This window comes from Priestia sp. P1_B12_1 (genome assembly GCF_056406695.1).
This window is the reverse complement of sequence record NZ_JBFTZR010000001.1, coordinates 1,030,068-1,087,738: the sequence shown is the minus strand read 5'-3', so window position 1 is coordinate 1,087,738 and position 57,671 is coordinate 1,030,068. Positions and strand designations below refer to the sequence as shown.

The following is a 57,671-nucleotide window of genomic DNA, read 5'->3' as shown; positions in this document are numbered from 1 at the left end:
AAAGAAGACCCTAATTTTCAAATCGTTCCTCGTACATTTATTTTTGGTGCGAAAGCTTCTCCCGGCTATTATTATGCAAAAAAAGTCATCAAGCTAATTAACTCTGTAGCTGATGTTGTCAATAATGATCCACAAACATCACCGTTTTTAAAGGTCGTTTTTTTAGAAAACTATCGGGTGTCACTTGCTGAGTATATCTTTCCTGCAACGGATGTCAGTGAACAGATTTCAACCGCCAGCAAAGAAGCTTCGGGAACGGGAAATATGAAATTCATGATGAACGGAGCTTTAACTCTTGGCACGCTGGACGGAGCGAACGTCGAAATTAGCGAGGCAGTAGGAAAAGATAATGTCTTTATTTTTGGATTAAAAGCCGAAGAAGTGTTGAGCTATCAGCAAAATGGGGGATACCGTGCCTATGATTATTACCATCATGATAAACGGATTCGACAAGTGCTCGAGCAGCTTACAAACGGCTTCCTACCAGACACATATGACTTATTCGAGCCTATATATGATTCATTATTAATGCAAAATGATGAATACTATGTACTCCGTGACTTTGACTCATACGTTACGGCACAGCAAAAAGTAAACGAAGCTTATAGAAATGAAAATAAATGGCTTCAAATGAGTGCGACGAACATTGCACATTCCGGCTTTTTTTCTAGTGATCGAACGATTGAGGAATATGCATCTGATATTTGGGGAATTCACTCCACTAAAAATTTATTAAATCAATAAATAGAAAAGGTGTAGTCAAAGACTACACCTTTTTTATTTTATCTGTTGTCACCGTTTAAGAAATCACCTAAAGAACCAAGAATACTGCCTTCACCTTTCCCTCCCGTTGGCGAAACTGCACTTGATAAAACGCGATCGGCTAGTCGGCTAAAAGGAAGAGATTGAATCCAAACTGTTCCTGGTCCTGACAGAGTAGCAAAAAACATGCCTTCTCCTCCAAACAGAGCTGTTTTAATTTTCCCTACATATTCGATGTTGTAGTTTACATCACGGGTCATGGCCACTAAACACCCAGTATCCACACGAAGGCGTTCACCCGGCTGCAGCTGTCTTTTATGAATGGTCCCGCCTGCATGCAAAAATGCCAAGCCATTACCTTCTAATTTTTGCATAATAAAACCTTCACCGCCAAAGAAGCCCGTTCCTAGTTTTTTTTGAAAATCAATGCCAACGGATACGCCTTTGGCAGCGCATAAAAAGGAGCTCTTTTGACAAATGATTTTATGATCGAGCTGCTCTAAATCGACAGGAATAATCTTGCCTGGAAAAGGTGAAGCGAAAGATACTTTTCGTTTGTGATATCCGTTATTTGTATATACTGTCATAAATAAGCTTTCGCCAGTTAATACGCGTTTCCCAGCTCCTTTTAGTTTATTAAAAAGCCCGCTGCTGTTGGAGGAAGAACCGTCACCAAAAATGGTTTCCATCTCAATATCATCTTCCATCATCATCATTCCCCCAGCTTCTGCTATAACACTTTCTGAAGGATCTAATTCAATTTCAACAAACTGCATGTCATCTCCATACAATTTATAATCAATTTCATGTGCATTCATCATTTTCACCTCATTATAATTCTAATCTCCTATTCATTCGATGTCATCTCCTATAGCTCCTACCAAAAATAGAAAAAAGAGTAGTATGAAGAACTACTCCTTTTCAGTGTATGGATCTTTCTCATAGGCCGGTAAATCTCCAAATATGGTCATTGTACCTTCTTCATCCAGTGCATTTTCATATCGCTCATGCTCTTTTGAAGGGTAAATAGGAAGAGGCTGTCCATATAAATCGGTAGCGGCAAAGTTTTCATAATCTTCAACGTACCCAATAGCTTCATCTGCCTCAATATAGGTTTCACTATAGTTAGACGTATCTTCTATAAAATCAGAAGGAGATTCAGACGTCCCGTAACGCGCAACGTCTTGCCAAGAATCTTCTGCGTCATATCCTGTCGTTTCGGTATCGTCGTAGTCGTATTGACCAAATGGGTGATGGAGAACATTTTCTTCTACAGGTCTGTGCTTTGGAATATCCTGTGATGGGCTATGTTCTCTACAGTATAAAGTAGTTGGTACAGCCTGAAGTCTTTCAAACGAGATATCTGCTCCACATACTTTGCATGTTCCATACGTGCTGTGAGCGATTGCCTGAAGGGCTTCTTCTATTTCATGTAGCTCTTGTTTTGCATGTTCATTTAGTGCAAGGTCTTTTTCACGCTCGTATGTTTCCGTGGCTGTGTCACCAGGGTGGTTATCGTAGCTTGAAAGTTCTCCTACAGCGTCGTGAGCGTCGCTTCGAGTTAGACCAAAATGATCATTTTGGTCAAAGTGCGATTGAATATCAGCCTGCTGCTGTTGTAAATTTTGTTTTAACTGACTGATTTCTTGTTTTGAAAGTGTCATGAAGCTCCCCCTTAAAAATTTATTGTGCTTTTGTAGTATGTGTTAAAAATTCAAAAAAACACGATTCATATTAGGAGTATTTGGGGTATTCATGAAGCTAAGAGAGAAAAGGAGTGGGAAATTAAAGAAAGTTAAAGGTTATAGAAAAGGGTATGATAAAAATAACGTTCTCGAGGTCTAAGGAGTACTAAATAGATCATAAAGATTTTTGATTCATTTAATGAAAAGGCATAATTTAGACAAGCGAAATTAATTTTTTCTCGTGAATCACGATGCTAGATTTTTTTGAACTGAAAGTTTATAATAAGTTAGTTACAGGCTTAAGAAAAAAGATGAACGGGGGGACGTAGTGTGATTGCAACGACCGAACAGTTAGTACAAGAATACATTAAAGATGCGATTGAGTGTGCAAAAAATGAAAATCAGCCAAAATTGGTCAGTTTAGTGAAAAAAGTAAGACCTATTGACCCCCTTATTTTTTATGCGAACGGACATGACCAGTTTTATAAAGAACGCTTTTTTTGGAAAGATCCCAACAGTTATTATACATTTGTTGGATTAGGATATGCGCATACTATTTGCACCAATGCGGCAAAAGAACGTTATTTCCACATTGAAAACGAATGGAAGCGCTTTATAAAAGAAGACTTTTATAAAAATAACCAAATTTTCCCTGATGGGACAGGTCCTCTTTTATTTGGAGGATTTTCATTTGACCCAAATCAGTATCGAGAAAACTATTGGAGTGATTTCCCGAGTTCAAAATTTATGATTCCAACTGTGTTATATACCCAGGTAGACAAAGAAGGATATCTTACCGTTAATATGATGGTTAAAGGACAAGATTCTGTTAAAAAGCACATCAATTATTTCGAAGAGGTCCAAAAACTTGTTCTTTGTGAAGAGTACGACGGGGAATCTCATATTTCACCTTTGCTGTTGGAAAAAGAGGAAATTGGGGTAGAGAAATTTAAAGGAAATATTGAAAGAGCTACTACTTTAATTAAGCAACAGGCTATAGAGAAAGTGGTTCTTGCTCGTCAATTAAAAGTAAAATTTAATGAAGATATTTCTACTGAATACGTGCTTCAGCGTCTGTTAAAGGAACAGCCAACTAGCTACACATATATTTTAGAGGGAGAGCATCAGCATTTTATCGGCGCTTCCCCAGAAAGGCTAGTGCAAAAACAAGGAGATTATGTGTTTTCCACATGTTTAGCGGGTTCGATTCCAAGAGGAAAGACAAGGCAGGAAGATCACGAACTAGGTGAGGAATTGCTTCAAGATCCCAAGAACTTAATTGAACACGATGTTGTTGTTCATATGATTAAAGAAGCGATGAATTCTTACTGTTATGAAGTAGAAATTCCAAGTAAGCCAAGTTTATATAAAACAAAGCATATTCAACATTTGTATACACCTGTTAAAGGACGTATAAAGGAAGATGTGACGCTATTTTCATTTATTCAAAAGCTCCATCCAACACCAGCGCTAGGAGGATATCCTCAACAGGAGGCCCTGCCTATTATTCGAAAGCTAGAATCCTTTGACCGAGGGTGGTATGCAGCTCCTTTAGGATGGATGGATATCAACGGAAACGGTGAGTTTATAGTAGGAATCCGCTCCGCTGTTATTCAGCAGAAAGAAGCCGTTTTATTTGCGGGCTGTGGAATTGTAGCAGATTCTACGCCTGAAAGTGAATATGAAGAAACAAGAATTAAATTCAACCCGATGCTTTCAGCTTTAGGAGGGATTATGCGTGGAACACATTAAATCATTAACAACGTATATTGCGTCATTCGTGGATGAATTAGTAGAAGCAAATGTTGAAGAAGTAGTGGTCAGTCCAGGGTCACGTTCAACGCCTATTGCGATGCTTATGGCTGAGCACCCTAATATTCATGTGCACTTAAATATTGATGAACGTTCCGCCGGCTTTTTTGCTCTAGGAATAGCAAAAGCAAAGAAAAAACCAGTGGCGCTTGTATGTACATCTGGAACAGCTGCAGCGAATTATTATCCTGCAGTAATTGAAGCTCACTATTCACGCATTCCTTTAGTCGTGATCACAGCGGATCGTCCGCATGAGTTAAGGGATATAGGTGCCCCGCAGGCCATTAATCAGAATCATCTTTTCGGTCAATATGCGAAGTGGTTTGTAGATACAGCTTTACCAGAAGAAAGTGCAGATATGAATCGTTATATTCGAACAGTAGCTTCAAGGGCTGTTCATACAGCTCAAGCTATACCGAGCGGTCCTGTACACATTAACGTACCTTTACGTGAACCGATTGTACCAGATTTATCTATTGAAGATTTATGGAGTCAAGGGAAACGCGGTAAATCATATGTGTCTGCTATTCATGGAGAAGCATCTCTATCTGAAAAAGGTTTCGAAGAAATTGCGAAGCGCTTAGAAGGAACAACAAAAGGACTTATTATATGCGGAGATCAAATGTCTTTAAAAGCAGTAGACAGCGTATGCCGTTTAGCTGAATCTTTAAGCTTTCCAGTGCTCGCAGATCCGTTATCACAATTAAGAAGCGGCAAGCATTCAAAAGAAAATGTAATAGAGACATATGATACATTTTTAAAAAGTGATAAGGTTGATGAGCGTTTTTACCCGGAAGTTGTCATTCGTTTTGGCGCGATGCCTGTATCAAAACCGCTATTGCAATTTTTGAAAGCACACGAGCCGACAGAAATGTTTGTAGTGGACCAAGGTAAAGGCTGGAGAGATCCTACTTTGCGTTCAACAGTGATGATTGAAGCCGATGAGACATTATTTTGTGAAGAACTGATCAAACGTCTTTCAGCGAATCAAGAGGAATCTACTTTATGGCTGAGTCTGTGGAAAAAGATTAATGCTCAAACTGTACAGGCTTTAAGAACATTAACTTCTGGCCAGGAATGGTTCGAAGGACAAGTAGTTCAAGAAATTGTTGATGTAGTACCTGAAGGCACGGCTTTGTTTGCTGGAAATTCAATGCCTGTTCGAGATATTGATTCTTTCTTCTTAAATACGGAAAAAGAGATTCCACTCTTTGTAAATCGGGGTGCAAATGGAATTGATGGTGTAGTTTCGTCTGCTCTAGGCGTAAGCACGGCTTACGATCACACCGTTTTATTTATTGGTGACCTATCGTTTTATCACGATCTAAATGGTCTTTTGGCAGCTAAAATGCATAATTTAAATTTAACCGTTGTGCTAGTTAACAATGACGGCGGGGGAATTTTTTCATTTTTACCGCAGTCAAAACAAGAAAAGCACTTTGAATTTTTATTCGGTACGCCAACTGGATTAAACTTTGAGCATGCGACTCGTCTGTATGATGGCACATTTTCTTCAGCAAGCAGCTGGGAAGAATTTCGACATGCAATGAACCATGCTTTCGCAAAAGGCGGGTTGCATGTTGTAGAGATTCGTACAACTCGTACAGAAAATGTAGAGACTCATCGCAGTTTGTGGAAACTTGTTTCCGAGGAAATAAATTTGTCAAACGGTGAGGAATAAGCAATGATGTATCAATTAAGTGGTGTATCTTACTATGTGCACACCGAGGGGAAAGGAGAGCCGCTGCTTCTGCTTCACGGTTTTACCGGTTCTTCTCAAACCTGGCGTACCCTTATGAAGAAATTCGCTAAAGACTATCAGGTGATTGCTGTTGATATTATTGGTCATGGCCAATCAGCAGCTCCGAAAGAAATCAAACCATATTCAATGGAAGCAGTTGTTGAAGCACTGCATGAGCTGCTTCAACAGCTATCTCTATCACAGGTGAATGTAATCGGATATTCGATGGGAGGAAGACTTGCTCTTTCATTTGCTCAGCGATATCCACACCTTGTGAAAAAGTTGTTATTAGAAAGCGCATCGCCTGGTTTAAAAACACGAGAAGAACAAAAGCTAAGAAAAGAAAAAGATGAACAGCTGGCGAGCCGCATTATGAAAAATGGGATTGAAGAGTTTGTGAACTATTGGGAGGAAATCCCTCTTTTTCGTTCTCAAAAGCAATTGCCTCGTCATGTCCAAGAAGCGGTGCGTAAAGAAAGACTTTCTCATACAGAGATCGGCCTTTCCAACAGTTTGAAAGGAATGGGGACAGGAGTCCAGCCGTCCCTTTGGGAGAAGCTGGACGATCTGGTGATGCCGGTTTTGCTTATTACAGGAGAAGTAGATCAAAAGTTTTGTTTAATTTCCAAAGAAATGCAAACATTAATACCAAATGCTACTTCTAAAATTATTTTAGGGACAGGCCATGCAATTCACGTGGAACAACCCGAGATTTTTGGTAGAATAGTAAGTGAGTTCTTAGCTACTACATAATTAGGAGGAAATAAAGATGACAGTTGAATGGACATCAGTACGTCAGTATGAAGACATTTTATACGAAACATATAACGGAATCGCTAAAATTACGATTAACCGTCCGGAAGTGCACAATGCATTCCGTCCAAAAACAGTAATGGAATTGATCGATGCATTTGCTTATGCTCGTGACGATGCAAGCGTTGGAGTAATTGTATTAGCAGGTGCTGGGGATAAAGCATTTTGCTCAGGCGGAGACCAAAGAGTTCGCGGCCACGGCGGCTATGTAGGAGAAGATGAAATTCCACGTCTAAACGTTCTAGATTTACAGCGTTTAATTCGCGTAATTCCAAAGCCGGTTGTTGCGATGGTATCAGGCTATGCAATTGGCGGAGGCCACGTTCTTCACGTTGTATGTGACTTAACAATTGCAGCGGATAACGCAGTCTTTGGACAAACAGGTCCTAAAGTAGGAAGCTTCGATGCAGGATATGGCTCTGGTTACTTAGCTCGCATCGTAGGTCATAAGAAAGCGCGTGAGATCTGGTTCTTATGCCGTCAGTACAACGCTCAAGAAGCACTAGACATGGGATTAGTAAACACGGTCGTTCCATTAGAACAGCTTGAAGCTGAAACAATTCAATGGTGTGAAGAGATGTTAGAAAAAAGTCCAACCGCTCTTCGTTTCTTAAAAGCAGCATTTAATGCTGATACGGATGGCTTAGCTGGTATCCAGCAATTTGCGGGTGACGCAACGCTTCTTTATTACACAACCGATGAGGCAAAAGAAGGTCGCGATGCATTTAAGGAAAAACGCAATCCAGACTTCCAACAGTTCCCACGTTTCCCTTAAACAGCTGAAACAGCTTGGTGATTATCATCAGGCTGTTTTTTCAATTTAATTTAGTTAATCAGTATAAAAAGGAGAGAAATTCATGAGTAGCCAAACGATTCCTAATGGGCTTATGCAAAGAGCATATTTGACGCCAAATCGAGTGGCGGTAGAAACACCGCAAACGTCTCTTACGTTTCAAGAGCTTCATAAACGTGTTCAAAAAGTAGCACAGCAGCTTTCGTTTAACGGTGTAAAGCAAGGCGATACCATTGCTTTATACATGAAAAATAGAGTGGAGTTTATTGAGATTTTACATGCGGTTTCTTATATTGGCGCCCGGTTGCTGCTCGTCAACACGCGTTTGACAAATGAAGAAATTAATTATCAGCTAACAGATGCAAACGTGTCGTTGCTTATTGCGGATGAAACATTTTTAATGAGAGAATTCCAAAGTTCCATTACTCAGCTTACTTTACCTGCTTTAAAAAGTTCTCCAGAAGCAGAAACAGGTTTTCAAAAAACGTGGAATCTCGAGGACACATTCACCATTATGTATACGTCTGGAACAACAGGTCATCCAAAAGGAGTGCTGCAGACATATGGAAATCACTGGTGGAGTTCCGTTGGCTCAGCGCTTAATTTAGGATTAAATGAAAAAGACTGCTGGCTTATAGCGGTTCCTTTGTTTCATATTAGCGGCTTATCTATTTTAATGCGGAGCGTCTTTTACGGAATGAAAATCATTTTAGAAGAACGGTTTGAAGCAAGAGCAGTAAATGAAGCGATTGAAAACAAAGGGGTAACGATTATTTCGGTTGTCACTTCCATGCTGTCCAACATGCTCGATGAGTTAGGGGAACGGAAATATCCGCATACGTTTCGATGCATGCTTTTAGGAGGAGGACCTGCACCGCTTACTATTTTAGAAGCTTGTGTGAGTAAAGAAATTCCTGTTTATCAAACGTATGGAATGACAGAAACATCTTCACAGTTCGTTACGCTTTCACCTGAAGATAGTTTGCGAAAACTGGGATCAGCAGGTAAACCATTATTTCCATGTGCAATGAAAATTGTAGATGAAAAAGGAAATGAGACCAGCGAAGCAGGAGAAATTATTGTTAAAGGTCCAAATGTTACAAAAGGATATTTAAATAAACCTGAAGCTACTGAAAAAGCAATTCAACAAGGCTGGTTCTATACAGGAGACATCGGGAAAGTGGATGAAGAAGGCTTTCTATATGTGTTAGACAGACGTTCAGACCTTATTATTTCAGGTGGAGAAAATGTATATCCAGCTGAAATTGAAAATGTTTTGTTGAAGCATCCCGCTGTTAAAGAGGCCGGTGTAACGGGAGTAGCTGACGAAAAATGGGGACAAGTGCCAGCTGCATGTGTTGTTGTAAACGAAGACGTTTCAGATGAAGAATTATCTTTACACATTCAACAATTTTTAGCAAAGTACAAACTTCCAAAGTATTTCGTTCGAGTAGAGGAGCTGCCGCGAACGGCTTCTAATAAAATCATACGCCGGAAGCTATCATCGTTCATACAGAAAGGGAGCTAATCGATGATTATAAAAAAAGTACATCTTTATAAAATTGACATGAAGCTTCTTTCTCCTTTTTCAACAAGCTATGGTACAGTGCAGGATCGAGAATTGATTTTGCTTGAAGTAGAAGATGAACAAGGATTTACAGGGTGGGGAGAAGTAGTTGCTTTTTCATCTCCTTGGTATACGGAAGAAACGATTCAGACGTGTTTTCATATGTTAGACGATTTTTTAATTCCCTCGCTTCTTCATCAGCAGCTTCAAAAACCAGAGGATGTTCAAAAGTTATTCAAACCTCTAAAGCGAAATAACATGGCTAAAGCAGCTTTAGACTGTGCTGTATGGGATTTGTATGCAAAGCGGCAGAACAAACCGTTATCTGAAGTAATTGGAGGAGTAAGGTCTGCTGTAGAAGCTGGAGTGGTAGTTGGCTTAAATGATATTTCCATAATGAAAGAACAAATAAAGACTTACATGAAAGATGGCTATAAGCGCTTTAAAGTGAAAATTAAGCCGGGTGCTGACTATGAGCTACTGAAACAAATTCGAGATGAATTTCCAAGCATTCCTCTTATGGCTGATGCCAATTCAGCCTATACGTTAAGCGATAGTGATTCATTGAAGAAACTAGATGAATTGAATTTAATGATGATCGAACAGCCGTTAAGTTCTGATGATATCCTTGATCATCGATTGTTACAAAAGCAAATGCAGACGCCAATTTGCTTAGATGAAAGTATTGTGAGCTATGAAGATGCACGTCATGCAATTGAACAAAGAAGCTGTAAGATTATCAATGTGAAAATCGGTCGAGTTGGCGGAATGTCCGTAGCAAAGCAAATTCATGATTTGTGCGCCCAGTATGGTGTAAGACTTTGGGTTGGCGGAATGTTAGAAGCCGGGATTTCAAGAGCTCATAACATCGCCCTTGCGACATTGCCTTCTTTCACGATACCAGGTGATATTTCTGCGTCATCTCGCTATTGGGAAAAAGATATTATTAAGCCCGAAGTAGAGGTAGAAGCTGGAGTAATAAAGGTGAAGGGAAAACCGGGGATAGGATACGATATCGATAAAAACTTTATCAAAACAATCACAGCATTTGAAAAAGAATACCAATAATTAAAAACCGTTTTTTATGTAAAACGGTTTTTTTTATTGAGGTTGTTAATGTTTAGTAGAAAAATAGGACAAATTTTTTAAAAAGAGCACATTGTTCCATCAAGCGTGTCAAAACATGTTATGATGGAATAGTTTGATGAAAAAAGTCGAAGAGTTTTATCGTAAAAAACAAAATTATTTTTGAAAATAGGTTGATAGTTTTCTAAGTTGTCCTATATAATGTGTTTATAACATAACACAATATGTTGTTTTGAAATCGATAATAAAATACTATATTTTGTGTTTTCCAGTGAAAAAGGTGTCTGATAAAAAGACTTAAAAGGGAATTTGGTGAAAATCCAAAGCTGTCCCCGCAACTGTGAATGCTGATGAAATAAGGAGATCCACTGTGAGTAAACATCATGGGAAGGCCTTAAAGTAAAAAGAAGCATAAGTCAGGAGACCTGCCTTTTTTATGTCGTTTTATCTTCTTCGGGAGGTGAGAGGGTAGAGCGAGGATTGAGAAAAGACTTAGTGTCTTCTTCTATCTTCGTTCTATTCGCTCACCGAGGTACGGTGAGCGATTTTTTATTTTGAAGTGAAGAGAGGAGCCATATTTATGGTGAATACATTAAAGCCTACAATTCTACATGAATTAACTGCATATATTGAACGTTTAAAAAATGAATTTACGCAGCTTGATTTTTCTTTGTATGAGGAAAAGGTTATTCAAACTGTTACAGTAAAGGAAAATATGACGGACGAAAAGGTTGCAAACGTCCTAATTTTAGCAGCCTTAGAGCGTATTTCAATGGAAGAACCAGATTGGACGTACGTAGCGGCAGACGTCTACTTAAACGAACTATATCGAAAAGCAGCGGACAACCGAGGTTATGATAAAAAAGAGAAGTACGGTTCGTTTTATCAGCTTATTCAAGAACTAACAAAAATCGGCATTTATAATAAACAGCTATTAAAAACATATACAGAAGAAGAAATTAATGAAATTGCTTCAGTCATTATTCCTGAACGCGATCGTTTATTTACATACATTGGATTGTTGACATTAGCAGATCGCTATTTAGCGACATCACATGATAAGCGCGTATACGAATTACCGCAAGAACGTTTTCTTATCATTGCTATGACGCTGATGTCTCAAGAAAAGAAAGAAAATCGAACAGCATTAGTAAAAGAAGCGTACTGGGCGCTTTCTAGTCTATATATGACGGTTGCCACACCAACGCTTTCAAACGCAGGAAAGAGCTACGGACAGCTATCTAGCTGCTTTATTGATACGATTGATGACAGCTTACGCGGTATTTATGATAGCAATACAGATTTGGCCACGCTTAGTAAAAATGGAGGCGGAATTGGTGTCTACCTCGGTCATATTAGAAGCCGAGGAAGTGATATAAAAGGTTTTAAAGGCGTATCATCAGGAACAATTCCATGGATGAAACAGCTAAATAATACGGCTGTAAGTGTCGATCAGCTAGGTCAACGACAAGGGGCTATTGCCGTATATTTAGACGTATGGCATAAAGACATCTTTTCATTCTTAGACGCGCGGTTGAACAATGGTGACGAACGCCAGCGCACGCATGATTTATTCACTGGCGTATGTTTGCCAGATTTGTTTATGGAAAAAGTAGAAGCACGTGAAGACTGGCACTTATTCGATCCTCACGAAGTTCGTACGCTGATGGGCTACTCGTTAGAAGATTTTTATGATGAAGAAGAAGGCAGCGGTTCGTTCCGCACTCGTTACGCTGAGTGTGTAAATAATGAACAGCTTTCAAGAGAGACAGTACCTGCTATTGAAATCTTCAAGCGCATTATGCTTTCGCAGCTTGAAACGGGGACGCCTTATATGTTCTATCGTGATACGGTTAACCGAGCTAATCAAAACCGCCACGAGGGCATGATCTACTGCAGCAACTTATGTACAGAAATTACGCAAAACCAAAGCACAACGGTCGTAACAGAGGAAATTACGGAAGACGGAAAAATTATTATTACAAAGAATCCGGGCGATTTTGTTGTATGTAATCTTTCTTCTATCAACTTAGCGAGAGCCGTAACTGAAGATGTGCTTGAACGTTTAATTCCAATTCAAGTACGCATGCTTGATAACGTTATTGAGTTAAATGATTTGCCGGTACTTCAAGCAAAACTAACAAACCAAAAGTACCGCGCAGTAGGGCTTGGCACATTTGGTTGGAACCATTTGCTTGCCTTAAAGAAAATAGCATGGGAAACAGATGAAGCGGTAGCATATTGCGATGAATTGTATGAGCAAATCGCTTACTTAACCGTACAGGCAAGCATGAACTTAGCTAAAGAAAAAGGTGCATATCCATTATTTAAAGGCTCAGATTTTGAGTCAGGCGCTTATTTTGAAACACGTAAATACACAAGCGAAGCGTGGAGTGAACTGCGTAACGAAGTTCAAAACAATGGGATAAGAAATGGCTACTTAATGGCTGTAGCACCTAATTCATCAACATCTATTATCGCGGGTTCTACTGCAAGTATTGATCCGATTTTCCGTAAGTTTTATTCAGAGGAAAAGAAAAACTATAAAATCCCGGTGACGGCACCGGATTTATCACCAGCAACAAACTGGTATTATAAGTCCGTTTATTTAATTGATCAGCACTGGAGCATTAAGCAAAACGCCAAGCGCCAGCGCCATATTGATCAATCCATTTCATTCAATTTATATGTGCAAAATGATATCCGAGCAAAAGAGCTGCTGGATCTTCATATGACGGCATGGAAAGAAAAGTTAAAAACGACCTACTACGTACGTTCAACATCAAGTGAAGTCATTGAAGAATGTGAAAGCTGTCATAGTTAAAAGGAGTGAATAATTGATGACAAGCATGTTAAAACGAGAATTAATGAACGAAACAGCTCCGAACCGTTCGACAGGAATCATCAACGGCAAGAGCTCAAATATTCTAAACTGGGATGACGTCCGATTTTCATGGGCGTTCCCTAAATACAAGCGTATGCTAGCTAACTTCTGGACGCCGTTTGAAATTAATATGGGTCAAGATATTAAGCAGTTCCCTCAGTTAACGGCTGACGAACAAGAGAGTTTTTTAAAAATTATTGGCTTGCTGGCGCTACTGGACAGTATTCAATCAGATTATGCTAGCAAAGTAGCTGACTATGTAACCGATTCTTCGATTAATGCTCTAATGATTATTTTAGCGCAGCAAGAAGTGGTTCATAATCATTCGTATTCATATGTTTTATCAAGTCTTGTACCAAAAGGAAAACAAGATGAAGTATTTGAATACTGGCGCACAGACGAAAAGCTTCGCGCTCGAAATGACTTTATTACAAACGGATATAAAGCATTTAGCGAAGAAGCAACGGTTGAAAACTTTTTGAAGTCTATGGTATATGATGTTATTTTAGAAGGCCTTTTCTTCTATAGCGGATTTGCTTTCTTCTATAATCTTGCGAGAAATCAAAAGATGGTGGCGACATCTACGATGATTAACTATATCAATCGTGATGAACAGCTTCACGTTGGGTTATTTGAAAAGATTTTCAAGGAAGTACTAAATGAAAATCCAGCTTATCGTACGGAAGAGCTAGAAACGTTTGTAGTTGAAACGTTCCAAGAGGCAGCTCGTCTTGAAATTGAATGGGCGGAATCTGTTATCGGAGAAAAATTCGACGGCATCACGATGAAAGAACTGCAGCAGTATATTGAATACATGGCTAATAAACGCTGTAATCAATTAGGCTTCGGCCGAGCTGCTTTCCCAGAAGCACCGATTGAAAATCCTCTTCGTTGGATTATTGCTTATCAAGAGGTAGATTTAGGGAAAACGGATTTCTTTGAACAGAAATCAAGACAATATACAAAAGCATCAGATGCGAATGGATTTGATGATCTATAAACACAAAAGCTGACTAATTTCCTTATTGATTAGTCAGCTTTTTTTAAGTGAATAAGTCCAAGTTCTAACGCACGTGTGGTAATTAAGTCATCAATTTCTTCTGGAATGTTTTCAAGTGTTCCCCATTTATATGTCCATAAATGAGTAAACGATTGTACATAGATTGGAAAGGTTTGTTCATTTGCTTTTATGGCTTCTTCTTTAAAAAAATGAATCAGTTGTTCAGTTTTCATATTAGTCTCCTTTTTTATGATCTTGAAGAGAGAAAAAAGACAACCCAGAGGCTGTCCTTTTGCGGGTTACGCTTCAGTTGGCTTGAACGTTTTACAGTCTGTTTCATAGCTGCTTGCTGCATGTTTTCCGCTATGACTTACCACGTAAATTTCTTCTGCGCTGCAGTGATTTCCATTTTTCCAAAAGTGACAGTTATTTACTTCACAAAGAATGTTTTGTTCCAACGTTAACCCCCCTTTGTATGTGATAGCTATAGTATGGTCAAAATTCAACTAACTTATAAGAAAGGTGGTAGACTTTCATTTTAATTGAGAATTTTTATCAATTAAACATTGACAAAGAGAATCATTCTCAATTAAACTGTGTATATAGTAAAGGATACAAGTTGTTGGTAAATCATTAAATGAATAATTAATTGGGAGGGAACAAACATGTCATCAGTTATGGTTGTAGGAGGAGACAGGTTAAAGCATATTACAGATCGTTTAGCGGGAGAAGGGTTTAATGAAGTCATTCATTTAGATGGCCGTAAAAGCAATATGGTGAAGCGAGAAATACCCGAACATATTGGGTTTGTATTAGTTATTACGGATTTTATTAATCACAATATGGCAAAAGTCATTAAAGAGAAAGCAAAAAAACAAAAAAAACCAATTTATTTCGTCAAACATTCATGGAGTGCTATTCGTAAAGTGATTGAGCAGATTTCATGATTTAATTTTCACTTATTATTGAGAATGAATTTCAATTAGGGTGGTGAGACATAGGTGGAACCGATAAAAGTGCATATAAAGACACTCTCTAACGACCACATCGAACAATTTATTCGATGTCCGTACAAATTTTATCAGCAGCAGCTTCTTTTGAAAAAAACATCTATAGATTGGAAACAGCTCGTTCAAGTAACTGTCCATCAAATCATTAAAACATACTATAGCAAGCCAGTTGAGTATCGCTCAAACCTCTATGTTTTACAGCTTATTGAAAAATATTGGCGCCTAAAGCCAAATATGTTTTCATCACCCGTTCACTATTACGATGTGTTAGCTAAAGTAAGCGATTATTTACTAAAGTTTTTAGGGGAAAAAGCACATGTGGAACTACCGCTTTTTGTGTTTGAAAAATACAGCGTTTATGTAGAAGAAATTCAAAGCAACCTTTCTCTAACCATTGATTTTGCTGCATGGACAGAGAAATCTTATACGCTAACAAAATTCATTCTAGATGACCATGAAGAAGTGAAAAACGCAATGAAAGACTTTATTATCGTTTTTTCGAAACAAGCTTTTAAAAAGGTTCCTGAACAAATTCGTTTTTATTCATTATTAACTGGAGAAACAACAACTTATCATATTGCCCCAGACGATTATCAAAAAGCCATACTTCAACTACATATTGTCAAAAGTGTGTTAATGGAACCAAAACATTTTCAAAAGAATTATGCATCCAGTGAGTGTGAAAACTGTCCTCTTCAACAAGAATGTGCTGAAGAAAGGGATGTGCGGCCAACACTGCTGGTGTAAAGGAGCGTTATTTACATGAAGGAAATCTTACTAGCTTATGCGAGTATGTCAGGTAACACAGAAGCGATAGCCGATTTGATCGAAGAAGAATTAGTCAAGCATGGATTGCATGTGAAACGAGCAGAAGTATATGACATCGATGCTTCTGACCTTGTATCCGCGGAATCTATTATCTTTGGAGCTTATACGTGGGGAGATGGAGAGCTGCCAGATGATTTTTTAGATCTTTATGAGGAAATGGATGATATAGATCTCAGTCAGAAACAGATGGCTGTATTTGGCTCAGGTGATTCATCATATGATGTTTTTTGCGGAGCAGTTGATTTAATTGAAGAAAAAATAAAGGAACGTAACGGAAATATAGCCGTTCCCGGTTTGAAAATCGAGCTCTCTCCCTTTGGAGAAGATGTAGAAAAATGTAAGGTATTTGCTAAAGGTTTTGCTGAAGTAGTAGCAAAATCTGCTGCTTCATAAGAAAACCCGGTCAAGTGCTGACCGGGTTTTTAATATGGCTTCTTTTTGCTGTATTCTTTATTATCTTTCATAAATAGACGCCAGAAATAAAAGAATCCAGGAAATAAAATAGCAAAACCAACAATATACACAATAAATAAAGAATGAAACGCATCGGGATGTGTAAATCCATTCTCAATCGTTACGTTTGGATAGACAACATAAGGTAAATGACTTCGTCCGTATACGTAACTTGCTAAGAAATATTGAAGGATAATGGATACCACGGCTAAACGAGGCATGCCTTTTCCTTTTTGAGAAGGGAGCAGCAGAGCAATACCAGCTACTACAAATAGACCTACAGATCCGTAAAGAAGAGGCTTAAACTGCATCATTTTATCATATAACCAGCTGGCTTCTGATTGCATTGTAATCATAATAAAGATAGCCATTAGCAGTGAAAGAGGTCCTGTAATGAGCGCATCGCGCCGATAGACCGCATAAGCTTCCATTTCGTCAGATGACTTCGAGTAATCTGCTAATAAAAGAGACGAAAGAAACAGGGAAGAGGTAATGGCAAAACCAATAAATGAATAGACGTGCGGACTTGAAAACACTTTTGCTAAATTTAATCGCTGCGTGCCGTCAATTATATCAATAAATCCACCTTGACTTACTGGCAGTACCGCGATTAAAAAAGCAGGAATTAATACACCAGAGATACCGGATACATAAACCAATGCTCTCCGATATTTGAAGCTGCTAGCATAGTGTGAAAACACTAAAAATCCGCTTCGAATAGATAAGAGAAGTAAAATGATACTCCCCGGTATTAGTAGCACTGTTCCAAGCGTAAATGTAGCTCGAGGAAAAAAGCTAAACAGCGCAACCACAATCGCAACGATAAATACATTGGTTACTTCCCAAGTAGGCGATAGATATCTGTTTGCTACATCTGTAGCATTTGTTTTCGTACGGTTAATATATACCATCGACCAAAAACCAGCTCCAAAATCCATCGTTCCCATTACGGCATAGATAAAAATGAAGCCCCATATTACGGTAATTGCTAGTAATGAATCACCCATATTCTCACATCCTTTTTAATCTGCTTGCGCAGCAAGCTCTTTAGAAAGCGGATTTCTTCTGAAATAAAACACCAGTACAAGGGCGACTGCGGCCACGAGTACGATATAAACAAGCAAAAATAAAAAAAATAAAATATGCAAATTAGCAGAAGTGGTAACTGCTTCTGATGTACGCATGATGCGGTAAATGACCCAGGGCTGTCTTCCGGTACATGCAAAAATCCATCCGAATTCAATGCCCATGATCGCGAGAGGGCCCGTTGCGACAAATGCCCACATGAAAATTTTCGGGAAGCTTTTCTTCTTTAAAAACTTATACCAAACAACGCCCACTAGCGCCACGAAAATTAAAATCGATCCGATAATGACCATACCGTTAAACAAGGTATGCACAAAAAGCGGCGGCCAATAATCCCTAGGGAAGTCATTGAGTCCAGTAATCACTGTATTAAAGCTATTACCCGACAAGAAGCTGAGCATCCATGGAAACTCAATTCCATACTTGACTCGCTGTTCTTTTTCATCTGTAAATCCGCCTAAAGCTAATGGTGCATGATCTTGTGTTTCAAATAGACCTTCAGCTGCTGCAAGTTTTTCGGGTTGATATTCGTATACTTTTTGCATAGATTCATGTCCATTCAAAGCCGTTACAAAAGAGAAAATCCCGCCGATTACTAATCCCATCATCAGCGCTTTATGATGAAACTTATATTCTCTTGGATTATGTTTTCGCGCACGAAGCATTTTAAAGGCAGCGACTGAAGCAATGACGAAGCCTCCAGTTGTATAAGCAGAAACGGCTACGTGACCGGACGTTACAAAGAAGCTCGGATTAAAGAAAGCTGCCCAAGGATCTACGCTTACAATGTCTCCATTTAAAATTCGAAAGCCAGCAGGTGTTCCTTCAAATGCATGCACGTTGGTAATTAAAACGGCAGAGGCAAGTGCTCCTATTGCTACTAAAATCAGACTGATAATCCTCATTTTTCGAGAAATACGGTCCGCTGCGTATACGTAAATAGAGAGAAACAGAGCCTCAATAAAGAAAGCATAAATTTCAATTTGAAAGGGAAGAGCCATTACTTTTCCTACAATTTCCATAAAACCCGGCCAAAGCAACGCTAGTTGTACACCAGCAATTGTTCCCGTAGGAATAGCGACTCCAAGCAGGACGGCAGCTCCTTTTGTCCAGCGCTGTGCCATAAGTTCATAATCTTTATCTTTTGTTTTGTAGTAAAGAATTTCAGCCAATAAAATCATGAGAGGAATGCCGACACCAAGGGTGGCAAAAATGATATGTACTCCCATGTTCAGGCCAAACATTGAACGTGCAGTAACTAAATGATCCATTCATTTTTCAACCTTTCCAGTAAAGTATTGATAAACCTTATTGTCCACTTTTTACCACGCTTTATGCATCGGAATTGGTAAAACATATCACTTGAAAATAGTAATCATTACGATTATAATGAACATATATTGTTTTAAAGGAGAGATATTTTATGAAAACCAATATTCATCCAGACTATCGTAAAGTTGTATTTATGGACACAAATAGCGGAACATCATTTTTATCAGGATCTACAAAACAATCAAATGAGACCGTTCAATGGGAAGATGGCAACACATATCCGCTTTTAAAAGTTGAAATCAGTTCGGATACACATCCATTTTATACAGGAAAACAAAAATTTGCTGATAAAGGCGGCCGTGTAGAACGCTTTAAGCAAAAATATAAATTACAATAAAAAAACTAGCCGGGAGGCTAGTTTTTTTATTAATATAATGCTTTTTTCAAGGTATCAATGTTGTGTTGCATAATGGAGAAATAATCTTCTTTATTTTTAACATCGTTTTTTGTTAATGACTCTAAGTTATGAAGTGTTAAAGCTTGAGCTCCTACTTCGTTTTTTACAAGCGTAGACACTTTAGGCTTTAAATTTTGGTCAAAGATAAAGTATTTGATATGGTCTTTTTTTGCTTGTTTTACGATGTTTTCTAATTGTTTTTGAGACGGCTCATTTGTAGGAGATAAACCCGCTACGCTAATTTGCTTTAAGCCGTATCGTTTTTCCCAGTAGCCATAGGCTGCATGTGATACTAAAATTTCTTTATGAGGTGCGTCGCCAATCGTTGTTTTTAACTCTTGGTCCACATCTTCAAGCTGAGTCTTTAACGCTTGGAAGTTCTTTTCAAACTCTGCTTTTTTATCTGGTTTTAATTCAATAAGTTCGTCTTTAATATTTTCTGCTAATTGAATAGCTAAAACAGGGTCAAGCCAAACGTGAGGGTCTGTATCTCCGTGGTTATGCTCTTCTTCATGGGCATGTTCGTCTTCGTGGGCATGCTCATCTTCAGAACTCTTTGCTAATTTAATTCCTTTTGCAGCTTCTACTAAAGCTACATCTTCATTTTTAAGTGTAGACTGTGCTTTATCTGCAAAACCTTCAAGTCCAATTCCTGAGTAAACAAATGCGTCCGCGTTGGCGATTTTGACCATTGTTTTTGTTGTAGGCTCAAATGAGTGCGCATCTACACCGGTTGGTAAAATGCTTTTAGCGTTTACATATTTTCCACCGATTTTTTCAGTAAAGTCCTGTAAAGGGTAGATTGTTGTATAAACTTCTAATTTTTTGTTTTTATTATCAGATGCGTTATTTGCACTGCTTGAACTGCACCCTGCAAGAGCTGTTCCAATTCCTAATGCAAGCACCATTAAAAGTGGTTTGAATTTCATTATGTTGCTCCTTCCGTTCGTATCGTAACCATTTATGACCTATGTTATTATATCGTAATTATTACGATTTGAAAACTAAAAATTTACGCACTTACTGTAAATTTAGGAAGGGGATCTTTGAGAGTAGCCCAATCTTGATTCATTTCCTCATTTGTCAGCAAACAGCGGTCTAAAGTTTCAATTATTTCAGCTTTGTTCATATCAATACCAATGAAAACGAGCTCGTTAATACGATCTCCAAATTGTTCATCCCATTTTGCTCGTAATTCAGGCTCTTCTTTTAAGGTTTGTTCTCTTTCTTCCGGGGCGTAAGTTGCTATCCATTCACCCGCTGCTTGAATCATAATGGACGTACCTGCTTGAGAAAGAAGTCCTGCCATATTATTACGCGAAGCAAGCCAGAAAAATCCTTTTGCACGTACAATATCAACCGGCCAGTTCTCTAACCATTTCATAAAGCGTTCAGGATGAAGGGGACGATTCCTTCTGTATACAAAAGAAGAAATACCGAACTCTTCCGTTTCAGGCGTATGGTGCTCCTCATTTAATTCTTTAATCCATCCGGCTCCTTGACTAGCTTTTTCAAAGTCGAATAACTCGGTATGAAGTATGGCTTCAAGGCTTACTTCACTATTAATTGTTTGGATAACAGTGGCTTCTGGGTTTAATTTGTGAAGAACAGCCTGCAGCTCATCTGCATCATCTTTTGTTAACAAATCAACTTTGTTTAACAAAATGACGTTTGCAAATTCAATTTGATCGATTAACAAATCAATCACTTCTCTTGTATCGTTTTCATCTGTTCCTTCTTTGCGGTCCAATAAGCTTTCGCCGGATGAAAAGTCTTCCCAAAAGCGATTGGCATCTACTACAGTGACCATCGTATCTAACGAACATTTCTGAGTTAAATCAATGCCCAGCTCTTCATCAATATAAGTAAATGTTTGAGCAACAGGGATAGGTTCGCTGATTCCGGAAGATTCAATGACAATATAATCAATATCACCATTGTCTGCTAGGCGTTCTACTTCTTTCATTAGATCGTCTCGAAGCGTACAGCAAATACAGCCATTTTGCATTTCAACAAGTTTTTCATCTGTTCGAAAGAATCCGCCTTGTTTAACTAAGTCTGCATCAATATTTACTTCGCTCATGTCATTGACAATGACCGCAACTTTTAAACTTTCTTTATTTTTTAAAATATGGTTCAAAAGCGTTGTTTTACCTGAACCAAGGTATCCGCTTAAAACGGTAACGGGAATTTTTTTCACTGTTATAACCTACTTTCTTGTTTTTAAATAATAACGATTACGATTTAACACTTTTCATCTTATAGGAAAAAGTATTATAATACAAGAAAGAATTTTTTTTATGAAGGAGAAGACAGCAGATGAGCTTATTACAAGATGTTTTAGAATTCAACCAAAAATTTGTAGAAGAAAAGAAGTATGAACTTTACGAAACAAGCAAATTCCCTGATAAAAAAATGGTTATTTTATCGTGTATGGACACAAGATTGGTAGAATTACTTCCACACGCTTTGAATTTGCGCAACGGAGACGTGAAAATTGTTAAAAACGCAGGAGCGCTTGTTTCACATCCATTTGGAAGTATTATGCGAAGCATTTTAGTAGCTGTGTACGAGCTTCAAGCAGATGAGGTATGTGTAATTGGTCACCACGACTGTGGAGCAGGTAAACTTCAGGCGGAACCTTTTTTAGAGAAAGTAAGAGCAAAAGGCATCTCAGATGAAGTGATTAATACTATTGAATATTCTATGGACTTGAAACAATGGTTAACGGGTTTTGATTCAGTAGAAGAGACTGTTCAGCATAGTGTAGAGACAATCCGTAATCATCCTTTATTTTCAAAAGATACTCCTGTACATGGACTAGTTATTGATCCAAATACAGGAAAGCTAGATGTTGTTGTAAATGGGTATGAAGCAATCGAAAACAACTAAAGCTTAGTGTGATTTTTTCTCAGGTACTTCATCGATGCCACCCGGATGGAACGGGTGGCATTTTAAAATGCGTTTTACAGTCAAATAAGATCCCTTTACGGCACCAAAGCGTTTAATGGATTCAACTCCGTACTGGGAGCAGGTAGGGTAAAACCGGCACCTTGCCGGAAGAAAAGGTGAAATTCCTTTTTGATATCCTTTTATAAGTAAAAGCAAAAGCTTTGCAATCATTTATTATCACGTTCTTTCTTTCGTGTTTGCTCATACTATAAGGGATAGAAGGAATAAAAAGCAACTAAAAGAAATAAAGGTTATTAAATGGATGAAATATATCGGAATTGCATGTTATGATAGGTGAAAGAAGAGAAAAGGAGTGGTATTATGCCATCAGTAGAAAGTTTTGAGCTAGATCATAATGCGGTTAAAGCACCTTACGTAAGACACTGCGGTGTTCACAAAGTGGGAAGCGACGGCGTTGTAAATAAATTTGATATTCGTTTTTGCCAGCCAAACAAACAAGCAATGAAGCCGGACGTTATTCATACGCTAGAGCATTTATTAGCTTTTAATATTCGTACTCATGTAGAAAAATACGATCACTTTGATATTATTGATATTTCACCTATGGGATGTCAAACAGGGTACTATTTAGTAGTGAGCGGTGAGCCGACTGTACGTGAAATTATTGATTTGTTAGACGATACGTTAAAAGATGCAATTAACATTACTGAAATTCCAGCAGCAAATGAAAAGCAGTGCGGCCAAGCGAAACTTCACGATTTAGAAGGAGCAAAACGCTTGATGAAGTTCTGGCTAGAACAGGACAAAGAAGATTTAGAAAAAGTATTTGGCTAAAAATAAGCAGTCCGCTGGGCTGCTTATTTTATTTGAAAAAAGAGGAAGAAGTTTCTCTAAGTCTAAAGAAAGGGAAATGTCTCTTTTTATGAAAAAAATGTTTTAATCAACTAAAAAAGGGTACAACTATATTATACAAAGAGTTCACAAAGGAGCGAAAAACATGGCAGTAAATGTAAATGAAATCGTTAATAAACAAGTAGCGAATTTTAGTGTAATGTACATAAAACTTCATAACTTTCACTGGTACGTAAAAGGTGAACAATTCTTCACTCTTCATGAAAAGTTTGAAGAGCTGTATACGGAAACAGCTACAATTATTGATGACCTTGCAGAACGCCTTTTAGCATTAGAAGGAAAACCTGTGGCAACAATGAAAGAATCGTTAGAACTTTCTTCTATTAAAGAAGCGGATGGAAGCGAAACGGCTAAAGATATGGTTGCTTCTTTAGTAAGCGATTTTGATACGCTAACTGCTGAATTAAAAGAAGGAATGGACGCAGCCGGTGAAGCGGGCGACGAAACAACAGGAGACATGCTGTTAGCCATTCATCAAAGCTTAGAAAAGCATACGTGGATGTTAAAATCATTCCTAGGCAAGTGATTAAAACCTGCGAGTAATCGCAGGTTTTTTTATGATAAGATGGACGAACACTTTTTTTTCACCGGCATATACTGTAGGGATATGACTGCTGAAAGGGTGAAAAAAGTGGATATGCAGAAGCTTTCTGTCTTGATAATCTCAAGTTTAGGTTCACTGGCTTTTTTTTTATTTGGAGAGTGGGACTATTTACTAATGGCTTTAGTAGCATTAGTGACAATGGATTATTTGACAGGCACGATTGCAGCTTTTATAAATAAACGTTTATCTAGCAAAGTAGGTTTTAAAGGAATTGCCAAAAAGATTTTTATTTTTGCCATGATTGCTGTAGCAAACTTTATCGATTCTGTATTTTGGGAAAACGGTCATATTATTCGAGATGGAGCTATTTTATTCTATATTTTAAACGAAATGATTTCAATTACAGAAAACGCAAGAATTGTAGGGGTTCCGATTCCAGAGCCGTTAAAAAAAGCAATAGCGATTTTAAAAGACCGCTTTAAATCTTAGAGTGTATAAAAAAAGAATAAGATACAAATAAGAAAGATAAGTTGGCACTAGAAAGAAGGAGCTGAATATCTTTCATGACAAAAAAATATTATGTATCTCTGAGTTCAGGGGAAATCAATCAGTCAAATACTGCTTCAGACTGGAATTATGCCATTGAAGCAACAGATGAAGAAGTGGAGCAGCTGAGAACCTATTTAGATCAGCGCGCTTCAAGCGATTGGTCAAGCTTTTGGCGATCACATATTCCGTATCTGGAGTATCATCATGATTCTCAAAATGATATGTACGATAAAACAACAGTTGACATATATGCCATGCTTTATAAGCTGGGAGACGATGAAACAAAATCACATATCAAACAGATGAATATTTTATCTTCAGATAGAATGGAATAAGGGGTAAAAAGCAAATAAAAAAAGTACGAGCATACTTTTCTTATCAGGTATGGCCGTAATGTATGATAAAATAAGGGAAAAATCAAATGGAGTTTGAGTCGACCATGTACACATTTAAGGATGCATATCATAATCAAGTATTTTTATCATTTGAAAAAAATCCATTCTCGAAAACTCCACGTCATGTTTGGGTCGTATGCAGGTATGAAAATCAATGGTTGCTAACGAATCACTCAAAACGAGGTTTAGAATTTCCCGGAGGAAAACTAGAAGGCAATGAAGTACCAGAAGAAGCAGCGGTTCGAGAAGTATTTGAAGAAACAGGCGGAGAAGTCTCTTCTTTGACTTATATTGGTCAGTACAAAGTAGTAAGTAAAGGAAAGACCATTATTAAAAATATTTATTTTGCTACTATTGGAAATGTAATTAAAAAAGAAGACTACATGGAAACAGATGGTCCCGTAATGATTGATGAACTACCTTCGGGCATTCAACAAGATGATGCATACAGCTTCATCATGAAAGATAATGTTTTACAATATGTAATGAAATATGTAAAGCGAACATTTTTGTAAAAGCATCGTATTAATAAAAATCCCCCCGTTTGTACGGGGGGATTTTTTATGAGCGTCGGATCAATTTCTTTTCTAAATAAGCAACGCCTTGGTACATAATCGTAGCGAAAATGGCAATTAATAATAAGCTGAGAAGAACAAGAGTAAAGTTGAAGACTTGGAAACCATAAATAATCATATATCCAAGCCCTTTTGAAGAAACTAAAAATTCTCCTACGATGACGCCTACCCAAGATAAGCCGACATTTACTTTAAATGTGGAAATAATGGCAGGCATGGAAGCTGGAAGAATAGCTTCTTTAAAACAACGGGTTTTCGTTGCCCCGAAGCTTTTTAGTAATTTAATATAGTTTGGATCAACTTCTTTAAAGGCTGTGTAAACGACGATGGATGTAATGATAACGGATATAATTGCTCCCATCGTTAAAATTGAGAAAAATCCTGGCCCGATTGCTACAATTAAAATAGGGCCCAGCGCTACTTTAGGCATGGCGTTTAAAATAACGAGGTAAGGATCTAATATATGTGCAAGCCTAGTTGAATACCAAAGGGCCGTTGCAAGTAAAATACCTAGTAATGTGCCTAGAATGAAGCCGAGAACCGTTTCAAATAATGTAAAACCAATATGTTCTGCCAGCGAGCCGTCAGCAAGTTTAATTAGAAATAAATTCCATACTTTAGTAGGGGAACTGAAAATTAAAGGGTCAATCCACTTTAAACGAGAAGCCAGTTCCCAGAAGCTAAAAAAGGCTAAGAACATGATCAGCTGCACGCTCAGTACTAATCGTTTTTCGCCTCGAACCTTGCGAAGGTAGCTTTCGTGAAGAGTATCTAGGGAGCTAGTGGGTTTCAAGTTGATCAAGCTCCTTCCATATGTCCATAAATAAATCGTTATAGACCGGATGCTGTCGTGCTTCAAACGGAGAAAGGGTTCGTAAAATAGAAGGAACCGTGAATGTTTTTGCAATTTTTCCCGGCTTGGCTGAGAATAAAAAGATTCGGCTGCTCATAGCAATGGCTTCGCCAATATCGTGCGTGACCAAAACAGCCGTTTTTTGATAAGTCATCAGCGTTTTGGAAACAAGTTCTTCAAGCTTGAGTTTTGTTTGAAAATCAAGTGCTGAAAAAGGTTCATCCAAGAGTAAAATAGCGGGGTCAATGGCAAGTGTTCGGACTAAAGCGACGCGTTGTCTCATGCCTCCGGATAACTGGTGTGGATACAGGTCATCTACGCCTTGTAGACCAATTTCTTTTAGGAGTAACAGTGCTTCACTCTCTGTTTTATCTGTTAGCTGTCCGCGAATTTCAAGCCCAAGTAAAATATTTTCTTTAATAGTTTTCCACGGAAACAAATAATCTTGTTGAAGCATATAACCGATGTTTGGGACTGATGTTCCGATATTTTCACCGTCTATTGTGACAGAGCCGGACGTTGGTTCAATCAAGCCTGCAATAATCGATAGAAGCGTCGTTTTTCCACATCCGCTTGGGCCGAGAAAGGAAACAAATTCTCCTTCTTCAATAGACAAATTAATATGTTCAAGTGCAGTGGTAGCAGACTTTGTCGTAAGATACATATGCTGAACATCTTGAATGTGAAGTTTTGTCATATTACTCACTCATTGCATCTTTTGCGAATTTTGTGTTGACTAGCTTGTTGTGGTCGATGTGTCTTGGAAGTTCTCCAGATTCATCCATGATTTTTTGTAAATGATCCCACTCTTTTTGATCTAATAAAGGGTTAGTTGCAAAAGATTTTTGGGATTTATAGCGGTCAATCACGGTTTTTAGCGTGTCTTTAGGTGTATCTTCAAAATACGGTGCAACCACTTCAGCAATTTCATCTGAGCTATGTGTATTCACCCATTTTTGTGCTTTGTAAATAGCTCGAGTAAATTTAGCTGCCGCTTCAGGGTTATTTTTTAAATAGCTTTCTTTGGCCATAAATGTTGTATAAGGAACTGTTCCTGATTCTTTTCCGAAGGAAGCAACGATATGTCCTTTTCCTTGTTGCTCTAAAATACTAGCCGTTGGCTCAAATAATTGAACGTAATCTCCAGTACCAGAAGCAAAAGCATTCGCAACGTTAGCAAAATCAATGTTTTGAACGAGTTTTACATCTTTTTTAGGGTCAATATTATGCTGTTTCAACACATATTCCCCTACCATTTGCGGCATACCGCCTTTACGTTGACCAAGAAACGTTTTGCCTTTAAGCTGATCCCATGAGAAGTGATCGACTTTTTTACGCGCTACTAGAAATGTTCCGTCGGTTTGGGTTAGTTGTGCAAAGTTGATGACGGGATCACTAGACCCCTGTGCATATACGTAGATTGAAGTTTCCGAGCCGACTAAGGCGACGTCGATGCCGTCAGATAAAAGTGACGTCATTGTCTTATCTCCGCCCCACGTTGTTTTTAAATCTACTTTTAGTCCTTCTTCTTCAAAAAAGCCTTTTGAAATAGCAACGTACTGGGGAGCATAAAAGATAGAGCGAGTTACTTCGCCGACACGAACCGTTTGTACAGATGTTGTTTTGCTGCAGCTAATTAGTGGAATGAGTAAAATCATAATAGCAAGCAAAGAAAAAAGCCATTTGATTGGTTTCATAAAGCAAACCTCCTTAAAAGAATAAAATATTTTATGATAATGTATGTAAGAAAGTAGAAGAAGGTGAGTGCCTATATAACTATGTGTAAAATCAAAGAAGTATTAGCCAACAATTGAAAGTACACCTTAGCGGGAGAAAGCAGGCTAGTTATATAAAGAATGGAGGAAAAAAATGAAAGATGGAACAATTCTTCATAAACAGCGTTTCCCATCATCAAACCCTCGTGTAGCGCTGTGGGTGATTACATATGCATGTCAAGGGCTTAAGATTAAAGGAATGCTCGCAGAGCCAAAAGAAAAAGGAATGTATGACGGCTTTTTATACTTAAGAGGAGGTATTAAGAACGTAGGAACGGTTCGTCCTGCTCGACTTATTCAATTTGCTTCTCAAGGTTTTATTGTGATGGCTCCGTTCTATAGGGGAAATCAAGGAGGCGAAGGAAACGAAGATTTTGCAGGAGATGATCGTTACGATGCTTTTGCTGCTTACGATTTACTGAAACAGCTCCCTAACGTCTACCGTGACCGCATTCATATTTTTGGGTTTTCAAGAGGGGGAGTGATGGCTTTACTCACAGCCATTGAAAAAAACGACAGCCGCTCTCTTGTGTTATGGGGAGGCGTCACGGATATGGTGCTGACATATGAAGAAAGAGAAGATTTAAGAAGAATGATGAAGCGGGTAATTGGAGGAACTCCTTCTAAATATCCTGAAAGATACGAATGGAGGACACCTTTGCACCGTGCTCATCTCGTCGAGCCGCCGGTCTTGCTTATTCATGGTTTAGAAGATAAAAACGTATCGATTGATCATTCCTATCAGCTCGAATCTAAACTAAAGAAGGCCAATAAAAAAGTTACCAGCTGGTATTTCGAAAACTTTCCACATGCTTTTCCACCAAAAGAAAACCGAGAAACGGTGAAGAAGTTAACGAAGTGGATGAAAGCGCAATAAAAGATATGCTACGATAGAGAAAACAAGTAGAATAACAGTGAGGAGTGAGAAAAAATGGGGATGCCGCTAGAATTAAATACAATGATTGTGACAAAAGGCAACGAAAAGCGTGTAACGGATAACATTTTTCAAATTGAGAAAAAAGGATATCGCTTGTATCCGTTAGATATTCCATTAAACATTCACAAAACGAAAACTGGAGAATGTATTGGAACTGCTATTGTGCGTAAGGTAGAAATGGAACAGGAAAAAACCATTGTCACATATGAACTGACAAAATTACATTCGACTAATTAAAAAACCGATCGTCTCTAAGACGATCGGTTTTTTATTAGACCCTAGGTCCGCCTAATGTTGAAATGTCAGATGCTACATCATTAAAACGCTTGAAATTAGCTTTGAATTTAGCAGCAAGCTCAGTTGCTTTTTGATTATAAGCTGTTGCATCGTTCCATGCTTTAGAAGGCTGAAGCACTTCATCAGGAACTCCCGGAACATGAGTTGGAATTGATAAACCAAAAATAGCGTCTGTTACTGTTTCGGTATTAGCTAGTTCTCCTTCAAGGGCTGCTTGAACCATAGCTCGAGTGTAACTTAACTTCATTCGTTCTCCCACGCCGTATTCACCGCCGGTCCATCCAGTATTTACAAGGTAGACATTTACATTATGTTCATCGATTTTCTTTCCTAGCATTTCTGCATAAGTTGTTGGAGCAAGAGGTAAGAAAGGCTCACCAAAGCATGTAGAGAAAGTAGCCTGTGGCGATGTTACGCCGCGCTCTGTTCCAGCTAACTTACTAGTGTATCCGCTAAGAAAATGGTACATTGCTTGTTCTTTTGTAAGCTTGCTGATTGGAGGCAAGACACCAAAAGCATCGGCAGTTAAAAAGACAATAGCTGTAGGGTGCCCAGCAACGCTTGGCAATACTGTATTATCAATAGAGTCAATTGAATAAGCGGCACGAGTATTCTCTGTTAAACTATTATCATTATAATCTGCTACTTTCGTATTTTGATTTAACACTACATTTTCCAGTACGGCGCCGAAGCGAATTGCATTGAAAATTTGCGGTTCTTTTTCTTCGGAAAGCTGAATGCACTTCGCGTAGCATCCTCCTTCAATATTAAATACACCAGAGCTTGACCAACCGTGCTCGTCATCTCCGATTAAACGACGGTTTGCATCAGCAGAAAGCGTTGTTTTACCCGTTCCAGATAAACCAAAGAATAATGCAACGTCACCTTCTTCTCCTACGTTAGCAGAACAGTGCATGGATAGAATATTGTTTTGAGGAAGCAAGAAGTTCATCACTGAGAAAATAGATTTTTTCATTTCACCGGCGTATTCAGTTCCTCCAATTAGCACAATACGTCGCTCTAACGAAAGAATAATGAAGGTTTCAGAGTTCGTCCCGTCTGTTTCAGGATCAGCTTTGAACGTTGGAGCTGCTACAATTGTAAACGGCTTCACATCATCATTTGTTTTTTGTTCGGCTGAAGGGCGAATGAATAACTGCTGAGCGAATAGGTTGTGCCATGCAAATTCATTAACTACTTGAATTGGTAACTGATACTTTTTATCAGCTCCAGCATATCCATTAAAAACAAAAAGTTCATCCTGCTTCTTTAAGTGAGTTAAGACTTTTTTGTATAGCGCATCGAATCGCTGAGCAGAAATTGGCTGATTGACAGGTCCCCATTCAACCGTTTTTGAAGACACAGCATCGCTTACAATAAATTTATCTAAAGGAGAGCGACCTGTATATTTTCCGGTTTCGACTGACACAGCACCTGTAGAAGTCAGCGTTCCTTCGCGTCGAGCTAGAATTTTTTCAACAAGTTGTGGAACAGATAATTGGTGTTTTGTTGTTTTTAATTGAAGCAAACCATTTAATTCGATAGACATATCAACAGTACTCATGTGCACTACCTTCCTTTTTTAGCTATTATTTATTCATTAATGTTTGAAATTTATAATTAGTATAACACATTTATTTAATTATTCTATACTATTTAACTAAAAATGTTTGTGTATTATAAAAAAATGTACGTTATACCTATTTTAGACACATGTATATGTGCTAGAAGCGAAAAAAGTGAAGCTGTTTTAAGTAAAAGCCTCATTTTGATCTGTCTTATTAACCAAACTTAGTGATAATTCTTAATAAGATGTACTATTTCAGAATTTGAGTATGTTACATTAAAACAGATTCAAACATAAAGAGATGATTTCCATTTGAATGTTGTTGACAGTGAAGCGCTTTTTCATGTATTATATGTCCTTGAACGGATACTCTCTTATCCCGAGCTGGTGGAGGGACAGGCCCTATGAAACCCAGCAACCATCGTCATTTTTTTGTGTAGACGATAAGGTGCTAACCTGATGCAAGGGCACAACCTTGATCGATAAGAGTGAAAGGCTTATGTAGAATTTGATACCTTTCCTCGATACAAGGAAAGGTTTTTTTATATTTTTTAACGTGTAATGAAAATAAGGGAATGAGTACCGTATCACAATGTATCGTATTTATAAGGAGGAAAACTGATGTCAACACAACGTCGTCTGTTCACGTCAGAATCTGTTACAGAGGGACATCCCGATAAAATTTGTGACCAAATTTCTGACTCAATTCTTGATGCTATCCTAGCAAAGGATCCAAATGCTCGTGTTGCTTGTGAAACAAGCGTAACAACTGGTTTAGTTTTAGTAAGTGGTGAAATTACAACTTCTACTTACGTGGATATTCCTAAAACAGTTCGTGAAACAATTAAAGGAATTGGCTATACTCGTGCAAAATACGGATTTGATGCTGAAACTTGTGCAGTATTAACATCTATCGACGAGCAGTCAGCTGATATCGCTGCTGGTGTAGACCAAGCGTTAGAAGCACGTGAAGGTCAAATGTCAGATGAAGAAATCGAAGCAATCGGAGCTGGAGACCAAGGGTTAATGTTTGGTTATGCATGTAACGAAACAAAAGAATTAATGCCTCTTCCAATTTCATTAGCTCATAAACTTGCTCGCCGTCTAACAGAAGTACGTAAAGAAGAAATTCTTCCTTACCTTCGCCCGGATGGTAAAACACAAGTAACAGTTGAATATGATGAAAACAACAAACCTGTTCGCATCGATACAATTGTTATTTCAACTCAGCATCACCCAGAAGTAACGTTAGAGCAAATTCAACGTAACTTAAAAGAATATGTGATTAATCCAGTTGTTCCAAACGAGTTAATTGATGAAAATACAAAGTATTTCATTAACCCAACAGGACGTTTCGTAATCGGCGGTCCTCAAGGAGATGCTGGTTTAACTGGTCGTAAAATTATCGTTGATACTTACGGCGGATATGCTCGTCACGGCGGCGGTGCATTCTCTGGTAAGGACGCAACAAAAGTAGACCGTTCAGCAGCTTATGCAGCTCGTTATGTTGCGAAAAACATTGTAGCAGCTGATCTTGCTGATAAATGTGAAGTACAACTAGCATATGCAATTGGTGTTGCACAACCAGTATCTATTTCAATTGATACATTCGGTACAGGAAAAGTTTCTGAAGAAGTACTAGTAGACGTAGTACGCAAAAACTTTGACCTACGTCCAGCAGGCATCATTAAAATGCTTGATTTACGTCGCCCAATTTATAAGCAAACAGCAGCTTACGGCCACTTTGGTCGTACGGATGTGGAGCTTCCTTGGGAGTTCACAGACAAAGCGGAAGCATTAAAAACTCAAGCTTTAGCTAAATAATAAAAAAATCTCCGTGAAAACGGAGATTTTTTTTATGCCCATTGAATACCTGCAGCAGATTTTTCTACGACACCTTCATATTCTGAAAGCAAATGTTGAAAAATGGCGTCCCATGATTGAGTAAGAGCGTATTGCCTCGCTGCATGGCCAAAGTGAAGCCGCTGATGCAAATCATCGAGTAAATCTGTAATAGCCGAACTGAATTCTTCTAAGGAGTGAGGTTTGCAAAGGTAGCCGTTTCGCCCGTGCTGAACCATCTGTTTAACTCCTCCTGCATTTGCTGCCACTACAGGAGTTCCAGAAGCAAGAGACTCCAGTACAACATTTCCGAAGGTTTCTGTTTCTGAAGGAAAAACAAACAAATCAGATGATGAATAGATATGAGCAAGTTGCTTACCTTCAAGGAAGCCTGTAAATGTCATATGCTCAGATGCTTGCTGCTGCATTTGTTCTTTTAAAGGGCCGTCTCCTACAATAACCCAGTGAATTTGATGCCGGATATGATCCGGTAGAGATCGTGCGATTTTTATTAAAAAATCAGCGTTCTTTTCTTTAGCTAATCTTCCTACATACGTTAAAATGTAGGGCTTTTTAATATTGTATTTAATACGAATATCAAAGCGGTCATAGTGGGGATGAAATAATTTATGATTTACTCCTCGCGACCAAATAGCTACGTTGTGAAACCCTTGTTCTTCTAGCTGCTGTTTGGTCACTTCAGAGGGAGCGAATATTTTTTGTACAGGTTTATAAAACCATTTCATATATTTTTGCAGTGGTACACGCATTTTTTCAAGTTCATAGTGAGATAAATAATCATCAAAATTGGTATGATAAGAGCCGACAAGAGGAACACCTAATCTTTTCCCGTAATAGGAGCCGCAAAGCCCCATTGTAAAAGGAGTGGCCAAATGAATAATAGAAGGATTGAATTCCTGCAGCTGCTTTTTAATTTTTAGAACGTTTGGCAATGAAAAGCGGCTGTTTGGATAAAGAAAAAACGGCATGCTGGGCGAACGGTGAACATCCGTTGAAAATGACTGATCATGAGCAAATTCAGGAGCAAATACCTGGATGGGAATTTGCTTTGATTTGACGTACTGAGTAAATTGATAAAGTGTTTTAGCAGCTCCGTTAACTTCTGGAGCAAATGTATCCGTAAATAAAGCAATTCTCATTAGTACTCCTCCTATCAATTAAGTTAAAAATATGTTCAGTGAAACAGCACCTGAAAAGATGCCCAGTATCAGGCCTACCATGACATCCGTCGGATAGTGCAGACCGAGATAAATTCTTGAAATCCCTACCGTTACTGCAAGAGGCAAAAGAACAGCAGCGAAGGCTGGATAAACAATCATAAGAGGGGTAACCAACGAAAAAATAGCTGTTGTATGCCCAGATGGAAATGAATGATCTTTTAATGGATTTTCTAATACTTTTGTATGTTTTAATTGAATATAAGGTCGTTTTCTCGGATATAGTTTTTTAGCAATGGCCACAGGAATATGACTAACGGCTAGAGAAAACGCACAAGCGTAAGCGACGGATGAAGGATGCAGAAATAACAGCAAGCACGCTATCACAATGGTAAACGTGGCTCCGCCGGCGTGAGTGAGTAAACGTAAAAATCTATTTAAGTGCTTTCGATCAAAATGTTGGTTTACGCTTTTGAATAATCGGCATTCGGCATCGTATACATACTGAATTAACTTGGCTTTCATAGAGTCGCTCCCTTTTCAATAAATACGTCTTTATTATTCAGTTTAATCTTTAATTGTGGAGGCAGTACTAAAACGATGTAAATTAATATGGAAATTTCTTTACAATTGTGGAGAGAATAGAACATGATTGGAGAGTTTGTGGAGATACTAAAAAAATTCCCTCAGTATGACTTTCTGAGGGAACGTTTCCTTTATAATGAAGAATCAGATTTCTTAATAGACTTATAATACTGCCCTTTTTCTACATATTCTGTACGAATGCGCTGCATATCTTTTAAATCCTCTTCTGTAAGAGTGCGGATCACTTTAGCAGGTCGGCCGAGTGCGAGAGTATTAGGCGGTATTTTTTTACCGGGAGGCACTAAGCTTCCAGCACCTATAAAAGCACCTTCACCAATTTCCGCACCGTCTAAAATAATAGAACCCATGCCAATGAGCGCGCGTTTGCGGATGATGGAGCTATGTAAAATAACTTGATGTCCTACTGTTACATCATCCTCAATAAGCAAAGGAGCATTTGGGCTTTGATGGAGTGTTGATTGATCTTGTATATTTACTCGTTTACCAATAATCGTAGGTGAAACATCTCCCCTAATAACAGTGTTAAACCAAATGCTGCTTTCTTCACCAATGGTGACATCTCCAGTAATCGTGACATAGTCTGCGATGAAGCAGCTAGATGCAATGGTAGGCATTTTTTCTTTATACGGATAAATCATCAAATCATCTCCCTTTATTAGTTGAAAAAAAGTAGTAAATCTTCTAATGTAAGTGTACAAAGGTTTTTTAAGCAGGTAAACAAAAAAAGGAAGAAGGAGTAACTCAAATGCATAAATGGGAAGCAGTAAATCCAAAAGGCGTTATTGTCATGGTCCATGGAGCAGCGGAGCATCACGGACGCTATCGCTGGCTAATTGAGATGTGGCGTTCGGTTGGAATGCACGTAATTATGGGAGACCTTCCTGGCCAAGGCTTAACAACAAGAAGAAGAGGACATATCCTATCCTTTGATGAATATGTGTATGAAGTGGAAGAATGGGTACGTGAAGCGCAAAAATATGATTTGCCTATTTTCCTGTTAGGTCACAGTATGGGAGGACTAGCGGTTATTCGTACGCTCCAGACAAAAAACCTCCCTATATGGGGTGCGATTCTTTCCTCTCCTTGTTTAGGATTAAAAGAGCAAGTACCGGCTTATTTAGATATGCTATCTAAAGGGTTAAATAAAGTCATGCCGAACAAACTTTTCGATTTAGGTCTCACTGTTGAAAAAGCAACAAGAAACCAAGAAGTTCGAGATGAAGATGAAAATGACTCACTGTATGTTACAAAAGTTTCTGTAAGATGGTACCGGGAATTGATCCAAGCTGTCAACTTAGCTTTTAAAGATATCGATCGTTTGCCTGATGTCCCGCTTCTTGTGATGCAGGCAGGAGAAGATAAAATTATTGAAAAGCTGATTGTTAGGCAGTGGTTTGATGAAATAGAGCTAAGTGAAAAAATCTACAAAGAATGGTCTCAGCTGTATCACGAAATCTTTAATGAGCCTGAAAGAGAATACGTTTTTGCATATGCGAAAAGTTTTGTCGATCTTCACATTTAATAAGTGCGGTAAGAAATTGAGGTGAAAATAAATGAAGATTCCGTCTCATCCTATTTCATTAATGAGAAAAATTTATCGAGAAGTGTTTCCTGTCGTTCATCATGAGCTTAATCACTGGCGTGAACGAGCAAAAAAGATTCCTAATAAAGAATTGCGTACTCAAGCATTGGCAAGTATCGATACAAAAACTTTTCATTGTGAAGGAGGCGGTATCCTATCGATTTTAGCGAAAGAAAACATGATTGAATGCGTGAAATTTATTGTTGCCTACCAAACAATCAGCGATTACTTAGATAACTTATGTGACCGCAGCAATTCGCTAGACCCTAAAGATTTTGCCGCCTTGCATGAATCGATGCCAGATGCGTTGACTCCTCATGCACCTCTTGGAGATTACTATCGTTTTCGAGCGGATAAAGACGACGGAGGATACTTAGCCGGACTTGTCCAGACTTGTCAGCAGTCCTTGCGAAAAGCTTGTAATTACCATATAGTCTCTTCACATTTATTAGAACTAGCTAATTATTATTGTGATTTGCAAATACATAAGCATGTTGAGATTAAGGAAAGAGTTCCACGATTAGAGAATTGGTTCGATGCTCACCGGCACAGTGTTCCTGAAATGGAGTGGTATGAATTTTCAGCGTGCTCTGGTTCAACGTTAGGAATTTTTTGTTTAGTTGCCTATAGCTTTCAAGAAGAGATGACCGAAGAAATGACGCAGAAAATAAAAGCAGGATATTTTCCTTATATTCAAGGCTTACATATTTTACTCGATTATTTAATTGACCAAGAAGAAGATAAAGCAGGAGGAGATTTGAACTTTTGTTTTTATTATCCTCATTATCAGCAAATGATGGATCGCTTTTTGCATTTTGTCGTAAAAGCGGACGAATATGCTAAAAAACTGCCCGATTATCACTTTCACTGCTTTATCTATAAAGGACTCTTGGGCGTTTATTTGTCGGATCAAAAAGTGCGGGCACAAAAACATGTTCATGTGAATGCACGTAGGTTAATAAAAGCGGGGGGAGCCCTCAGCTACTTTTTCTATATCAACGGACGCTTGTACCGAATGTTAAAAAGATAAGCCATATACGGCTTATCTTTTTTCAATAGCAATGATGAAGGGAGGGTTGTTTTGCTGATTCATGAAACGATATTGTAAAACGTGAACGTCTTTTTGATCAAGATTTTGGACATATGTTAGTAAATCGTCTCTTTCTTGTTTCCCTTGTTCGTGTCCATGATAAATAACGAGCACAATCACTCCTTCAGGTGCTAGCAAATCAAGTAACTGCTCAATTGCAGAGATTGTTGTTTCAGAAGTGGTGACAATGTCTTTATCTCCACCTGGTAAATAACCTAAATTAAAGACAGCGCCCGTGACTTGTCCTTTAATAGAACGAGGAAGCATGTTTATATTGCTGTGGCTTTCTTGGATAAGTGTTACTCTGTTTTCTACATGGTGTTCGGTCAATCGCTGCTGAGTTGCTTGAATAGCTTGAGGTTGAATATCAAATCCATATACATGACCTGTATCTCCGACTAAGTTAGCTAAGAACAATGTATCATGTCCATTTCCTGCTGTGGCATCAATCGCGACATCTCCTTCGGCCACAGCATTAGTGAGCAATGTGCGGGCAAAAGGCAGGATACGTTCTATTTTCATCTTTCCATCAACTCTTTTTCGTAATATTTTCCTTGATAGCTTTGGCGACGTTGGAGCTCTTGGTCAATGGCATTTAATACACTCCACTTATTTACGCTCCACATCGGTCCAACCATGAGGTCTATCGGTCCATCGCCTGTAATACGATGAACAATCATCTCAGGAGGGATTACTTCGAGCTGATCGCATACAAGCTTTACGTATTCTTCAAATGAAAGAAATTCAACAAGGCCCTTTTCATACTGTTTGACCATAGGAGTTCCTTTTAGTAAATGAAGCAGATGAATCTTAATTCCTTGAACGTCTAATTTTGCTACTTCACGTACGGTTTTCATCATCATATCAGGTGTTTCTAAAGGCAAACCATTAATGATGTGAGAACAAACGCGAATACCGTGTTTTCGAAGCTTTGCTACCCCATCTACATAGCATTGATGATCGTGTGCCCGGTTAATAAGCAGTGAAGTTCGTTCATGAACAGTTTGCAGTCCAAGTTCTACCCATAGATAAGTTCGTTCATTTAATTCAGCCAAGTATTCCACCACATCGTCGGGGAGACAGTCAGGGCGCGTGGCGATAGAAAGCCCAACAACTCCGGGAAGCTTTAAGACGGCTTCATATTTTTCACGAAGCTCCTCGACAGGAGCATGAGTATTAGTAAATGCTTGAAAGTAAGCAACGTATTTTCCGTCTTTCCATTTATGATGCATTTTTTTACGGATTTCATTAAATTGTGTCACGAGGTCATCCGCTCTGTTTCCGGCAAAATCCCCTGAGCCGGCAGCGCTGCAAAACGTACAGCCGCCGTGAGCTACCGTGCCGTCTCTGTTTGGACAATCAAATCCTCCATCTAAGGCTACTTTAAATACCTTATGGCCAAAGTGGTTACGTAAGTGGTAATTCCAGGTGTGATAACGTTTGTTTTCAGATTTATACGGAAATGGGTTTGTCTGACTCAAATCAGCAACCTCCTTTTTACATGCAATATACATCAACAAATTGTATCAAAAACGTGAAAAAGTGCCAAACAAATTTAAGGATGCTTATATTTAACAGGTTCTTCTTGTCGTAAAGGGAAGTAAAGTTGCGCAAAATAAGACAGAAATGAACGAATAGGAGGAATAGAGAATGACAACTCGTCAAGCAGTGGATCAACTTATGCAACAGTGTGAAGATGCTATTCGCTTTGGACAAGGTCAGTTGCAGGAAGGCATGAAGCAAGAACATTATAACGACACTGAATATACAAAAGCACAGGAAAAATTAGAAAATGCTTATAAAGAAATTGAAGAGTTTTCTCACAGTGCAAATGCACAGCAAAGAGAGCAGCTATATCGCATGCGCCTGCAAGTTCAGCAGCTGCAAAATAAATTGATCACAACTCAGCATTAAGGAGAGGATTTTATGGCAACGCGTTCAAATCAAAATAATCCGGAACAAAAAACAAAAAACGGGATCAACAGCAATGACATTGAGCTAGGAAAAGATTTTGATCCGGTAAAAGAATTAAAAGCACGAAACAGCAAGCGTGCACAGCCGGTTCGTTCGAAGCGAAAATAAGCGATAAAAAGGTGGTTTTGCATGATATTGTCATGTGGAATCACCTTTTTAAATAGTCAGCGAATTTCAAATAAATTGTCTATATGTAAAAGCATTGCGAACCCTTTAAGAAAAGACTAGAATGTACGTTGGCATTCGAATAGATAGGGGGGAGATCAATGCCCAAATCACTTTGGTTTTTGATTATTGGTATGCTTGTAAACGTAACGGGAGCTTCATTTTTATGGCCTCTCAATACAATTTATATAAATGAACATTTAGGAAAGTCGTTATCCGTCGCAGGAGTGGTTCTTATGCTGAATTCTGCGGCAAGCGTAGTAGGGAATTTGCTTGGAGGAACGCTTTTTGACAAAATCGGAGGATATAAATCCATTTTATCAGGAATTATTATTACTCTTATTGCATTAGTGGGACTCGTGTTTTTCCATGGTTGGCCTACATACGTTGTTCTCTTGGTTGTTGTAGGGTTTGGATCTGGTATTGTGTTTCCGTCTATGTATGCAATGGCAGGGTCCGTTTGGCCACAAGGCGGAAGAAAAGCATTTAATGCGATGTACGTTGCTCAAAATGCAGGAGTAGCTATTGGCGCCGCGGTAGGGGGCATTGTAGCGTCTTATTCATTTACGTATATTTTCTTAGCTAATACAATTTTATACGTTATTTTTCTGCTTATTGCTATTTTTTCATATCGTCATATTTCGGTTACCGTTGGACAAACGAATGTCCTTAATGAAGCAGGGAGCATTGGGCATAAAACGAAGCTGACTGCTCTTCTTATTTTATGTACGGGGTATGTCTTATGCTGGGTGGCGTATGTTCAGTGGCAAACAACGATTGCTACGCATACGCGTGAGCTGAATATACCTCTTTCCAGCTACAGTTTGCTTTGGACGATTAACGGGATTTTAATTGTAGTCGGTCAGCCTTTGATTGTACCCATCATTCAAAAAGTAGCAAAAACATTAAAAGTACAGGTCCTAATTGGAACGGTTATTTTTGTGGCTTCTTTTGTTATCGTGGTGAATGCTACAACATTTCCGCAGTTCTTAACAGCAATGATTGTGTTAACAATTGGAGAAATGTTCGTTTGGCCAGCCATTCCGGCTGTTGCAAGTCAGTTGGCTCCATCTGGAAAAGAAGGATTTTATCAAGGTGTAGTTAACAGCATGGCTACTGCAGGTAAAATGATTGGTCCTCTCTTTGGAGGCGTTATTTTCGATGCGTTTAATATGTCTACGCTGTGCTATTTATTAATTGCTCTATTGTTATTCAGCATGTGTACAACATGGATATACGATTATAAATTAAAAGAAAAACGTCAGCGTCCATTAACCATCTCTAAATAAATAGAGATGGTTTTATTTTTGATGGCTTAATAAACGTAGGAATGTCTTCAGTATTCCTTTAATAATATAGTAAGGGTCGTGACAAGCAAAGGAAGGAGTATACACCTGTAAAAATGTAAGCGTTTTCTAATTATATAACTTCATGGGGGGCTAAACATGCTTAGTATGATTGGATTAATTGGAGGATTATTGCTGCTCATTGTATTAACGATGAGAGGCATGAATTTATTTATAGCAGGTCCGCTCAGTGCTTTAGTTGTTGCGTTAACAAGCGGAATGCCTTTATTTCCGCAGCTGGTGAAAGAAGGAGAAGCAAATTTTGTTGGAAATTACATGTCTGGTTTCACAGGGTTTATTGCTGCTTGGTATTTAATGTTTCTATTGGGGGCCGTCTTTGGAAAAGTAATGGAAGACAGCGGGGCCGCCGATAGTGTTTCCCGCTGGATTGTCAGTAAACTAGGAATGAAAAGAGCAGTGTTGGCGATTGTACTTGCCTGTGCGGTCTTAACATACGGCGGAGTCAGTCTGTTTGTAGTAGCATTCTCTGTTTATCCAATGGCTTTAAGCTTATTCAAACAAGCTGATTTGCCGAGGCGGTTTATACCCGCTGCTTTAGCATTCGGTTCCGTTACGTTTACGATGACTTCGGCTGGATCGCCTGAAATCCAAAACTGGATTCCAATTGAATATTTAAAAACGAGTCCGTATGCAGGGTGGGAAGTTAGTTTAGTTGTAGCGGTAGTGATGGCTGTATTTGGCTACTGGTGGTTAAAGCGCTTGATTTCAAAAGCAGTTAAAAATGGGGAGCGTTTTATATCACGCGAGAAAGATCCAGTAGTAACGGAAAATCAATCTCTTCCTAATCCTTTATTAAGTTTGCTTCCGCTTGTGGTCGTGCTCATTATTTCTTTTGCACTTCATAAGCCACTTCAGCAATCTGCGCTGATTGTCGCACTTTTAAGCGGCATCATTGTCACATACATTGTAAACCGAAAGCATTTTAAAGGATTTTGGAATGCAGCTTCAGAAGGAACGCTGGGTGCGTTAATTGCTATTGGGAATACAGCCGCTGTCGTAGGTTTTGGAGGAGTTGCTAAGGCTGTTCCCGCGTTTGGAGTGGCTGTAGATGCCATGACGCATATTCCAGGAAGTCCGTTGATCGGAGGAGCTATTGCCGTGAGTGTTATCGCGGGGATGACAGGTTCGGCTTCAGGAGGTCAGGCGATTGCTTTGCCAATTTTAGCACCTCACTATCTAGATGCTGGTGTAAATCCAGAAGCTCTCCATCGCGTAGTCGCTATTTCCTCTGGAGTACTAGATTCCTTGCCTCATAATGGTTATGTCGTAACAACCATTAATTCTATTTGCGGAGAAACTCATAAAGATGCGTATGGATCAGTTGCAGCAATGACGGTGATTGTACCGCTTGTTGGTCTTGTACTTGCGATCATTCTGTTTTCTTTTGGATTTGGCATTTAATAATAGCAGCTAAAGAAAGCAGGGACTGGGATAAAAGTATTTTAGTTGAAGGAAGATCCGAACGATGAATCGTTCGGATCTTTTCATGTTTATGGTGAACGTAGATTTCATTTGTTTAGGTGCTTCTAGCTGCGGAGTGGAGGGCAAGACAAAGACTCCTGAAATAGGTGAGACCCCGCATGAGTGTAAGCAACGAGGAGGCTCATCGGCTGCCCGCGGAAAGAGAAGTCTTGCACGGAAATCAACAGCGGTGTAACCAAGAGATTCATACTAACGCATTTATTCTATTTGTTCGTCTTTAAATTGGATTGATTCAATTATGTCTCAATCCCTTTTTTGTTTGGCCATGGATGTATGTTTTTGGGAGAAGTTGTTCATATATAAGAATGAAAGAGAGGATTTAGCAACAAAGCAGTGCTGCAGTGCAGAAACTTTTACAAAATCCGTTGAACAACTTGCAGTTTACGAACATATTATTTACAATACAAGGTAGTATGATGTAAAAACTATGATAAGGAATAGTAGTGAACGAAGCGAGCTAAGAGAGCTGACGGGTGGTGCGAGTCAGCAAACGAGCGTTCATGAACTCACCTTGGAGTTGTAAATGTGAAGTAAAGTAACATTTGCCGTCTATCCGCGTTAAGGAAAATGAGTGAGTACATAATTGTGCTAATTTGGGTGGTACCGCGGGAAGTTTATTCAACCTCTCGTCCCTTTGTTTGAGGGATGAGGGGTTTTTTAGTTTAATTAAATACAGCTGGAGCGTACAAGGAGGATTATGTATGGCTTTTAATCATGAAAAGATCGAACAAAAATGGCAAAAAGTTTGGGAAGAAAATAAAACATTTAAAACAACAGAAGATGAAGGAAAGCGTAAATTTTACGCATTAGATATGTTCCCTTATCCATCTGGCGCTGGTTTACACGTTGGGCATCCAGAAGGTTATACAGCAACGGATATTTTATCTCGTATGAAGCGTATGCAAGGATACAATGTACTTCATCCGATGGGATGGGATGCATTCGGATTACCTGCTGAACAGTATGCATTAGATACAGGAAATGACCCGGCTGAATTCACTGAACTTAACATTAATAATTTCCGTCGTCAAATCAAATCGTTAGGTTTCTCTTACGATTGGGAGCGAGAAATTAATACAACTGATCCAAACTACTACAAATGGACGCAGTGGATTTTCTTACAGCTATATAAAAACGGCTTAGCTTATGTGGATGAAGTAGCTGTTAACTGGTGTCCTGCTCTAGGAACAGTACTTGCGAACGAAGAAGTTATTGACGGCAAAAGTGAGCGTGGGGGACATCCGGTTGAGCGTCGTCCAATGAAGCAGTGGATGCTTAAAATCACAGCTTATGCAGATCGTTTACTAGAAGATTTAGATGAGCTTGATTGGCCAGAAAGTATTAAAGAAATGCAGCGCAACTGGATTGGCCGCTCTGAAGGAGCTCACGTGCACTTCACAATCGATGGATACGAGGACACATTTACTGTGTTTACAACGCGTCCTGACACGCTATTTGGGGCAACGTATGCCGTTTTAGCACCTGAACATCCGTTTGTAGAAAAAATTACAACAGCCGAACAAAAAGAAGCGGTAGAAGCGTATTTAGATCAAATTAAAAGCAAAAGCGATTTAGAACGTACAGACTTAGCTAAAGACAAAACTGGCGTATTCACTGGTGCTTATGCAATTAACCCTGTAAACGGCGAGAGAATGCCAATTTGGATTGCTGACTATGTTCTAATGAGCTATGGCACCGGTGCAATTATGGCTGTTCCGGCTCACGATGAGCGTGATTATGAATTTGCGGTTAAATTTGAACTGCCGATTAAAGAAGTGGTAGCCGGCGGAGACGTTTCAAAAGAAGCTTATACAGGCGACGGCGAGCACGTTAATTCAGACTTCTTAAATGGTTTAGATAAAGAAGAAGCAATTTCAAATATGATTCAGTGGCTTCAAGCAAATGAAAAAGGTGAAAAACAAGTAACATACCGTCTGCGTGACTGGTTATTCAGCCGTCAGCGCTACTGGGGTGAACCAATTCCTGTTATTCACTGGGAAGATGGCACAACAACGGCAGTTCCTGAAGATCAGCTTCCGCTTGTGTTACCAAAAACGACTGAAATCAAACCGTCAGGCACAGGTGAATCTCCGTTAGCAAACATTGATGACTGGGTGAACGTTGTAGATCCGGAAACAGGAAAAAAAGGGCGCCGAGAAACAAATACAATGCCTCAATGGGCAGGCAGCTGCTGGTATTACTTACGCTACATTGATCCAACAAACAGTGAAGCGTTAGCAGATGCAGATAAATTAAAAGAATGGTTGCCGGTTGATATTTATATCGGTGGAGCTGAACACGCTGTTCTTCACTTATTATATGCTCGTTTCTGGCATAAGTTTTTATATGATATCGGCGTAGTTCCAACAAAAGAGCCGTTCCAAAAACTGTTTAACCAAGGTATGATTCTTGGAGAAAACAACGAAAAAATGAGTAAGTCAAAAGGTAACGTTGTAAACCCAGACGAAATCGTAGAAAGCCACGGTGCAGATACGCTTCGCCTTTACGAAATGTTTATGGGACCTTTAGATGCATCAATCGCTTGGTCAACAAAAGGGCTTGATGGTGCACGCCGTTTCTTAGATCGTGTATGGCGCTTACTTGTTGACGATAACGGTGAATTAAGCAGCAAGGTTCAAGAAAGCAATGACACTACGCTTGAACGCGTGTATCACCAAACGGTGAAAAAAGTAACGGAAGATTACGAAGGCCTCCGTTTTAATACAGGTATCTCTCAGCTTATGGTATTCATCAATGATGCATACAAAGTTGACGTGCTGCCAAAGCAATACGTAGAAGGATTTGTGAAGCTATTAGCACCAATTTGTCCTCATACGACTGAGGAATTATGGAGCAAACTAGGTCACGAAGATACAATTTCGTATGAGGCTTGGCCTGCGTTTGACGAAGCGAAACTTGTAGATGATGAAGTGGAAATTGTCGTTCAAATTAACGGTAAAGTACGTGCAAAAGTTAATGTACCTGCTGAGGCATCTCGTGAAGAGCTTCAAGATATTGCAATGGCTAATGAAGATGTTCAAGAGTTCATTGAAGGTAAGACAGTGCGCAAAGTGATTGCTGTGCCTGGTAAATTAGTAAACATCGTAGCTAATTAAGTATTGATGTAGAAAAGAACCCCTGACTAAAGAGCAGTCAGGGGTTCTCTTCTAGACCGAAGCGCCTGATGTCCGCCTTTCGGGTTTGACATCAGACGCTTAGTCAAACCTTTAACTACGATTGGAAAAGCTCAGGCAGGCTGCTGCTTAAGCTTTTCTTATTTAGTGGCATAAAGGTATTTGAATTTGCTACAATAGCGATAGCAAGCTGAATGAAAGAATAGAGAGGAATGACGAAGATGGAAGAAGTAAAAGTAATTACGCCTGAGGAACTTCAAAAACGCGTTGAAAAGGGAGAAGAACTTCATTTAGTTGATGTGCGTGAAGATGAAGAAGTAGCAGAAGGAATGATTCCAACTGCTAAACATATTCGTATGAATGATATTCCAGCTAGTGTGGATCATTTCGATAAAGACAAAGAATATATTTTCATTTGCCGTTCGGGCCGCCGCAGTGAAAACGTATGTTACTACCTTCAAGAACAAGGATATAAAGTAACAAATATGGTTGGTGGTATGTTAGAGTGGGAAGGAAAAACGGTTAATAAATAAAAAAGAGGCTGGGACAAAAGTATCTTAGCTGAAGTGAAAAATGAACTATTGATCAACATGTTTGATTAGTGGTTCATTTTTTTTGTTATGGTGAACATAGGTTTTATTTGTTTCGTTCCTTCTAGCAGTTGATTTCCTTGCAAGACTCCTGCGGAAAGCGAAGTCTTGCAAGGAAATCGACTCCCGTGTTACAAGCGGTTCAGCTCATGTATCCCATTTGTTCGCCTTTAGATTGGATTCATTTCGTTCCTCTTTTTTGAATGAAACTTCTGCCATCCGACTAAAATGATAGCAAGAAAACAAATGATGACTAAATCTATAAAAGCCCTCATAAAAATAGAAGTAGTAAGAGATTGAAAATCCGTACAAAAACCATCATCAAGAGAAACAGTCCATTCTGATTGAAACAAATTTGATAGGACAAGGTGGTAGAAGCTGTGATACAAGTGAAAATGTTTGATAAAGAGCATGAAAAAGATTTAGAATTTGCGGTGAATCGATTTTTACGGAAATTAGAGGATGAAGACGTCGTTGATATTAAATACCAGGTGACAGTGGATGTTGATCGTGATGAGCAGGTGTACTGTTTTTCAGCCATGGTTATGTATAAAGCCTAGCATATTATGCTAGGCTTGTTGCAAATTCTCCTGCATTACTCCCCGCCAAACGGCCTGTTACAAGAGCGGAAGTGATATTGTATCCTCCAGTGTATCCATGGATATCAAGAATTTCCCCGCAGAAGTAAAGGCCTTGCATAAATTTCGAAGACATTTCTTTTGGGTGAATTTCTTTAACAGATACGCCGCCTCCTGTGACGAATGCTTTTTCTAAAGAAAGCGTGCCGTTTACAGCAAATTCAAATCGTTTGCACAGTTTTGCAAATTCTCTCAGTTTCTCATGCTGAAGCTGTCCTGCTAGCGCCTGGCTATCAATGCCTGCCTGCTCGAGTAAAAACAATAGATAGCGTTCAGATACAAAACCTTTTAAGACATTTTTAATTGCTTTTTTCGGCTCTTCTTTTGTTGTTTTGACTAATTGCTGAAAAATATCTTCTTCGTTTTGGCTAGGAAATAAATCAAGAGACATTTGAACAGTGTTGCTTTTTTGTTTCTTTAACTCTTTAACAACATATTGGCTGCAGCGAAGAGCGGCAGGGCCAGAGATGCCAAAGTGAGTGAAAATCATATCCATTTGATGAGTAATGACAGGCTTGCCTTTTTTATTTAGCACGCTTAGTCCTACATTGCGAAGCGATAGACCTTGAAGCGTTTTGGTTTTAACAAAGTGTTCGCTAGATGTAATAGGAACTTCTGTTGGGTAAAGCTCAGTAATTTTATGCCCCGCATCTTTTGCCCATTGATAACCGTCTCCTGTCGAACCTGTATGAGGTACTGATTTTCCACCTACTGCAATCACAACGCTTTTCGTTTGGATTGCTTCCCCGTTTTGAAGCACAACTTCTTTCACGGTGTTGTTCTCATAGTTTACGCGTTTAACGGCTGTGTTTGTGCGAATCGTCACACGAAGACGGTGAAGTTCGCTAATTAATGCGTCAACAACAGATTGCGCTTTATTGCTGACCGGAAACATACGTCCGTGATCTTCTTCTTTTAATTTAATTCCAAGGCCTTCAAAATAAGAGATGATATCTTCGTTATTAAAAACAGAAAACGCACTGTATAAAAAGCGGCCGTTTCCTGGAATGTGTTTAATAAGTTCATCAATGGGAAGACGGTTTGTCACATTACAGCGTCCGCCTCCAGAAATGGCAAGCTTTCGTCCAAGTTTATTGCCTTTATCAATTAATAATACGTTTGCACCTGACTCACCAGCTGCAATCGATGCCATCAAACCAGAAGGTCCTCCTCCGATTACGACTACATCATATATCATACTTTCACCAACCTGTCTATTCTTAAAAAATTTTAGTTTGTTCACTGACAAATCTCTCAACATTGGATAAAATGGGCTATAGTCTTTGTTTTTTAGTTTGTTGACGAGTGCGAGTGAGTATAAGACCTTTCTTAGTGTATACTGTCACTTGCTTCTTTTCAATTCTATCATTATTATCAGTATGTAACATTAAGTATCGGAGGCAAACGTATGTCTGATTCAAAATTGTTAAGAGGGACCTTTGTGCTGACGCTTGGCACCTATGTATCCCGAATCTTGGGAATGATTTATTTATTTCCATTTGCGATCCTTGTTGGAACCGTAGGGGGGGCACTGTTTGGTTACGGATATAACCAATATGCTATTTATTTAAGTATTGCTACAGCCGGTATGCCAATGGCCGTATCGAAATTTGTATCAAAATATAATGCACTCGGTGATTACTATACGAGTAGAAGAATGTACCGGGCCGGCATGAAATTAATGCTTGTCACAGGAATACTTGCATTTTTACTTTTATATTCGTTAGCTCCTGTTATGTCTAGAATTACACTGGGAGGTTCTGATTTAAATAACTCCTTAGAAGATGTAGTAATGGTTATGCGAATGGTTAGTGTTGCGTTAATTGTAGTACCGATGATGAGTTTAATGCGAGGATTTTTCCAAGGTCACCAGTCTATGGGACCAACAGCTGTTTCACAAGTAGTTGAACAGCTTGTGCGGGTTGTCTTTTTATTGGCATCTACCTATATCGTCATCAAAGTTGTCCATGGAAGTCTTGCATTAGCCGTTGGATTTGCTACGATGGGGGCTTTTGTAGGAGCTCTTGCTGGACTGGCTGTATTAATTTGGTACTGGAAAAAACGAAAGCCTTATCTTGATAAAATGGTGAACGAGCAGACGGTAACGCCTACGCGTATTTCTACCGTATCCATTTTTAAAGAGCTGCTTACGTATTCATTGCCATATGTCTTTGTCAGCTTGGCTATTCCGCTTTATCAGTATGTGGACCAATTCACATTTAACCGTGCAATGGTAGCGGCTGGACAAAAAGAAATAGCAGAGTCAATGAACGGAATTGTTCAGTCTTATGTTCCAAAGCTTGTGATGATTCCCGTTTCATTAGCTACGGCGTTCGGTTTGACTCTTGTACCAACGATTACACGTTCCTTTGTGAATAAAGATTATAACGTACTGCAAAAGCAAATTGATCAAACATATCAAACGATTATGTTTCTTGTACTGCCAGCATCTGTAGGATTAATGGCTTTAGCTGGCCCAGCCTATACGTTTTTCTTTGGAACAGATGCATCGGATGCGGGTGGAAATGTCTTACTTTACTATGCACCGGTAGCTTTATTGTTCTCATTTTTTACGGTTAATGGAGCTATTTTACAAGGAATCAACAAACAAAAATATGCTGTTTTAAGTCTATTATTTGGATTGATTGTGAAAATTGTCGTGAACGTTCCATTTATTCTTATGTTCCACGAGATTGGTTCAGTTTTAGCGACAGCACTAGGCTATATCGTATCTCTTGTTTATATGTTTGCGCTTATTCAAAAACACGCAAAATATAACTACAGTGAGTTTATAAAACGATCTGTGCTTATTCTCATTTTTGTTGCGATTATGGGAATCAGCGTAAAAATTGTTGCAGCAGTGATTGGTCTGTTTACAACGCCAGGACGATTCTCTGCCACTGTTATTACGATTATAGGAGCAGCAGTAGGCGGCCTTATTTACTTTATTATTACCTATCGTTCAAGCCTGCTTGAAAAAGTAATGGGAGCGAGGGTAACAGGTGCAATTGAAAGAAAGATACTGCGCCGAAATAAACAGCGCAGTGCCTAAGAAGATGACTCGTTAGAGTCATCTTCTTTTCAAAAAAGAGGAGGATATTACATGCGTTTGGATAAATTGCTTTCTACCATTGGGTACGGAAGCCGAAAAGAAGTTAAAGGTCTTTTAAAGACTGGAGCTGTTAAGGTAGACGGTACAGCAGTTAAAGATGCTAAGGTCCACGTTAATCCAGATGAACAAGAAATAACTGTGCATGGCGAAGCCGTTTCTTACCGAGAATTTGTTTACTTTATGCTTCATAAGCCGCAAGGCGTCATATCAGCAACAGAAGATTCTCTTCATGAAACAGTTTTGGACTTGCTTGAACTTGACGATGCTGTGTATGACCCATTTCCGGTAGGGCGTTTAGATAAAGATACAGAAGGGCTCTTGCTGCTGACGAATGACGGTCAGCTTGCACACCAGCTTCTATCTCCTAAAAAGCACGTTCCTAAAACGTATTTTGCAAAAATTAATGCACCGGTGACTGAAGAAGATGCTGAAGCATTTAGACAAGGTGTCACTCTTGATGATGGATATGTAACAAAATCAGCAGAGTTAAAGATACTAACAAGCGGTGGGGAATCAGAAATTGAATTAACGATCGTTGAAGGGAAATTTCATCAAGTGAAGCGTATGTTTGAAGCAAGAGGAAAAAAAGTAACGTATTTAAAACGTTTATCTATGGGAGCTTTGCTATTAGACGAGTCGTTAGATTTAGGAGAGTATAGGGAGTTAACGGAAGAGGAACTAGCTTTATTGCAAAAATCAAATGCCTAAGAAGAGGCGAAAGAAAAAGGAACCTAAGTCTAAAATGGTTCCTTTTTTTGTCCACTTTGTCAGACAAGTGAAACATTTCACGTTAAAGCACTTAAACGAGTACCAACTCTGCTTGACGTGCAAATGGAGCGGGGGACTATGCACTCGTCCAAGTCTTGACTTTCTACTGCGTAGAATTTTATCTCTATATATAAATCACTTACTACCCTTGAAATAAACTTACTAGGATGACATCTTGACCTTCTTTTGCGTAGTCGTCCATGTACCGCGACTTGGGCTGCGAACTAAATCATTATATGCTAACACATTCAAGTCACGCTGAATGGTTCTTGGTGTAATACCAAATTCGTCTACGAGCTCTTGCGTTGTAACTGTTCCATTTTTACAAATGAACATATAGACCGATTTGATACGAGTTAGCATTCGATTAGTTGAAGGTTTCAAAAAACCACTTCCTTATTCGTTTTTCGTAAGGCACAACTTCTTTATAACTCTGAGATGTCAAGCACTATTTCAGTCCTTATCCTTATTGTACACAAAATCGACAGAAAAATAAAAGAGAAAACGCAAATTAACACAATATTTACAAAAAATGATATAAATATGTAATCCTTTCGTAACATCTCCTTCCTCTATTTGCACATTTTTTATAGTATATGTAAACAATAAACAAATAGAATCCGTTTTTATCGATTGTGCCTACAATTTATTTCCCGGAATTTTGACTCTGTAAACCTTTGATATGAAAGGAAAGAGACAATTATTTCTTTCTATATAAAGGTATGATAAAGTTAAATTTACCAATAGTAATGATAGATACAATCTGTAAAAGCAGGAAAAGGAGACAAACAGATGACGGCAATTAATTGGAAAGAGGAAGTTCAAAAAAGAGAAGCTGAAATTCTAGCTGAGACGCAGCGTTTTCTACAAATTAAAAGTGTTTTGACAAGCACAGAAAAACAAGAAGAGCCATTTGGACCTGGAATTGCTCAAGCGCTTGACTTTCTTTTAAATAAAGGAAAAAATGACGGGTTTTCCGTTAAGAACGTAGACGGATATGCAGGTCATATTGAAGCAGGAGAAGGGAAAGACCTTCTTGGCATTCTTTGTCACGTAGACGTTGTTCCTGAAGGAGACGGGTGGTCGGTTGATCCATACGGCGGTGAAATAAAAGACGGGAAAATTTTTGCTAGAGGAGCAATCGATGACAAAGGCCCGACGATGGCTGCTTATTATGCGATGAAAATTGTGAAAGATTTAGGGCTTCCTCTATCTAAACGGGTTCGAATGATCATTGGAACGGATGAAGAAAGTGACTGGAGATGTGTGGATCACTACTTCAACCATGAAGAGATGCCAACGATGGGATTTGCGCCGGATGCGGATTTTCCTATCATTTTTGCTGAAAAAGGCATTACAGACGTAGAAATTCGCCAGCAGCCAATTGAAGGAACAAAGGGAAGTGTTCAGCTTACATCATTTGTCTCTGGGCGACGCTACAATATGGTTCCTGATCTTGCAACAGCTGTTCTTGAATTCCATAGTGAAACGGATATTAAAAATAAATATGATCAATTTTTAAAAGATCAGTCTGTAAAAGGTTCAATAACAGAAAAGAGCGGTGTATACACACTTACTTTAGAAGGCGTTTCAGCACATGGCAGTGTGCCTGATAAAGGGAAAAATGCTGGACTTACGCTTCTTCGCTTTTTACACACATTAGAACTTGATGAACAAGCTAATCAGTTTGTAGGTTATGCAAATGCGTATTTAGTCCAAGATGCACTAGGAGAAAAAATGGGCTTAAATCGCAAAGATGAGGTCACGGGTGATTTAACAATAAATGTTGGAATCATGTCTTACAATCAAGAAGAAGCGGGGCACTTTGGTTTAAATATTCGCTATCCTGTATCAGCTCATATTGACGATATTATTGATACGATTAAAGAAAAAAGTGAATCTTATCAAATGACCATCAAACATTTTACAGATTCTAAGCCACATCACGTCGATCAAAAACATGAGCTTATTCAAACGCTTCAAAAGGTTTACCAAGAACAAACAAATGAAGAACCTACACTTATTTCAATTGGAGGAGGAACGTATGCCAGAGCATTAGAAGCGGGTGTGGCATTTGGACCTCTTTTCCCAGGCCGTGAAGAAGTAGCGCACGAAAAAGACGAGTACATGGTAATTGAAGATTTACTTCGTGCAACAGCTATTTATGCACAGGCTATTTACGAATTAGCTAAATAAAAAAAGCGAACGCCTTTGCGTTCGCTTTTTTATTATTCGAATGAGAACAGGTCGCTTGATAAATAACGTTCACCTGTATCGCAAGCAATACATACGACCACTTGGTCAGGAGATAATTTTTTGGCTACCTCGATAGCAGCATAGCACGCAGCGCCAGATGAAGGACCGACTAAAATTCCTTCTTCAGAAGCCAAGCGTCGCGTAATATCGTAGGCTTGTTCATCTTTAATTTTTAAAATTTCGTCGTAAACATCTACATTAAGCGTATCAGGAATAAATCCAGGGCTTGTTCCTACAAGCTTGTGCTTCCCAGGTCTTCCTCCAGATAAGACAGGAGACCCAGCTGGTTCCACAACATGAACGGTCATATTTGGATAGTTTGCTCTTAGGACTTCACCAGTTCCTGTAATCGTTCCGCCTGTTCCAGCAGTAGCCACAAAAGCAGATAGGTCTTTGCCTAACTCGTTCATTGCCTCGATAATTTCCTTAGCAGTCGTTTTCCGATGAGCATCAGGGTTTGCGTTATTTTCAAACTGCATGGGCATAAATGCATTTGGAATTTCTTTTGTAAGTTCTTCTGCTTTACGGATTGCTCCAGGCATTTTCTCATCACCCGGTGTTAGAACAACTTCAGCACCATATGCTTTTAACAAGTTAATTCGTTCTTGAGTCATGGTATCTGGCATGACTAAAATAGAACGATAACCTCTTGCCGCTGCATTCATAGCTAAGCCAATACCTGTATTTCCGCTCGTTGGTTCAATAATAGTAGAATTTTCATTGAGCAAGCCTGCTTTTTCAGCTTCCACGATCATATTAAAAGCAGCACGGTCTTTTACACTACGGCTTGGATTAAAAAACTCCAGTTTTAAGTAAACGGATGCTCCATCTGCAGGTTGAAGACGATTCAACTTAACAAGAGGTGTCTCGCCAATCAAATCAGCCATATTGTTAACAACTTTCATTTTTCTCATCCTTTTCTTATAAAAATTCTCTGTATTGTTTCTATGATAACACAAATTCTTATTTTTTAAGCACATGGCAAATTTTCAGAAAAACCTCTCTATTTCATCCGGAAAAACCTTTAAAATAGATCTAGCTCTTTTTGAACATAACCAATTGGGGAAAGATAATGAAAAGAAAAGGAGAGATTTGATGAAAGGTGATAAACACTATTTTATTGGAATCAATGTGCCTGTATCCATTGCACATCAGGCAGAAAATTGGGCAAAGGAATTAATACCTTTTCCTTTCAAACAATGGACATACCCTGACGATTATCATATAACGCTACATTTTTTAGGGTTTTTAGATGACAAAAAGGAAAAGCTGATTACCTGCTTAAAAGAAGTAGCCTCCCGTCATTCAAGTTTTTCACTGCAGACAGGTCAGTACGATGTGTTCGGTGCTTATAACAAGCCTAGAGTGCTTTATGTAAGCCTTAGGCCAAGTGATAAGCTTATGAATCTGCAAAGGGATATACAGGCCGTATGGGGAGATCTAAGCGGCTTATACGAAAAACGTCCTTATCGTCCTCATATTACGATTGCAAAGAAGTGGGGAGGGGAAGCGGGACTATTGGAAGAACAGTTAAAGCAAACGTCGATTGAAGAAGAGTTTCAAGTAAGTTCTTTTGCCCTTTTTGAAGTTCATCCTGCTAGCAAACCTAAATATAAAAAAATACTATCTTTTTCCTTGCAGTCACAGTAGCATATGAACATACAAGCATGGAGAGAGGTTATTTAAAAATCACTCTTATCAAAGGAAAGAAAACGCCGATGATAATAGAGAAATCATCGGCGAACAAAGTTTTAGAGGAATTTTAATTAGGGGATTGATGTAAACGTGGCGCAGCTACTTAAGGTGCAAGATTATATTTCCCGTTATGAAAAAGACGTTTATCACTACACGTCTCAGTTTAATCACTTAAAAAAGCATAATTGGAAGAAAGCAAAGCAATTATTTGAAGAAGGGCTATTACATGAGCCGCCTGTACAAGAAGAAACGAAAGCTCAACGTTCATTTTTGCAAAAAGCAAAAGAGCGGTTTACAAGAAAAAAAGAAACGTGTGAAGTGGAAGAATCATTCCCTAGCGATAGCGTGGAAAATCAAGAGCTATTGAGGTTTACAACTCTTCCACAAACAGCGGAAGACTTGAAAATATTGTTTTTAGAAAATGTATTTGATCTTCAAATGAAATGGGCTACATCCACTTTATTTGAGTTCTCACAAGCAGATCGTAAATATTACCATGATGAAGCTCTCCGTTATTTTATTCAGCGCTTTCCTGATACGTGTCTCGTGATGTACAAGCCTGTTTTCCTGATTAATAAAGCTCCGGTAGAAGGAGATATCATTATTGTTACTCCAACAGAAACCCTCTGTATTTGTTTAATAGAAACATATAAAAGTGCTGTTTTTCAGTATTCAAAAGAAAATTTTTGGACAGAGTTAAGAGGAAGAGATCAAAAAAAGATATTAAATCCTTTAATTGGGTTAAATCGAACGGAGCAAATTGTCCGAAGCATCTATCGTACTCACGATATTGAACATAACGTAAAGAAAATATTACTGAGCAGAAATGGATACATTGATTACGCTGCGGAGCCTTATCAGGTTGAATTTGTAGATGCTAGAAAGTATGAAGAATGGTTTTATGAACTTAGGAAATCTAAAGCACCTTTAAAGTTTAAGCAGATGAAAGCAGCTCAAGTATTGCTCGAACACAGCCAGAGTATTTATTTTGACCGGGAATTCGAAGCAGGTGAATAATACGAACATTCACGCTATGAAAGTGCTTTCGTTTTTGCGTTTGCTACATATAATGCTACTAAAGAGGTAATTGGCATAAGGAGGAGAAAAGGATGACTGGTGATAATAAGTTTCAGGCTTATTTAGATCAAATAGATCGTATTACTCTTTTAGTTCCAACTTCTTATCATGAAGGTCAAATTGATTTTTTTGTGATTAAAAGTACACAAATACATGAGACCATCTCTATTGAAAACGTACATGAATTAGAAGGTTTTATCAAATATGAAGGCAAGGTTGAAGGTAGCATAGAAATTGGACAGTCGTACATTATCTGTGATAATTACGGGGAGAAAGTTCCGCTGCAGGTAGGGGCTGTTATACGAACCAAAGAGTTTGATGAGAGATTTTATTATAATCAAAATGATTTGGGTGCAGCATTTTATTCAGATCATATTATGATAAAAATTTGGGCCCCGACTGCATCAGCAGTGGTTTTAAAATTAATACATGCGAACAGCCGGAAAGAAGAACTGTACGTTATGGCTCGTCAAAGAAAAGGCGTATGGGAAAAGGAACTTCCTTTGGATAAAGAAGGGTATTATTATCGATTTTTAATAGATGTAAACGGCCGAACAAATGAAGCAGTGGACCCTTATGCCGTTGCAGCTACAGCAAATAGTGAATACGGAGTTCTGATAAATCTTCATACAGCCTATGTTCATCTCCATGAAAAGCCGCCTTTCCTTCAGCCAACGGATGCCGTTATTTACGAAATGCACGTTCGAGACTTTTCAATTCATCCTTCAAGCGTGATAGAAAACAAGGGTACGTACCAAGCTATTACTGAATCAAGCGGGCAGCCAGGCAAAACAACAGGTCTTCATTATTTAAAAGAGCTAGGAGTGACCCACCTTGAATTTCTTCCTATTAACGACTTTGGCGGAGTAGATGAATTAAATCCTCATGCTTCTTATAATTGGGGGTATAATCCATTGTTGTTTAATGTACCAGAAGGAAGCTACTCCGCTGACCCTTCAAATCCCGCCACTCGTATTGCTGAAGTGAAACAATTAATATCAACACTTCATCAACAGGGATTCCGTGTTATTATAGATGTAGTTTATAATCACGTATTTGTACGAGAAGAATCACCTTTTGAAAAAATTGTTCCGGGCTATTATTTTCGACATGATGAGTTTGGGATGCCTTCGAACGGGACGGGAGTAGGAAATGATTTTGCTTCTGAACGGAAAATGGCGCAAAAGTTTATTATCGATTCAGTATTATTTTGGATAAAAGAGTACGACGTTGATGGGTTTCGCTTTGACCTCATGGGGATTTTAGATATAGAAACGATGAACATCATTCGTGAAAAAATAAATGAAATTGATTCTACTATTTTGGTGTTTGGCGAAGGCTGGGATTTAAATACTCCTCTCCCCTACAATCAAAAAGCAATTATGGCGAATGCCCGCCAAACGCCTCAAATCGGCTATTTTAATGATCGCTTTCGAGATTCTGTAAAAGGAAGCACGTTTGATGTGTATGAAAAAGGTTTTATTAGCGGAAATATTCATCAAAAAGAGACCGTGCAATCCGTGATAGCGGGGAGCATTCTGGATAAAGAAGACAGCCGGGCTTTATTTATAAATCCAGCACAATCAGTTAATTACGTTGAATCACATGATAATCATACGCTGTGGGATAAGTTAATGAATTCAAACGGAGACGAAGACGAAGACACTCGTAGAAGTCGTCACCGCCTTGCTACTGCTATTGTACTTCTTTCACAAGGCATACCGTTTCTTCATAGTGGTCAAGAGTTTTACCGCACTAAACAAGGCGTAGAGAACAGCTATAATTCACCTGATGATATTAATGCACTTGATTGGAATCGACGGATCAAATTTTCTCCTGATGTGAATTGGGTTCAAGAACTGATTCGTATTCGCAAACAGCACGGTGCATTTCGCTTGGGAGATGCTTCAGCGATTAGGCAGCATGTCTCTTTCCTAAACACGCCGCAGTCCGTTATTGGCTATTGCTTATCAAACGTATTGGCTTACGGTCCGTGGAAGAATATTATCGTGTTTTTTAATCAAGGCCTAATGGAAGAAAAAGTAGTTTTGCCAGAAGGACCATGGAAAATAGCACTTGATCATTGTAAAGTATATAAAAATGGGTATCCTACTATAGAGAATAATGCTATAAACGTTTCAAAACTTAGCGTTCTTATTTTATTTCAAACGTAATTATTGTCTTCAACCACTTGACGAAAAAAGTGTGATGGAGATAATATTTATAAAGGATGGCTATTGATACATATCCTCAATAGCCGTCTTTTTTATTTACTAAGAAAATAACGTCATGATGTCTTAATAGATTGCTTTATTGAGTGAAATTTTTAAACGAAATGTGTGTGTTGAAATTGAAGGTGAATTGGTTGGAAGATATATTAGGAAGCGAATGGGAAATTACTCCTGCTGGCGGAGCGACAGGAGAAGCTTATTTTGCAAAATTTCAAGACCGAAAGCTTTTTTTAAAGCGTAATTCATCACCTTTTTTAGCAGTATTGTCAGCTGAAGGAATTGTACCGAAGCTCGTGTGGACAAGACGAATGGAAAATG

Annotated in this window: 60 protein-coding genes, 2 riboswitches and 1 other annotated feature (2 of these 63 cut by a window edge); of the genes, 39 read left to right on the top strand and 21 right to left on the bottom strand. The window is 38.7% G+C overall.

All coding sequences use genetic code 11. From position 1 onward, the window contains the following. Positions 1–744: the 3' end of a glycogen/starch/alpha-glucan phosphorylase gene (locus AC1D0Y_RS05630; protein WP_028410452.1), read on the top strand. The gene continues 1,668 nt to the left of window position 1, outside the view; the window shows 744 of its 2,412 coding nt (coding positions 1,669–2,412); its start codon lies beyond the left edge, outside the window; its stop codon occupies positions 742–744. Positions 745–782: 38 nt separating this feature from the next. Here AC1D0Y_RS05630 and AC1D0Y_RS05625 read toward each other — a convergent pair whose 3' ends face one another. Beyond that, complete coding sequence (locus tag AC1D0Y_RS05625) at positions 783–1,580, bottom strand: TIGR00266 family protein (protein WP_013059569.1); 798 nt, start codon at positions 1,578–1,580, stop codon at positions 783–785. 93 nt (positions 1,581–1,673) lie between these two features. Next, complete coding sequence (locus AC1D0Y_RS05620) at positions 1,674–2,426, bottom strand: TraR/DksA C4-type zinc finger protein (protein ID WP_013059568.1); 753 nt, start codon at positions 2,424–2,426, stop codon at positions 1,674–1,676. A 351-nt stretch (positions 2,427–2,777) separates the two neighbouring features. Here AC1D0Y_RS05620 and AC1D0Y_RS05615 point away from each other — a divergent pair, with 351 nt between their 5' ends. The 8 genes from AC1D0Y_RS05615 (at position 2,778) to AC1D0Y_RS05580 (ending at position 14,143) form a co-directional block, all read left to right on the top strand. Then, positions 2,778–4,199 (top strand): isochorismate synthase, encoded by a 1,422-nt coding sequence (locus AC1D0Y_RS05615; protein ID WP_098333432.1) that lies wholly within the window; start codon positions 2,778–2,780, stop codon positions 4,197–4,199. Next, positions 4,186–5,940: a 2-succinyl-5-enolpyruvyl-6-hydroxy-3-cyclohexene-1-carboxylic-acid synthase gene (gene menD / locus AC1D0Y_RS05610; RefSeq protein WP_098331544.1), complete on the top strand. Its 1,755-nt coding sequence runs from the start codon at positions 4,186–4,188 to the stop codon at positions 5,938–5,940. The genes AC1D0Y_RS05615 and menD overlap by 14 nt, the downstream gene beginning before the upstream one ends. Positions 5,941–5,943: 3 nt before the next feature. Then, the gene (gene menH, locus AC1D0Y_RS05605; protein WP_028410455.1) at positions 5,944–6,753 is read left to right on the top strand and encodes a 2-succinyl-6-hydroxy-2,4-cyclohexadiene-1-carboxylate synthase; all 810 of its coding nucleotides are present in this window, start codon (positions 5,944–5,946) and stop codon (positions 6,751–6,753) included. Positions 6,754–6,769: 16 nt separating this feature from the next. After that, complete coding sequence (gene menB / locus AC1D0Y_RS05600) at positions 6,770–7,588, top strand: 1,4-dihydroxy-2-naphthoyl-CoA synthase (protein WP_013085280.1); 819 nt, start codon at positions 6,770–6,772, stop codon at positions 7,586–7,588. A gap of 82 nt (positions 7,589–7,670) precedes the next feature. Then, positions 7,671–9,134 (top strand): o-succinylbenzoate--CoA ligase, encoded by a 1,464-nt coding sequence (locus AC1D0Y_RS05595; protein ID WP_028410456.1) that lies wholly within the window; start codon positions 7,671–7,673, stop codon positions 9,132–9,134. 3 nt (positions 9,135–9,137) lie between these two features. Then, complete coding sequence (gene menC / locus AC1D0Y_RS05590; RefSeq protein WP_028410457.1) at positions 9,138–10,241, top strand: o-succinylbenzoate synthase; 1,104 nt, start codon at positions 9,138–9,140, stop codon at positions 10,239–10,241. 279 nt (positions 10,242–10,520) lie between these two features. After that, a riboswitch (cobalamin riboswitch) is annotated at positions 10,521–10,706 on the top strand. 133 nt (positions 10,707–10,839) lie between these two features. Further along, a complete protein-coding gene (locus tag AC1D0Y_RS05585; protein ID WP_028410458.1) occupies positions 10,840–13,083 on the top strand; it encodes a ribonucleoside-diphosphate reductase subunit alpha in 2,244 nt (747 codons plus the stop codon). A gap of 16 nt (positions 13,084–13,099) precedes the next feature. Next, positions 13,100–14,143, top strand: coding sequence for a ribonucleotide-diphosphate reductase subunit beta (locus AC1D0Y_RS05580; RefSeq protein WP_013059560.1), 1,044 nt, complete (start codon positions 13,100–13,102; stop codon positions 14,141–14,143). Between the two features lie 29 nt (positions 14,144–14,172). Here the strand turns inward: AC1D0Y_RS05580 and AC1D0Y_RS05575 are convergent, their stop codons facing one another. Together AC1D0Y_RS05575 and AC1D0Y_RS05570 are read right to left on the bottom strand one after the other, a co-directional pair. Next, on the bottom strand, positions 14,173–14,376 hold the full coding sequence (locus AC1D0Y_RS05575; RefSeq protein WP_013059559.1) for a hypothetical protein: 204 nt from the start codon (positions 14,374–14,376) through the stop codon (positions 14,173–14,175). 66 nt (positions 14,377–14,442) lie between these two features. After that, positions 14,443–14,601, bottom strand: a complete 159-nt coding sequence (locus AC1D0Y_RS05570; RefSeq protein ID WP_013059558.1) for a DUF1540 domain-containing protein — start codon at positions 14,599–14,601, stop codon at positions 14,443–14,445. Between the two features lie 207 nt (positions 14,602–14,808). Between AC1D0Y_RS05570 and AC1D0Y_RS05565 the strand changes: the two genes are divergently transcribed. From AC1D0Y_RS05565 to AC1D0Y_RS05555, 3 genes are read left to right on the top strand one after another with little or no spacing between them, the layout of a single operon-like run. Then, on the top strand, positions 14,809–15,090 hold the full coding sequence (locus tag AC1D0Y_RS05565; protein WP_013059557.1) for a DUF2325 domain-containing protein: 282 nt from the start codon (positions 14,809–14,811) through the stop codon (positions 15,088–15,090). A gap of 54 nt (positions 15,091–15,144) precedes the next feature. Further along, positions 15,145–15,900, top strand: coding sequence for a hypothetical protein (locus tag AC1D0Y_RS05560; RefSeq protein ID WP_477707366.1), 756 nt, complete (start codon positions 15,145–15,147; stop codon positions 15,898–15,900). 15 nt (positions 15,901–15,915) lie between these two features. Beyond that, positions 15,916–16,374: a flavodoxin gene (locus AC1D0Y_RS05555; RefSeq protein WP_028410460.1), complete on the top strand. Its 459-nt coding sequence runs from the start codon at positions 15,916–15,918 to the stop codon at positions 16,372–16,374. 29 nt (positions 16,375–16,403) lie between these two features. On the opposite strand, the gene AC1D0Y_RS05550 is transcribed toward AC1D0Y_RS05555, so the two are convergent. Then, on the bottom strand, positions 16,404–17,441 hold the full coding sequence (locus AC1D0Y_RS05550; protein ID WP_060747083.1) for a cytochrome d ubiquinol oxidase subunit II: 1,038 nt from the start codon (positions 17,439–17,441) through the stop codon (positions 16,404–16,406). Between the two features lie 15 nt (positions 17,442–17,456). Next, a complete protein-coding gene (locus AC1D0Y_RS05545; protein ID WP_028410462.1) occupies positions 17,457–18,791 on the bottom strand; it encodes a cytochrome ubiquinol oxidase subunit I in 1,335 nt (444 codons plus the stop codon). 152 nt (positions 18,792–18,943) lie between these two features. On the opposite strand from AC1D0Y_RS05545, the gene AC1D0Y_RS05540 reads away from it, so the two are divergent. Continuing rightward, positions 18,944–19,189: a type B 50S ribosomal protein L31 gene (locus AC1D0Y_RS05540; RefSeq protein WP_013059552.1), complete on the top strand. Its 246-nt coding sequence runs from the start codon at positions 18,944–18,946 to the stop codon at positions 19,187–19,189. A 29-nt stretch (positions 19,190–19,218) separates the two neighbouring features. Here AC1D0Y_RS05540 and AC1D0Y_RS05535 read toward each other — a convergent pair whose 3' ends face one another. Then, positions 19,219–20,178, bottom strand: a complete 960-nt coding sequence (locus AC1D0Y_RS05535; RefSeq protein WP_060747085.1) for a metal ABC transporter substrate-binding protein — start codon at positions 20,176–20,178, stop codon at positions 19,219–19,221. Between the two features lie 83 nt (positions 20,179–20,261). After that, positions 20,262–21,449: a GTP-binding protein gene (locus tag AC1D0Y_RS05530; protein WP_477707365.1), complete on the bottom strand. Its 1,188-nt coding sequence runs from the start codon at positions 21,447–21,449 to the stop codon at positions 20,262–20,264. Between the two features lie 119 nt (positions 21,450–21,568). On the opposite strand from AC1D0Y_RS05530, the gene AC1D0Y_RS05525 reads away from it, so the two are divergent. Then, positions 21,569–22,141: a beta-class carbonic anhydrase gene (locus tag AC1D0Y_RS05525; RefSeq protein WP_013085269.1), complete on the top strand. Its 573-nt coding sequence runs from the start codon at positions 21,569–21,571 to the stop codon at positions 22,139–22,141. A gap of 3 nt (positions 22,142–22,144) precedes the next feature. Here the strand turns inward: AC1D0Y_RS05525 and yidD are convergent, their stop codons facing one another. Next, positions 22,145–22,372, bottom strand: a complete 228-nt coding sequence (gene yidD, locus AC1D0Y_RS05520) for a membrane protein insertion efficiency factor YidD (RefSeq protein ID WP_013059548.1) — start codon at positions 22,370–22,372, stop codon at positions 22,145–22,147. Between the two features lie 150 nt (positions 22,373–22,522). Between yidD and AC1D0Y_RS05515 the strand changes: the two genes are divergently transcribed. The 5 genes from AC1D0Y_RS05515 to ytkD all read left to right on the top strand — a co-directional run bounded on the left by AC1D0Y_RS05515 (position 22,523) and on the right by ytkD (position 25,077). Continuing rightward, positions 22,523–22,996, top strand: coding sequence for an S-ribosylhomocysteine lyase (locus AC1D0Y_RS05515; RefSeq protein WP_013059547.1), 474 nt, complete (start codon positions 22,523–22,525; stop codon positions 22,994–22,996). A 163-nt stretch (positions 22,997–23,159) separates the two neighbouring features. Continuing rightward, positions 23,160–23,600, top strand: a complete 441-nt coding sequence (locus AC1D0Y_RS05510) for a Dps family protein (protein WP_013085268.1) — start codon at positions 23,160–23,162, stop codon at positions 23,598–23,600. An 81-nt stretch (positions 23,601–23,681) separates the two neighbouring features. Continuing rightward, entirely contained in the window at positions 23,682–24,107 is a 426-nt protein-coding gene (locus AC1D0Y_RS05505; RefSeq protein ID WP_028410466.1) for a phage holin family protein, read from the top strand. A 74-nt stretch (positions 24,108–24,181) separates the two neighbouring features. Then, positions 24,182–24,502, top strand: a complete 321-nt coding sequence (locus tag AC1D0Y_RS05500; protein WP_028410467.1) for a hypothetical protein — start codon at positions 24,182–24,184, stop codon at positions 24,500–24,502. A gap of 104 nt (positions 24,503–24,606) precedes the next feature. Further along, entirely contained in the window at positions 24,607–25,077 is a 471-nt protein-coding gene (gene ytkD, locus AC1D0Y_RS05495) for an RNA deprotection pyrophosphohydrolase (protein ID WP_013059543.1), read from the top strand. 46 nt (positions 25,078–25,123) lie between these two features. On the opposite strand, the gene AC1D0Y_RS05490 is transcribed toward ytkD, so the two are convergent. The 3 genes from AC1D0Y_RS05490 to AC1D0Y_RS05480 are packed head-to-tail and all read right to left on the bottom strand — an operon-like array spanning position 25,124 to position 27,687. Further along, positions 25,124–25,930, bottom strand: coding sequence for an ABC transporter permease (locus AC1D0Y_RS05490; protein WP_060747087.1), 807 nt, complete (start codon positions 25,928–25,930; stop codon positions 25,124–25,126). Next, on the bottom strand, positions 25,917–26,687 hold the full coding sequence (locus AC1D0Y_RS05485; protein WP_286127790.1) for an ABC transporter ATP-binding protein: 771 nt from the start codon (positions 26,685–26,687) through the stop codon (positions 25,917–25,919). The genes AC1D0Y_RS05490 and AC1D0Y_RS05485 overlap by 14 nt, the downstream gene beginning before the upstream one ends. 1 nt (position 26,688) lies before the next feature. Further along, entirely contained in the window at positions 26,689–27,687 is a 999-nt protein-coding gene (locus AC1D0Y_RS05480) for an ABC transporter substrate-binding protein (protein WP_028410470.1), read from the bottom strand. 172 nt (positions 27,688–27,859) lie between these two features. Here AC1D0Y_RS05480 and AC1D0Y_RS05475 point away from each other — a divergent pair, with 172 nt between their 5' ends. After that, entirely contained in the window at positions 27,860–28,642 is a 783-nt protein-coding gene (locus tag AC1D0Y_RS05475) for an alpha/beta hydrolase family protein (protein ID WP_217598454.1), read from the top strand. Between the two features lie 54 nt (positions 28,643–28,696). After that, a complete protein-coding gene (locus AC1D0Y_RS05470; RefSeq protein ID WP_028410471.1) occupies positions 28,697–28,939 on the top strand; it encodes a DUF2584 domain-containing protein in 243 nt (80 codons plus the stop codon). A 34-nt stretch (positions 28,940–28,973) separates the two neighbouring features. Here AC1D0Y_RS05470 and pckA read toward each other — a convergent pair whose 3' ends face one another. Beyond that, positions 28,974–30,563, bottom strand: a complete 1,590-nt coding sequence (gene pckA / locus AC1D0Y_RS05465) for a phosphoenolpyruvate carboxykinase (ATP) (protein WP_028411848.1) — start codon at positions 30,561–30,563, stop codon at positions 28,974–28,976. A gap of 374 nt (positions 30,564–30,937) precedes the next feature. Beyond that, positions 30,938–31,055: riboswitch (SAM riboswitch) on the top strand. Positions 31,056–31,187: 132 nt separating this feature from the next. Between pckA and metK the strand changes: the two genes are divergently transcribed. Next, a complete protein-coding gene (gene metK, locus AC1D0Y_RS05460) occupies positions 31,188–32,390 on the top strand; it encodes a methionine adenosyltransferase (protein WP_013059536.1) in 1,203 nt (400 codons plus the stop codon). A gap of 32 nt (positions 32,391–32,422) precedes the next feature. Here metK and AC1D0Y_RS05455 read toward each other — a convergent pair whose 3' ends face one another. From AC1D0Y_RS05455 to AC1D0Y_RS05445, 3 genes are all read right to left on the bottom strand, one after another. Continuing rightward, the gene (locus AC1D0Y_RS05455; RefSeq protein ID WP_477707364.1) at positions 32,423–33,568 is read right to left on the bottom strand and encodes a glycosyltransferase family 4 protein; all 1,146 of its coding nucleotides are present in this window, start codon (positions 33,566–33,568) and stop codon (positions 32,423–32,425) included. A gap of 18 nt (positions 33,569–33,586) precedes the next feature. Next, the gene (locus tag AC1D0Y_RS05450) at positions 33,587–34,111 is read right to left on the bottom strand and encodes a phosphatase PAP2 family protein (RefSeq protein ID WP_014457968.1); all 525 of its coding nucleotides are present in this window, start codon (positions 34,109–34,111) and stop codon (positions 33,587–33,589) included. A 191-nt stretch (positions 34,112–34,302) separates the two neighbouring features. Beyond that, a complete protein-coding gene (locus AC1D0Y_RS05445) occupies positions 34,303–34,830 on the bottom strand; it encodes a gamma carbonic anhydrase (protein WP_334038358.1) in 528 nt (175 codons plus the stop codon). Between the two features lie 107 nt (positions 34,831–34,937). Between AC1D0Y_RS05445 and AC1D0Y_RS05440 the strand changes: the two genes are divergently transcribed. Together AC1D0Y_RS05440 and AC1D0Y_RS05435 are read left to right on the top strand one after the other, a co-directional pair. After that, the gene (locus tag AC1D0Y_RS05440) at positions 34,938–35,714 is read left to right on the top strand and encodes an alpha/beta fold hydrolase (RefSeq protein WP_060747092.1); all 777 of its coding nucleotides are present in this window, start codon (positions 34,938–34,940) and stop codon (positions 35,712–35,714) included. 31 nt (positions 35,715–35,745) lie between these two features. Then, a complete protein-coding gene (locus AC1D0Y_RS05435) occupies positions 35,746–36,804 on the top strand; it encodes a tetraprenyl-beta-curcumene synthase family protein (RefSeq protein ID WP_334038357.1) in 1,059 nt (352 codons plus the stop codon). Positions 36,805–36,816: 12 nt separating this feature from the next. On the opposite strand, the gene mnmM is transcribed toward AC1D0Y_RS05435, so the two are convergent. Next, positions 36,817–37,386, bottom strand: coding sequence for a tRNA 5-(aminomethyl)-2-thiouridylate-methyltransferase MnmM (gene mnmM / locus AC1D0Y_RS05430; protein WP_098249355.1), 570 nt, complete (start codon positions 37,384–37,386; stop codon positions 36,817–36,819). Beyond that, complete coding sequence (gene mnmL, locus AC1D0Y_RS05425; protein ID WP_028410476.1) at positions 37,383–38,345, bottom strand: tRNA modification radical SAM protein MnmL/YtqA; 963 nt, start codon at positions 38,343–38,345, stop codon at positions 37,383–37,385. The genes mnmM and mnmL overlap by 4 nt, the downstream gene beginning before the upstream one ends. Positions 38,346–38,514: 169 nt before the next feature. On the opposite strand from mnmL, the gene AC1D0Y_RS05420 reads away from it, so the two are divergent. From AC1D0Y_RS05420 to AC1D0Y_RS05385, 8 genes are all read left to right on the top strand, one after another. Next, positions 38,515–38,778, top strand: a complete 264-nt coding sequence (locus AC1D0Y_RS05420; protein WP_013059528.1) for a YtzC family protein — start codon at positions 38,515–38,517, stop codon at positions 38,776–38,778. A 12-nt stretch (positions 38,779–38,790) separates the two neighbouring features. Further along, positions 38,791–38,946: a hypothetical protein gene (locus tag AC1D0Y_RS05415; RefSeq protein ID WP_028410477.1), complete on the top strand. Its 156-nt coding sequence runs from the start codon at positions 38,791–38,793 to the stop codon at positions 38,944–38,946. A 158-nt stretch (positions 38,947–39,104) separates the two neighbouring features. Then, complete coding sequence (locus AC1D0Y_RS05410) at positions 39,105–40,292, top strand: MDR family MFS transporter (protein WP_028410478.1); 1,188 nt, start codon at positions 39,105–39,107, stop codon at positions 40,290–40,292. A gap of 156 nt (positions 40,293–40,448) precedes the next feature. Continuing rightward, the gene (locus AC1D0Y_RS05405; protein WP_028410479.1) at positions 40,449–41,771 is read left to right on the top strand and encodes a GntP family permease; all 1,323 of its coding nucleotides are present in this window, start codon (positions 40,449–40,451) and stop codon (positions 41,769–41,771) included. A gap of 64 nt (positions 41,772–41,835) precedes the next feature. Next, on the top strand, positions 41,836–42,027 hold the full coding sequence (locus AC1D0Y_RS05400; RefSeq protein ID WP_286128339.1) for a hypothetical protein: 192 nt from the start codon (positions 41,836–41,838) through the stop codon (positions 42,025–42,027). Between the two features lie 243 nt (positions 42,028–42,270). Beyond that, positions 42,271–42,489, top strand: a binding site (T-box leader). Positions 42,490–42,553: 64 nt separating this feature from the next. Next, positions 42,554–44,968: a leucine--tRNA ligase gene (gene leuS, locus AC1D0Y_RS05395; protein ID WP_028410481.1), complete on the top strand. Its 2,415-nt coding sequence runs from the start codon at positions 42,554–42,556 to the stop codon at positions 44,966–44,968. 239 nt (positions 44,969–45,207) lie between these two features. Next, positions 45,208–45,519 (top strand): rhodanese-like domain-containing protein, encoded by a 312-nt coding sequence (locus AC1D0Y_RS05390; protein WP_334038349.1) that lies wholly within the window; start codon positions 45,208–45,210, stop codon positions 45,517–45,519. 437 nt (positions 45,520–45,956) lie between these two features. After that, complete coding sequence (locus tag AC1D0Y_RS05385; RefSeq protein WP_013059521.1) at positions 45,957–46,136, top strand: sporulation protein Cse60; 180 nt, start codon at positions 45,957–45,959, stop codon at positions 46,134–46,136. A 4-nt stretch (positions 46,137–46,140) separates the two neighbouring features. On the opposite strand, the gene AC1D0Y_RS05380 is transcribed toward AC1D0Y_RS05385, so the two are convergent. After that, positions 46,141–47,412, bottom strand: a complete 1,272-nt coding sequence (locus AC1D0Y_RS05380; RefSeq protein ID WP_098249352.1) for a BaiN/RdsA family NAD(P)/FAD-dependent oxidoreductase — start codon at positions 47,410–47,412, stop codon at positions 46,141–46,143. 210 nt (positions 47,413–47,622) lie between these two features. On the opposite strand from AC1D0Y_RS05380, the gene AC1D0Y_RS05375 reads away from it, so the two are divergent. Together AC1D0Y_RS05375 and AC1D0Y_RS05370 are read left to right on the top strand one after the other, a co-directional pair. Then, a complete protein-coding gene (locus tag AC1D0Y_RS05375; protein WP_013085248.1) occupies positions 47,623–49,266 on the top strand; it encodes a putative polysaccharide biosynthesis protein in 1,644 nt (547 codons plus the stop codon). Between the two features lie 51 nt (positions 49,267–49,317). After that, positions 49,318–50,034, top strand: a complete 717-nt coding sequence (locus AC1D0Y_RS05370; RefSeq protein ID WP_334038346.1) for a pseudouridine synthase — start codon at positions 49,318–49,320, stop codon at positions 50,032–50,034. 222 nt (positions 50,035–50,256) lie between these two features. Here the strand turns inward: AC1D0Y_RS05370 and AC1D0Y_RS05365 are convergent, their stop codons facing one another. After that, positions 50,257–50,478, bottom strand: coding sequence for a DeoR family transcriptional regulator (locus AC1D0Y_RS05365; protein ID WP_013059517.1), 222 nt, complete (start codon positions 50,476–50,478; stop codon positions 50,257–50,259). 408 nt (positions 50,479–50,886) lie between these two features. Between AC1D0Y_RS05365 and pepV the strand changes: the two genes are divergently transcribed. Then, complete coding sequence (gene pepV / locus AC1D0Y_RS05360; RefSeq protein ID WP_060747098.1) at positions 50,887–52,290, top strand: dipeptidase PepV; 1,404 nt, start codon at positions 50,887–50,889, stop codon at positions 52,288–52,290. 32 nt (positions 52,291–52,322) lie between these two features. Here the strand turns inward: pepV and cysK are convergent, their stop codons facing one another. After that, positions 52,323–53,255 (bottom strand): cysteine synthase A, encoded by a 933-nt coding sequence (cysK, locus tag AC1D0Y_RS05355; RefSeq protein ID WP_334038342.1) that lies wholly within the window; start codon positions 53,253–53,255, stop codon positions 52,323–52,325. 190 nt (positions 53,256–53,445) lie between these two features. On the opposite strand from cysK, the gene thpR reads away from it, so the two are divergent. The 4 genes from thpR to AC1D0Y_RS05335 all read left to right on the top strand — a co-directional run. Next, on the top strand, positions 53,446–54,000 hold the full coding sequence (gene thpR / locus AC1D0Y_RS05350; RefSeq protein WP_098965582.1) for an RNA 2',3'-cyclic phosphodiesterase: 555 nt from the start codon (positions 53,446–53,448) through the stop codon (positions 53,998–54,000). A 135-nt stretch (positions 54,001–54,135) separates the two neighbouring features. Beyond that, on the top strand, positions 54,136–55,062 hold the full coding sequence (locus AC1D0Y_RS05345) for a hypothetical protein (protein WP_098249349.1): 927 nt from the start codon (positions 54,136–54,138) through the stop codon (positions 55,060–55,062). Positions 55,063–55,154: 92 nt separating this feature from the next. Then, complete coding sequence (gene pulA / locus AC1D0Y_RS05340) at positions 55,155–57,296, top strand: type I pullulanase (RefSeq protein WP_334038338.1); 2,142 nt, start codon at positions 55,155–55,157, stop codon at positions 57,294–57,296. Between the two features lie 191 nt (positions 57,297–57,487). Continuing rightward, positions 57,488–57,671, top strand: partial view of a phosphotransferase family protein gene (locus AC1D0Y_RS05335; protein ID WP_028410490.1) — the start only. Its footprint extends 611 nt past the window's final position; the window shows 184 of its 795 coding nt (coding positions 1–184); it begins with the start codon at positions 57,488–57,490; the stop codon falls past the right edge of the window.

Bases quoted from the DNA above. Each gene is read 5' to 3' on its own strand.
- AC1D0Y_RS05550 (WP_060747083.1), bottom strand. From the start codon at position 17,441: ATGGGTGATTCATTACTAGCAATTACCGTAATATGGGGCTTCATTTTT.
- menC (WP_028410457.1), top strand. From the start codon at position 9,138: ATGATTATAAAAAAAGTACATCTTTATAAAATTGACATGAAGCTTCTT.
- AC1D0Y_RS05370 (WP_334038346.1), top strand. From the start codon at position 49,318: ATGCGTTTGGATAAATTGCTTTCTACCATTGGGTACGGAAGCCGAAAA.
- AC1D0Y_RS05535 (WP_060747085.1), bottom strand. From the start codon at position 20,178: ATGAAATTCAAACCACTTTTAATGGTGCTTGCATTAGGAATTGGAACA.
- AC1D0Y_RS05500 (WP_028410467.1), top strand. From the start codon at position 24,182: ATGACAAAAAAATATTATGTATCTCTGAGTTCAGGGGAAATCAATCAG.
- leuS (WP_028410481.1), top strand. From the start codon at position 42,554: ATGGCTTTTAATCATGAAAAGATCGAACAAAAATGGCAAAAAGTTTGG.
- AC1D0Y_RS05440 (WP_060747092.1), top strand. From the start codon at position 34,938: ATGCATAAATGGGAAGCAGTAAATCCAAAAGGCGTTATTGTCATGGTC.
- AC1D0Y_RS05480 (WP_028410470.1), bottom strand. From the start codon at position 27,687: ATGAAACCAATCAAATGGCTTTTTTCTTTGCTTGCTATTATGATTTTA.
- pulA (WP_334038338.1), top strand. From the start codon at position 55,155: ATGACTGGTGATAATAAGTTTCAGGCTTATTTAGATCAAATAGATCGT.
- pepV (WP_060747098.1), top strand. From the start codon at position 50,887: ATGACGGCAATTAATTGGAAAGAGGAAGTTCAAAAAAGAGAAGCTGAA.
- AC1D0Y_RS05475 (WP_217598454.1), top strand. From the start codon at position 27,860: ATGAAAGATGGAACAATTCTTCATAAACAGCGTTTCCCATCATCAAAC.
- AC1D0Y_RS05585 (WP_028410458.1), top strand. From the start codon at position 10,840: ATGGTGAATACATTAAAGCCTACAATTCTACATGAATTAACTGCATAT.
- AC1D0Y_RS05445 (WP_334038358.1), bottom strand. From the start codon at position 34,830: ATGATTTATCCGTATAAAGAAAAAATGCCTACCATTGCATCTAGCTGC.
- AC1D0Y_RS05515 (WP_013059547.1), top strand. From the start codon at position 22,523: ATGCCATCAGTAGAAAGTTTTGAGCTAGATCATAATGCGGTTAAAGCA.
- cysK (WP_334038342.1), bottom strand. From the start codon at position 53,255: ATGAAAGTTGTTAACAATATGGCTGATTTGATTGGCGAGACACCTCTT.
- AC1D0Y_RS05620 (WP_013059568.1), bottom strand. From the start codon at position 2,426: ATGACACTTTCAAAACAAGAAATCAGTCAGTTAAAACAAAATTTACAA.
- AC1D0Y_RS05485 (WP_286127790.1), bottom strand. From the start codon at position 26,687: ATGACAAAACTTCACATTCAAGATGTTCAGCATATGTATCTTACGACA.
- AC1D0Y_RS05405 (WP_028410479.1), top strand. From the start codon at position 40,449: ATGCTTAGTATGATTGGATTAATTGGAGGATTATTGCTGCTCATTGTA.
- AC1D0Y_RS05420 (WP_013059528.1), top strand. From the start codon at position 38,515: ATGACAACTCGTCAAGCAGTGGATCAACTTATGCAACAGTGTGAAGAT.
- AC1D0Y_RS05580 (WP_013059560.1), top strand. From the start codon at position 13,100: ATGACAAGCATGTTAAAACGAGAATTAATGAACGAAACAGCTCCGAAC.
- AC1D0Y_RS05540 (WP_013059552.1), top strand. From the start codon at position 18,944: ATGAAAACCAATATTCATCCAGACTATCGTAAAGTTGTATTTATGGAC.
- AC1D0Y_RS05510 (WP_013085268.1), top strand. From the start codon at position 23,160: ATGGCAGTAAATGTAAATGAAATCGTTAATAAACAAGTAGCGAATTTT.
- ytkD (WP_013059543.1), top strand. From the start codon at position 24,607: ATGTACACATTTAAGGATGCATATCATAATCAAGTATTTTTATCATTT.
- AC1D0Y_RS05625 (WP_013059569.1), bottom strand. From the start codon at position 1,580: ATGAATGCACATGAAATTGATTATAAATTGTATGGAGATGACATGCAG.
- AC1D0Y_RS05415 (WP_028410477.1), top strand. From the start codon at position 38,791: ATGGCAACGCGTTCAAATCAAAATAATCCGGAACAAAAAACAAAAAAC.
- AC1D0Y_RS05455 (WP_477707364.1), bottom strand. From the start codon at position 33,568: ATGAGAATTGCTTTATTTACGGATACATTTGCTCCAGAAGTTAACGGA.
- metK (WP_013059536.1), top strand. From the start codon at position 31,188: ATGTCAACACAACGTCGTCTGTTCACGTCAGAATCTGTTACAGAGGGA.
- AC1D0Y_RS05390 (WP_334038349.1), top strand. From the start codon at position 45,208: ATGGAAGAAGTAAAAGTAATTACGCCTGAGGAACTTCAAAAACGCGTT.
- pckA (WP_028411848.1), bottom strand. From the start codon at position 30,563: ATGAGTACTGTTGATATGTCTATCGAATTAAATGGTTTGCTTCAATTA.
- thpR (WP_098965582.1), top strand. From the start codon at position 53,446: ATGAAAGGTGATAAACACTATTTTATTGGAATCAATGTGCCTGTATCC.
- AC1D0Y_RS05595 (WP_028410456.1), top strand. From the start codon at position 7,671: ATGAGTAGCCAAACGATTCCTAATGGGCTTATGCAAAGAGCATATTTG.
- AC1D0Y_RS05380 (WP_098249352.1), bottom strand. From the start codon at position 47,412: ATGATATATGATGTAGTCGTAATCGGAGGAGGACCTTCTGGTTTGATG.
- AC1D0Y_RS05400 (WP_286128339.1), top strand. From the start codon at position 41,836: ATGAATCGTTCGGATCTTTTCATGTTTATGGTGAACGTAGATTTCATT.
- AC1D0Y_RS05575 (WP_013059559.1), bottom strand. From the start codon at position 14,376: ATGAAAACTGAACAACTGATTCATTTTTTTAAAGAAGAAGCCATAAAA.
- AC1D0Y_RS05375 (WP_013085248.1), top strand. From the start codon at position 47,623: ATGTCTGATTCAAAATTGTTAAGAGGGACCTTTGTGCTGACGCTTGGC.
- AC1D0Y_RS05555 (WP_028410460.1), top strand. From the start codon at position 15,916: ATGAAGGAAATCTTACTAGCTTATGCGAGTATGTCAGGTAACACAGAA.
- AC1D0Y_RS05505 (WP_028410466.1), top strand. From the start codon at position 23,682: ATGACTGCTGAAAGGGTGAAAAAAGTGGATATGCAGAAGCTTTCTGTC.
- AC1D0Y_RS05450 (WP_014457968.1), bottom strand. From the start codon at position 34,111: ATGAAAGCCAAGTTAATTCAGTATGTATACGATGCCGAATGCCGATTA.
- yidD (WP_013059548.1), bottom strand. From the start codon at position 22,372: ATGATTGCAAAGCTTTTGCTTTTACTTATAAAAGGATATCAAAAAGGA.
- menH (WP_028410455.1), top strand. From the start codon at position 5,944: ATGATGTATCAATTAAGTGGTGTATCTTACTATGTGCACACCGAGGGG.
- mnmM (WP_098249355.1), bottom strand. From the start codon at position 37,386: ATGAAAATAGAACGTATCCTGCCTTTTGCCCGCACATTGCTCACTAAT.
- AC1D0Y_RS05435 (WP_334038357.1), top strand. From the start codon at position 35,746: ATGAAGATTCCGTCTCATCCTATTTCATTAATGAGAAAAATTTATCGA.
- AC1D0Y_RS05470 (WP_028410471.1), top strand. From the start codon at position 28,697: ATGGGGATGCCGCTAGAATTAAATACAATGATTGTGACAAAAGGCAAC.
- menB (WP_013085280.1), top strand. From the start codon at position 6,770: ATGACAGTTGAATGGACATCAGTACGTCAGTATGAAGACATTTTATAC.
- AC1D0Y_RS05410 (WP_028410478.1), top strand. From the start codon at position 39,105: ATGCCCAAATCACTTTGGTTTTTGATTATTGGTATGCTTGTAAACGTA.
- AC1D0Y_RS05545 (WP_028410462.1), bottom strand. From the start codon at position 18,791: ATGGATCATTTAGTTACTGCACGTTCAATGTTTGGCCTGAACATGGGA.
- AC1D0Y_RS05565 (WP_013059557.1), top strand. From the start codon at position 14,809: ATGTCATCAGTTATGGTTGTAGGAGGAGACAGGTTAAAGCATATTACA.
- AC1D0Y_RS05525 (WP_013085269.1), top strand. From the start codon at position 21,569: ATGAGCTTATTACAAGATGTTTTAGAATTCAACCAAAAATTTGTAGAA.